This is a genomic window from Brachybacterium tyrofermentans, from assembly GCF_039526165.1.
In the GTDB taxonomy this organism is placed as follows: Bacteria; Actinomycetota; Actinomycetes; order Actinomycetales; family Dermabacteraceae; genus Brachybacterium; species Brachybacterium tyrofermentans.
This window is the reverse complement of sequence record NZ_BAAAIR010000037.1, coordinates 57,672-111,497: the sequence shown is the minus strand read 5'-3', so window position 1 is coordinate 111,497 and position 53,826 is coordinate 57,672. Positions and strand designations below refer to the sequence as shown.

Annotated in this window: 44 protein-coding genes; 12 read left to right on the top strand and 32 right to left on the bottom strand. The window is 70.9% G+C overall.

The genetic code is table 11. From position 1 onward, the window contains the following. The 3 genes from ABD093_RS09640 to ABD093_RS09630 form a co-directional block, all read right to left on the bottom strand. A partial coding sequence (locus tag ABD093_RS09640; protein WP_343924070.1) for a methyltransferase domain-containing protein occupies positions 1–621 on the bottom strand: 621 nt, incomplete at its 3' end. A gap of 101 nt (positions 622–722) precedes the next feature. Continuing rightward, positions 723–2,963: a M28 family peptidase gene (locus tag ABD093_RS09635; protein WP_343924068.1), complete on the bottom strand. Its 2,241-nt coding sequence runs from the start codon at positions 2,961–2,963 to the stop codon at positions 723–725. Positions 2,964–3,075: 112 nt separating this feature from the next. Next, positions 3,076–4,002: a LysR family transcriptional regulator gene (locus tag ABD093_RS09630; RefSeq protein ID WP_343924066.1), complete on the bottom strand. Its 927-nt coding sequence runs from the start codon at positions 4,000–4,002 to the stop codon at positions 3,076–3,078. A gap of 91 nt (positions 4,003–4,093) precedes the next feature. On the opposite strand from ABD093_RS09630, the gene ABD093_RS09625 reads away from it, so the two are divergent. Then, positions 4,094–5,191 carry an EamA family transporter gene (locus ABD093_RS09625; protein WP_377802472.1) on the top strand — a complete coding sequence of 366 codons (1,098 nt, stop codon included), beginning with the start codon at positions 4,094–4,096 and terminating at the stop codon, positions 5,189–5,191. A 78-nt stretch (positions 5,192–5,269) separates the two neighbouring features. On the opposite strand, the gene leuA is transcribed toward ABD093_RS09625, so the two are convergent. From leuA to ABD093_RS09595, 6 genes are all read right to left on the bottom strand, one after another. Next, positions 5,270–7,084, bottom strand: coding sequence for a 2-isopropylmalate synthase (gene leuA / locus ABD093_RS09620; protein WP_343924064.1), 1,815 nt, complete (start codon positions 7,082–7,084; stop codon positions 5,270–5,272). Positions 7,085–7,321: 237 nt separating this feature from the next. After that, positions 7,322–8,350: a GTPase Era gene (gene era / locus ABD093_RS09615; protein ID WP_343924062.1), complete on the bottom strand. Its 1,029-nt coding sequence runs from the start codon at positions 8,348–8,350 to the stop codon at positions 7,322–7,324. Continuing rightward, positions 8,340–9,725, bottom strand: a complete 1,386-nt coding sequence (locus ABD093_RS09610; protein WP_343924060.1) for a hemolysin family protein — start codon at positions 9,723–9,725, stop codon at positions 8,340–8,342. The genes era and ABD093_RS09610 overlap by 11 nt, the downstream gene beginning before the upstream one ends. A gap of 73 nt (positions 9,726–9,798) precedes the next feature. Then, positions 9,799–10,260, bottom strand: a complete 462-nt coding sequence (gene ybeY / locus ABD093_RS09605; protein ID WP_193117575.1) for an rRNA maturation RNase YbeY — start codon at positions 10,258–10,260, stop codon at positions 9,799–9,801. A 57-nt stretch (positions 10,261–10,317) separates the two neighbouring features. Then, complete coding sequence (locus tag ABD093_RS09600) at positions 10,318–11,364, bottom strand: PhoH family protein (RefSeq protein ID WP_343924058.1); 1,047 nt, start codon at positions 11,362–11,364, stop codon at positions 10,318–10,320. Between the two features lie 6 nt (positions 11,365–11,370). Then, positions 11,371–11,733 (bottom strand): histidine triad nucleotide-binding protein, encoded by a 363-nt coding sequence (locus ABD093_RS09595; RefSeq protein ID WP_343924056.1) that lies wholly within the window; start codon positions 11,731–11,733, stop codon positions 11,371–11,373. A gap of 77 nt (positions 11,734–11,810) precedes the next feature. Here ABD093_RS09595 and ABD093_RS09590 point away from each other — a divergent pair, with 77 nt between their 5' ends. Next, on the top strand, positions 11,811–12,353 hold the full coding sequence (locus ABD093_RS09590) for an NADPH-dependent FMN reductase (protein WP_343924054.1): 543 nt from the start codon (positions 11,811–11,813) through the stop codon (positions 12,351–12,353). A gap of 82 nt (positions 12,354–12,435) precedes the next feature. Here the strand turns inward: ABD093_RS09590 and ABD093_RS09585 are convergent, their stop codons facing one another. The 6 genes from ABD093_RS09585 to hrcA form a co-directional block, all read right to left on the bottom strand. Continuing rightward, positions 12,436–13,293 (bottom strand): ABC transporter permease, encoded by an 858-nt coding sequence (locus tag ABD093_RS09585; protein WP_343924052.1) that lies wholly within the window; start codon positions 13,291–13,293, stop codon positions 12,436–12,438. Continuing rightward, complete coding sequence (locus ABD093_RS09580; protein ID WP_343924050.1) at positions 13,286–14,113, bottom strand: ABC transporter permease; 828 nt, start codon at positions 14,111–14,113, stop codon at positions 13,286–13,288. The genes ABD093_RS09585 and ABD093_RS09580 overlap by 8 nt, the downstream gene beginning before the upstream one ends. Beyond that, the gene (locus ABD093_RS09575; RefSeq protein ID WP_343924048.1) at positions 14,110–15,168 is read right to left on the bottom strand and encodes an ABC transporter ATP-binding protein; all 1,059 of its coding nucleotides are present in this window, start codon (positions 15,166–15,168) and stop codon (positions 14,110–14,112) included. Before ABD093_RS09575 ends, ABD093_RS09580 begins: the two co-directional genes overlap by 4 nt. 418 nt (positions 15,169–15,586) lie before the next feature. Then, positions 15,587–16,375, bottom strand: coding sequence for a 16S rRNA (uracil(1498)-N(3))-methyltransferase (locus ABD093_RS09570; protein WP_343924046.1), 789 nt, complete (start codon positions 16,373–16,375; stop codon positions 15,587–15,589). A 9-nt stretch (positions 16,376–16,384) separates the two neighbouring features. Then, positions 16,385–17,518 (bottom strand): molecular chaperone DnaJ, encoded by a 1,134-nt coding sequence (gene dnaJ / locus ABD093_RS09565; protein ID WP_343924044.1) that lies wholly within the window; start codon positions 17,516–17,518, stop codon positions 16,385–16,387. Between the two features lie 127 nt (positions 17,519–17,645). Further along, positions 17,646–18,656 (bottom strand): heat-inducible transcriptional repressor HrcA, encoded by a 1,011-nt coding sequence (gene hrcA, locus ABD093_RS09560; protein ID WP_343924042.1) that lies wholly within the window; start codon positions 18,654–18,656, stop codon positions 17,646–17,648. Between the two features lie 143 nt (positions 18,657–18,799). Here hrcA and ABD093_RS09555 point away from each other — a divergent pair, with 143 nt between their 5' ends. Both ABD093_RS09555 and ABD093_RS09550 read left to right on the top strand, forming a co-directional pair. Next, positions 18,800–19,696: a DUF3097 domain-containing protein gene (locus tag ABD093_RS09555; protein WP_343924040.1), complete on the top strand. Its 897-nt coding sequence runs from the start codon at positions 18,800–18,802 to the stop codon at positions 19,694–19,696. A 162-nt stretch (positions 19,697–19,858) separates the two neighbouring features. Further along, positions 19,859–20,716, top strand: coding sequence for a DUF4870 domain-containing protein (locus tag ABD093_RS09550; RefSeq protein ID WP_343924038.1), 858 nt, complete (start codon positions 19,859–19,861; stop codon positions 20,714–20,716). Positions 20,717–20,876: 160 nt separating this feature from the next. Here ABD093_RS09550 and ABD093_RS09545 read toward each other — a convergent pair whose 3' ends face one another. From ABD093_RS09545 to ABD093_RS09520, 6 genes are all read right to left on the bottom strand, one after another. Then, positions 20,877–21,248 carry an iron chaperone gene (locus ABD093_RS09545; protein WP_343924036.1) on the bottom strand — a complete coding sequence of 124 codons (372 nt, stop codon included), beginning with the start codon at positions 21,246–21,248 and terminating at the stop codon, positions 20,877–20,879. A 127-nt stretch (positions 21,249–21,375) separates the two neighbouring features. Then, positions 21,376–22,545 carry a radical SAM family heme chaperone HemW gene (hemW, locus tag ABD093_RS09540; RefSeq protein ID WP_343924034.1) on the bottom strand — a complete coding sequence of 390 codons (1,170 nt, stop codon included), beginning with the start codon at positions 22,543–22,545 and terminating at the stop codon, positions 21,376–21,378. Next, positions 22,542–23,240 carry an MOSC domain-containing protein gene (locus ABD093_RS09535; protein ID WP_343924032.1) on the bottom strand — a complete coding sequence of 233 codons (699 nt, stop codon included), beginning with the start codon at positions 23,238–23,240 and terminating at the stop codon, positions 22,542–22,544. Before ABD093_RS09535 ends, hemW begins: the two co-directional genes overlap by 4 nt. A gap of 55 nt (positions 23,241–23,295) precedes the next feature. Beyond that, a complete protein-coding gene (lepA, locus tag ABD093_RS09530) occupies positions 23,296–25,188 on the bottom strand; it encodes a translation elongation factor 4 (RefSeq protein WP_226850141.1) in 1,893 nt (630 codons plus the stop codon). Between the two features lie 203 nt (positions 25,189–25,391). After that, on the bottom strand, positions 25,392–26,309 hold the full coding sequence (locus ABD093_RS09525) for an alpha-E domain-containing protein (protein WP_343924029.1): 918 nt from the start codon (positions 26,307–26,309) through the stop codon (positions 25,392–25,394). After that, positions 26,296–28,044 carry a circularly permuted type 2 ATP-grasp protein gene (locus tag ABD093_RS09520; RefSeq protein WP_377802470.1) on the bottom strand — a complete coding sequence of 583 codons (1,749 nt, stop codon included), beginning with the start codon at positions 28,042–28,044 and terminating at the stop codon, positions 26,296–26,298. The genes ABD093_RS09525 and ABD093_RS09520 overlap by 14 nt, the downstream gene beginning before the upstream one ends. Positions 28,045–28,106: 62 nt before the next feature. Between ABD093_RS09520 and ABD093_RS09515 the strand changes: the two genes are divergently transcribed. Both ABD093_RS09515 and rpsT read left to right on the top strand, forming a co-directional pair. Continuing rightward, positions 28,107–28,739, top strand: coding sequence for a type II toxin-antitoxin system PemK/MazF family toxin (locus ABD093_RS09515; protein ID WP_343924027.1), 633 nt, complete (start codon positions 28,107–28,109; stop codon positions 28,737–28,739). A gap of 376 nt (positions 28,740–29,115) precedes the next feature. Continuing rightward, complete coding sequence (gene rpsT / locus ABD093_RS09510) at positions 29,116–29,382, top strand: 30S ribosomal protein S20 (protein WP_343924025.1); 267 nt, start codon at positions 29,116–29,118, stop codon at positions 29,380–29,382. Between the two features lie 205 nt (positions 29,383–29,587). Here the strand turns inward: rpsT and holA are convergent, their stop codons facing one another. From holA to ABD093_RS09470, 8 genes are all read right to left on the bottom strand, one after another. After that, a complete protein-coding gene (holA, locus tag ABD093_RS09505; RefSeq protein WP_343924023.1) occupies positions 29,588–30,574 on the bottom strand; it encodes a DNA polymerase III subunit delta in 987 nt (328 codons plus the stop codon). A 35-nt stretch (positions 30,575–30,609) separates the two neighbouring features. Next, positions 30,610–32,991: a ComEC/Rec2 family competence protein gene (locus ABD093_RS09500; RefSeq protein WP_343924021.1), complete on the bottom strand. Its 2,382-nt coding sequence runs from the start codon at positions 32,989–32,991 to the stop codon at positions 30,610–30,612. A gap of 82 nt (positions 32,992–33,073) precedes the next feature. Further along, positions 33,074–33,958, bottom strand: coding sequence for a ComEA family DNA-binding protein (locus ABD093_RS09495; protein ID WP_343924019.1), 885 nt, complete (start codon positions 33,956–33,958; stop codon positions 33,074–33,076). 86 nt (positions 33,959–34,044) lie between these two features. Next, positions 34,045–34,746, bottom strand: a complete 702-nt coding sequence (locus tag ABD093_RS09490) for a vitamin K epoxide reductase family protein (protein ID WP_343924017.1) — start codon at positions 34,744–34,746, stop codon at positions 34,045–34,047. Positions 34,747–34,806: 60 nt separating this feature from the next. After that, positions 34,807–35,802, bottom strand: coding sequence for an NAD-dependent epimerase/dehydratase family protein (locus tag ABD093_RS09485; RefSeq protein WP_343924016.1), 996 nt, complete (start codon positions 35,800–35,802; stop codon positions 34,807–34,809). After that, entirely contained in the window at positions 35,799–38,441 is a 2,643-nt protein-coding gene (locus ABD093_RS09480; RefSeq protein ID WP_193117610.1) for an alpha/beta fold hydrolase, read from the bottom strand. The genes ABD093_RS09485 and ABD093_RS09480 overlap by 4 nt, the downstream gene beginning before the upstream one ends. 56 nt (positions 38,442–38,497) lie before the next feature. Then, a complete protein-coding gene (locus tag ABD093_RS09475; protein ID WP_193117553.1) occupies positions 38,498–39,529 on the bottom strand; it encodes a 3-oxoacyl-ACP synthase III in 1,032 nt (343 codons plus the stop codon). Between the two features lie 177 nt (positions 39,530–39,706). Next, a complete protein-coding gene (locus ABD093_RS09470) occupies positions 39,707–40,678 on the bottom strand; it encodes a sugar phosphate isomerase/epimerase family protein (RefSeq protein ID WP_193117552.1) in 972 nt (323 codons plus the stop codon). Positions 40,679–40,744: 66 nt separating this feature from the next. Here ABD093_RS09470 and ABD093_RS09465 point away from each other — a divergent pair, with 66 nt between their 5' ends. Further along, on the top strand, positions 40,745–41,971 hold the full coding sequence (locus tag ABD093_RS09465) for a GNAT family N-acetyltransferase (protein WP_343924013.1): 1,227 nt from the start codon (positions 40,745–40,747) through the stop codon (positions 41,969–41,971). Between the two features lie 86 nt (positions 41,972–42,057). Further along, on the top strand, positions 42,058–42,666 hold the full coding sequence (locus ABD093_RS09460) for a thymidine kinase (protein ID WP_343924011.1): 609 nt from the start codon (positions 42,058–42,060) through the stop codon (positions 42,664–42,666). 112 nt (positions 42,667–42,778) lie between these two features. On the opposite strand, the gene ABD093_RS09455 is transcribed toward ABD093_RS09460, so the two are convergent. Then, positions 42,779–43,156 carry a hypothetical protein gene (locus ABD093_RS09455; protein ID WP_343924009.1) on the bottom strand — a complete coding sequence of 126 codons (378 nt, stop codon included), beginning with the start codon at positions 43,154–43,156 and terminating at the stop codon, positions 42,779–42,781. A 298-nt stretch (positions 43,157–43,454) separates the two neighbouring features. Here ABD093_RS09455 and ABD093_RS09450 point away from each other — a divergent pair, with 298 nt between their 5' ends. From ABD093_RS09450 to ABD093_RS09440, 3 genes are all read left to right on the top strand, one after another. Further along, positions 43,455–46,910: a bifunctional proline dehydrogenase/L-glutamate gamma-semialdehyde dehydrogenase gene (locus ABD093_RS09450; protein ID WP_343924007.1), complete on the top strand. Its 3,456-nt coding sequence runs from the start codon at positions 43,455–43,457 to the stop codon at positions 46,908–46,910. Between the two features lie 98 nt (positions 46,911–47,008). Next, positions 47,009–48,154, top strand: coding sequence for an acyltransferase family protein (locus tag ABD093_RS09445; protein WP_193117548.1), 1,146 nt, complete (start codon positions 47,009–47,011; stop codon positions 48,152–48,154). Positions 48,155–48,276: 122 nt separating this feature from the next. After that, positions 48,277–49,590, top strand: a complete 1,314-nt coding sequence (locus ABD093_RS09440; RefSeq protein WP_193117547.1) for a glycoside hydrolase family 76 protein — start codon at positions 48,277–48,279, stop codon at positions 49,588–49,590. 543 nt (positions 49,591–50,133) lie between these two features. Here ABD093_RS09440 and ABD093_RS09435 read toward each other — a convergent pair. Together ABD093_RS09435 and ABD093_RS09430 are read right to left on the bottom strand one after the other, a co-directional pair. Then, entirely contained in the window at positions 50,134–51,156 is a 1,023-nt protein-coding gene (locus tag ABD093_RS09435; protein ID WP_343924004.1) for a hypothetical protein, read from the bottom strand. A 493-nt stretch (positions 51,157–51,649) separates the two neighbouring features. After that, a complete protein-coding gene (locus ABD093_RS09430; RefSeq protein WP_193117545.1) occupies positions 51,650–53,038 on the bottom strand; it encodes a UTP--glucose-1-phosphate uridylyltransferase in 1,389 nt (462 codons plus the stop codon). 82 nt (positions 53,039–53,120) lie between these two features. Between ABD093_RS09430 and ABD093_RS09425 the strand changes: the two genes are divergently transcribed. Next, positions 53,121–53,780: an HAD family hydrolase gene (locus ABD093_RS09425; RefSeq protein WP_343924002.1), complete on the top strand. Its 660-nt coding sequence runs from the start codon at positions 53,121–53,123 to the stop codon at positions 53,778–53,780. The last annotated feature ends 46 nt before the right edge of the window (positions 53,781–53,826 follow it).

The window sequence follows — 53,826 nt, the reverse complement described above, 5'->3', positions numbered from 1 at the left end:
CCTGCTCACCAGCGCCGCGAGAACCGTAGCGTGAATACCCGCCACAGCAGGGTCATTCACCACGAACCGCGAAGAGCCATCAACCTCGAGCCCGAGCCCCTGCAGCGCCCGCAGATAGGTCGCGGCGTCGTGCGAGGCGGGGTGGGCGACCCCTCGCAGATGCGGGGCGTACGGGGCCTCTGCGGCGAGGTCCCGTCGGATCGCATGGCTGGGCTCCTCGAAGTTCCCGGGGACCTGCATCGCGAACCATCCCCCGGGCGCGAGCATCCCCACCAGCCGTGGGAGCAGTTCCAGATGCCCGGGCACCCATTGCAGCGCAGCATTGCTGACCAGGACGTCGACCGGCCCGGGCGGCTCCCAGCTGCGCAGGTCCCCGTGCTCGGCGCTGATCCCGTCCAGCGCCAGCGCCCGCTCGACCATCTCCGGGCTCGAGTCCACCGCGAGCACCTCGGCATCCGGCCAGCGGGCGGCCAGCAGGCTGGTGAGGGTGCCGGGCCCGGCACCCAGGTCGACCACCCGGCGCGGCGCCTCGGCGCCGACCCGCGATGTCAGGTCGAGGAACGGCCTGCCCCGTTCGTCGGCGAAGCGCAGGTACTGCTCGGGATTCCAGGCGTGGGCCATGGGTTCTCCTCGTCGTCGGACTCTCTCTGATATCTTGACGTCAAGATATCAGAGAGAGGGCGGAGCACCAGCGGCACGCCGCCAGGAGGGACACCCGACGCTCACAGCCGCGAGACGACGCTCACCATCAGTCGCGGCTGCATGAGCGAGACCTCCTCGCCGGGCTCGACCCATCCACCGGCGAGACTCGGGTCATAGGTCGTCTCGACGACGGTGAGCTCCGCACCGGCGGGAACGGTCGCCTCGACGACGATCTCCTCGTCCTGCGGCGCGCCGACGATGCCCAGGGTGCCCACGGCGCCGTCGGCGCCCAGCGACCTGCCGTCCACCGTGACGTCCGCGAGCTCCCCGGCGTCCAGGCGCAGCTCGAGCTGCGCGCCCTCGCGGGGCGAGGACAGGGAGATGCGCGCCCGGTGGGTCTCCGCGTCGACGCTGGTTCCGACGGTCGGCGGCGGCACGTCGGAGCGGGCGGAGGTGCCGTCCAGGGCGCGACCCCATCCGGTGCTCCCGCTGACCTCCCAGCGAGTCTCCCCGGTCGCCCCGTCCACCTGCGCGATCACCATCTCCTGTGTCGGCTCCGGGGAGGCGAGGGTCCAGGCTGTGCCGCCGATGACGAGCCCCACGGTGAGCACCGCGGGCAGCACCGGGATGAGCAGCCGGTGCGGCCTGCGCACGGGACGACGCCCGGCGTCCGGATCCCTCAGCCACAGCGGACCTGCCGCGGCCAGGGCGATGAGCACCGTGCCGGCCAGTCCCCCGGCCGCCGAGGCGATGCCGAACTCCGCGAGCGCGCTGATCTGGGTGCCGAGCAGCCAGCCCGTCGGAAGCAGTGCGAGCACCCTCACCACGAGGCCCGGCAGCGGGGGAAGCAGCACGGCGACCAGGGCTCCGACGGCGGCGAGCACAGCGGCGGGGATCATCGAGCCTCCCAGCGCCGGTGAGTACACGGCCAGCGCCGCGAGCAGCACCAGGGCCACCAGGCCGGCGCCGGCCAGCAGCGCCGCGCGCGAGATCAGGAGTCGTGCCAGCACCCAGCAGACCGCCACGCCCACGGCGGCGGCCAGGACGTCAGCCACCAGGAAGAGCTCGGCACGGACCGGTTCCCGCACGGTCTGCGAGAGCATCTCCGGGGTCGCCGCGGCGGCGAGCTGCCAGGTCATGACGGCCGCCCCGAGGCTCAGGGGAAGTGCGACCAGCGTCAGCAGCGCACCCAGCGCGGTGCCGCGCAGCGTCAGCTCGCCCCGCGCCCTCAGCACCAGGACCGCGGCCAGCAGGGCGAGGGGTGCGAGGACCCCGAGCACGGTGACCAGCATCGGCGGCAGCGCGACGATGCCCCAGGGCGCAGTGGTCTGCACGGGGTCCTCGCCGACCTCCTGTCCGAGCTCCCCGAGGTCCCGTCCGGAGAGGTCCCGGGTCATCGCGAGGGTCATGTCCCCGTAGTGCTGGAGCGTGCCATGGTCGAGATGGGCCGCGTCGTCCTGTGGGCTGTGGTACGCCCAGGAGTCGTCGATGATCGCCATGTCCAGACCCCACCAGCCTGCCTCCCGGTAGACGGTGAAGTCGGTGTCGTTGGGGATGAGCTCGAACAGGGCATCGGTGAAGGACTCGAACTCGGGGTGCGGCATGGAGCCCATCACCTCGCGCATCGGGCCGTTCGCCCGGGTCACCGTCGGGCGACCGGAGACCCCGCGCGCCTCGTGGTTGAGCACGACCACCGGCTGGGCGAGCTCGTCGGCGCGCTCGTCGAGATGGGCCTGGGCGCCCAGCAGTCCGCGCTCCTCCCCGTCGACCAGGAGGACGACCAGGTCGTTGCGCTGCGCCTCGGGGCCCAGCGCGCGGACGGTCTCGAGGATGACCGAGAGCCCGATACCGGCGTCGGCCGCTCCCGGCGCGTGGGGGACGGAGTCGATATGGGTGGCGAGCACGATCGTGCCCGTCGGGTCCGTGCCGGGGCGGGTGGCGAGGAGGTTGCTGGTGTAGCCGGCCACCCCCTCGTCCTCCGTGGAGCGCATCCCGATCGAGTCGTGGGTCTCCGTCTCGAAGCCCAGGGCGGTGAGCTGCTCGTCGAGCTCCGCGTGGGCCTCGGCGTTCGCGCGGGTGCCGACGGGGCGCGGCTCGGCCACCAGGGGCTCCGCGGCCTGCACCGCCCGCTCGGCGCTGAAGGAGTCAGCCGGGGCGTCCACGCCGAGAGGATCGGTGATCGAGCGCGAGCCGAACCCCAGCCCGCTCACGATCAGCAGGACCACGAGCAGCGCCAGGCCCTGCCACCTCCGCGGCCAGGTTCCTCGGTGCGAGGGTGCGGCGGCCTCCGCCGGAGGATCCTGGGCAGGCTGAGTCGTCATGGACTCTTTGTACACGGACCTGCCGCGCCGCACCTCCTGCTGACGGATGACATCGGGGCGGAGGAGAGAGGGCCGGCGGACATCGGGCCGATGCCCAGCGGGCCGGCTCGTCTCATTCCCCCAGTCGGTCCAGTCCGTGGAGATCGGACAGGGTGCCCGCGGCCTCCACCATCGCGGCGCGGAACGCCAGCAGCGCGGGGTGGGAGGCGGCGCCGGCCCGTGCCGCGGTGTAGAGGGTGCGGTGCGGGTCCCCGGGCAGGCGCACCGGCCGCGTGCCGCCGAGATGCTCGGCGGCGATGATCCCCGGGACGAAGGCGACCGCATGCCCGGAACGCACGAGGTGCACCTGCAGCAGCGGGTCCGGGGTGTCGAAGCGAACCCACGGCTCGATGCCGGCGGAGCGCAGGTAGGTGCGCTCCCAGATCCCGGTGCGGGCACCTTCGGGATCCAGTGCCCACGGGGCCTCGGCGAGGTCCGCGACGGTCCGTACCCTCGACCAGGGGCCGGTGTCGGGGAGCACCAGCAGCATCGGATCGCGCAGCAGTCCCTCCCGGTCCGTGCCCCGGCGCACGACCCGCTGACCGCCCGGATAGTCCTCCCCCAGGATCACCTCGAAGCGATGGGCGAGCAATCCTTCGTAGGCGCCCTCGACCTCACGCTGCGCCAGCTCGATCCGCAGCTGCGGATGGCGCTCCTCGAGCACGCTGACCGCGCTCGGGGCGAGGGCGATCAGCGGAGTCTGGAAGGAGGCGACGCGCAGCACGCCGCCGACGTCCCCCTGGGCCTCCTGGAGCTCGGCCTCCGCGGACTCCAGCAGGCCGAGCATCTCCTCGGCCCGGCGCGCGAGCCGCACCCCCGCATCGGTGACCACGACCCGGCGTCCGGCCTGCTCGAACAGGGTGACCTTGGTCTCCCGCTCCAGGAGGGAGAGCTGCTGGGACACCGCGGAGGGCGACATCGAATGGGTGTGGGCGACGGCGGACATCGTCTCCAGCCTGTGCAGTTCGTGCAGCAGGAACAGCCGGTGCAGGCTCAGCATGGGGACCTCCCGATATCGTCCGGATCTACTTCACGGTACACCTCGGAAACATTCGCTAGACCTGGTGATACTTGCGGGGCACAGTGACTGCGTGACGACTTCGACGACCCCCGCCTCCACCGGCAGCACGCCGGCGGTGGGTACGGCTCCCGGCAGCGCCGGGGCCGGCCTGCCGATGACCCCCATCCTCTTCGTCCTGGGCTCCTGCATCTCGCTCCAGGTCGGGGCCGCGCTCGCGACCCAGCTCTTCGACCAGCTCGGCCCCTTCGGGACCACGACGCTGCGCCTGGCGATCGCCGCGATCGTGCTGCTGGTGATCGTGCGCCCGAAGGTGCACCGGTTCACCCGGGAGCAGTGGATCGCCGTGATCCTCTTCGGCATCGTCGTCGGTGCGATGAACGGGAACTTCTATGCGGCGATCGATCGGATCCCTCTGGGCACCGCCGTCGCCCTCGAGTTCCTCGGACCGTTGACCGTCGCGGCGGTGCTGTCCACCCGACGCAGCGATCTGCTGTGGGTGGCGCTCGCCCTGGCCGGGGTGAGCCTGTTCGGCCTCGAGTCCTTGACCGGCGCCTCCGACCTCGACATCCTCGGTGTGGTCTTCGCACTCATCGCGGCAGTGTTCTGGGGGCTGTACGTGCTCACCAGCGCCCGGGTGGGACGGCTGGTCCCGGGCCAGGACGGCCTCGCGGTCGCCATGGCGGTCGGTGCCCTGACGGTGCTCCCCTTCGGCGCCCCGGGAGCGCTCGTCGGCCTGATGGACCTGCGATTGCTGGCACTCGCCGCGGCCACCGCGATCGTGGCGTCGGTGCTCCCGTACTCGCTCGAGCTGGCGGCTCTGCGCCGCCTGCCCCGCCACGTGTTCGGCATCCTGCTGAGCCTCGAGCCGGTCCTCGCGCTCCTCGCCGGGATGCTGCTCATGGGTCAGGACGCCTCCGGCCTGCGCGTGCTGGCCGCCGTGCTGGTGGTCAGCGCCAGCGCCGGAGTGACCCTGACCGCTCGCCGCGCGGCCCCGGAGGAGCCGCAGCCGGCGGACGAGGTCCCGGGCTGGGACCTGCCCATCCCGACCCATGCCACGGTCACCGGGGAGATGCTCGCGCTCACCGACGAGGACCTGCTCGCCGAGGAAGCTGCGGCGATGCGACGGGAGGGGTCGCCGTCGGACCCCACGGGGCCGAGCAGCCGCTGAGGCCGCGGCTCCCACGGCGACGACGCGGAACGGGCGGCACGGATCGATCCGTGCCGCCCGTTCCGTGGTCCTCGCGGATCAGCGCTGGACGCGGTGCTCGCGGTTCAGGGCCGAGATGATCGCCTCGAGCGAGGCGCGGGTGATCGAGCCGTCGATGCCCACGCCCCAGAAGATCCGGTCCCCGATCTCGCACTCGATGTACGAGGCGGCCAGGGAGTCGTCGCCCTCGGTCAGCGCGTGCTCGGCGTAGTCGAGGATCCGCACGTCGATCTTGCGCTCGGCCAGGGCCTTGACGAAGCCGTCCAGCGGACCGTTGCCGATGCCCGTGACCGTGTGCTCCTCGCCGTCGACCACCAGGGTGACCGTGATGCGGTCCGCGCCCTCGCCGGTGGACTCCTGGTGGATGGAGGTGATCGCGAAGCGGCCCCAGCGCAGAGCCTCCTCGGTGGCGGGCAGGTACTCGTCGGTGAAGGCGTCCCAGAGCTGGTCCGGGCTCACCTCGCCGCCGTCGGAGTCCGTGCGCTGCTGCACGATCCCGGAGAATTCGATCTGCAGGCGACGCGGCAGGTCCAGGCCGTGCTCGGTGCGCAGCAGGTAGGCCATCCCGCCCTTGCCCGACTGGGAGTTCACGCGGATCACGGCCTCATAGGAGCGGCCCAGGTCCTTGGGGTCCACGGGCAGGTAGGGCACGCGCCACACCAGATCGTCGACCGCCTTGCCGGCCTTCTCCGCGTCGGACTCCATGCGCTCCAGGCCCTTCTTGATGGCGTCCTGGTGGGAGCCGGAGAAGGCGGTGAACACGAGGTCGCCGCCATAGGGGCTGCGCTCGGGAACCGGCATCTGGTTGCAGTGCTCGACGGTGCGACGCACCTCGTCGAGGTCGGAGAAGTCGATCTGCGGGTCGACGCCCTGGCTGAACAGGTTCAGGCCCAGCGTCACCAGGTCCACGTTGCCGGTGCGCTCCCCGTTGCCGAAGAGGCAGCCCTCGATGCGGTCCGCGCCGGCCAGGTAGCCGAGCTCCGCGGCCGCGACACCGGTGCCGCGGTCGTTGTGCGGGTGCAGCGACAGCACGAGGGAGTCACGGCGGTCCAGGTTCCGGTGCATCCACTCGATCGAATCGGCGTAGACGTTCGGGGTGGCCATCTCCACCGTCGCCGGCAGGTTGACGATCATCTTGTCCTCGGGCGTGGGCTTCACGACCTCGATGACCGCGTTGCAGACCCGCAGGGCGTACTCGAGCTCGGTGCCCGTGTAGGACTCCGGGGAGTACTCGTAGGTGACCTGCGTGTCCGGGACCGTCTCCTCGTACTTCTTGCACAGCAGGGCACCCTGGACCGCGATGTCCAGCACCGAGTCCTCGTCGGCCCGGAAGACGACGTCGCGCTGGACCACCGAGGTGGAGTTGTACAGGTGCACGACCGCCTGTCTGGCACCGGAGATCGCCTGGTAGGTGCGTTCGATCAGGTGCTCGCGGGACGGGGTGAGGACCTGGATGGTGACGTCCTCGGGGATGCGGTCCTCGTCGATGAGGGTGCGGACGAAGTCGAAGTCCGTCGTCGAGGCCGACGGGAAGCCGACCTCGATCTCCTTGTAGCCCATCTGCACGAGCAGCTCGAACATCCGCAGCTTCCGCTCGGCGTTCATGGGGTCGATCAGGGCCTGGTTGCCGTCGCGCAGGTCCACGGCGCACCAGCGCGGGGCCCGCGTGATCCGACGGGTGGGCCAGGTGCGATCGGGCAGCTCCACCTGGATCTGCTCGTGGAAGGGCAGGTACTTGTGGGTGGGCATGCCCGAGGGCTGCTGCGCGGAGCCGCCGGTCGACCCGAGGACGGGCGCGGACGGGTCGCCGACGGCGGCGACGTCAGAGGCGGAGGTGATCGTGGAATCAGTCATCAGGGGGTCCTTCTCGCTGGGGTACCGGTCGCCGGACAGCACGTCAGCCGCGGCGGGGTCCCGGCGTTCAGGTCCCGTCGCGGCGGCTAAGCAGAAGCAGCGATCCACGCATGGGCGTCACGGTAGCACCGTCGCCCGGTGCGTCAGGATCCGCTCACGATGCGAACGCCGGAGCGTCCGCCAGGATCGACGGGCGCGCAGTGGACCGGACCGTACGCTCGAGCTGCGTGGCTCGGGTCAGAACCCGAGGCGGCCCAGCTGCTTGGGATCGCGCTGCCACTCCTTGGCGACCTTGACGCGCAGGTCCAGGTGCACCTTGCGGCCGATGAGGTGGTTGATCTCCCCGCGGGCCTGGGTGCCGACCTCCTTCAGGCGCGAGCCGCCCTTGCCGATGATGATGCCCTTCTGGCTGTCGCGCTCCACGAACAGGGTCGCGCGCACCACGAGCCTGCCCTCGCCCGGTTCGACGTGCACGAAGGGGTCGTCCGGGTCGGTCTCCACGACCTCCTCGACCACGACGGCGATCGAGTGCGGCAGCTCCTCGCGCACGCCCTCGAGGGCCGCCTCGCGGATCAGCTCGGAGATGCGGTCGTCGCGCGACTCCTCGGTGAGCTGATCGTCCGGGTACAGCTGTGGGCCCTCGGGGAGCTGCTTCGCGATCACCTCGAGGAGCACGTCGATCTGGTCGCCCTTCACGGCGGAGATCGGGACGATCTCGTCGAAGTCCATCAGCTGGTCCACGGCCATCAGGTGCTGGGCGAGGAGATCCCGGTTCACGAGGTCGGTCTTGGTCACCACCGCGATCACGCGCGGTCCGCGCCGGCCCGTGCGCATCTCGACCAGGTCCTCGGCGATGAACCGGTCACCGGGGCCGATCTTCTGATCCGCCGGCAGGCAGAACCCGACGACGTCGACCTCACCGAGGGTCTCGCGCACCAGGTCGTTGAGCCGCTCGCCGAGCAGGGTGCGCGGGCGGTGCACGCCCGGGGTGTCCACGAGGATGGTCTGGGCGTTCTCCCCGGTGACGATGCCGCGGATGGCACGACGCGTGGTCTGCGGCTTGCTGGACGTGATCGCGACCTTCTCCCCCACCAGCGCGTTGGTCAGGGTCGACTTGCCGACGTTGGGCCGGCCGACGAGCGCGACGAAGCCCGAGCGATGCGTCGCCCGCTCGCCGTCCGCCGACCGGTCCTCCGGCCCGCTGGGTGCATCGGGCTGGGCGGGAGTTCCTGCGTCCGGGCTGGTGGGGTCGAGGTCATCGGTCATCTGCGGTCTCCTGATCGGCGTCATGCATGTCGTCCTGCGCGTCCTGTGAATCCTGTGGGTCCGGTGCATCCTGTGCGTCGTGCGCGTCCTGGACCCGGGAGACGATCACGGTGCTCAGCCGCCGGCGGCGCCCCGAGGTGCGCTCCGCCTCGAGCACCAGGCCGAAGGCCTCGGCGCGGGAGCCGACGATCGGCACGCGTCCGGTCACCTTGCCGAGCAGTCCGCCGACGCTGTCGATGTCGTCGTCATCCAGATCGAGGTCGAACAGATCCCCGACCTCCGACAGCCCGGCGCGGGCAGGGACCCGGTAGCGGCCCTCGCCGAGGTCCTCGATCTCGGGCTCTGCGGGATCGTGCTCATCGGCGATCTCGCCCACGATCTCCTCGAGGATGTCCTCGATCGTGACGATGCCGGAGACGCCTCCGTACTCGTCCACCACCATCGTGATGTGCACGTGGCTGGTCTGCATCTGCCGCAGCACCTCGTCCGCCATGACGAACTCGGGCACGAAGCGCGCCGATCTCATGATCTCGGAGACCGGACGCTCCGGGCGCGGATCCCAGGGAGCGTGGATCGCCTTCATGACGTCCTTGACGTACAGCATCCCGCGCAGGTCGTCGACGTTCTCGCCGATCACCGGGATCCGGGAGAAGCCCGAGCGCACGAACAGCTGGACCGCCGACTCGGCGGAGGCATCGCAGGAGAGGGCGACCATGTCGGTGCGCGGCACCATCAGCTCGCGCACCATCCGATCGCGCAGCTCGAAGACGCCCTGGATCATGTCCCGCTCGCCGTCCTGGACGTGCTCGTCCTCGAGGGCGCGGTCCACGTTCTGGCGGGCCTTCTCGGCGCCGTCCTCCGCGCGGTCCTGCGCGCTGGGACGGGCGGCGAGGTTCGCGCCGACCGCGGTCAGCGCACTCACCGGCAGCCAGAGCAGTCCGCGCGCCGCGGCGACCACGAAACGGCTCGAGATGAGCACCGATTCAGGGCGGCTGCGGCCGATGGTGCGCGGCGAGATCACGAGTATCACGAGCAGCAGCAGCGCGGCCCCGACGACGGTCACCACCGTCGGCGCGAGCCAGCTGGCGCCGATCCCGAGACGGTCCGCCCCCATGAAGGCGATGCCGGCGATCGCGGTGACGGTCACCGCTTCGGCGAGCATCCTCCCGAGGGACACGGACAGGAGGGTGCGGGCCGTGTCGGAGTGCTGGCCGAGCACCCGGGTCCGCACGGACTCGGGATGCTCGGCCAGGCTCTTCTCCAGCGCACCGCGCGAGACCGTGAGATAGGCGCCGTCCACGGCCATCAGCAGCGACGAGACGACCAGCGATGCCAGCCCCAGCGGGATGAGGACGAGCAGCGCGGTGCTCAGCATAGGAGGCCCGCTCTGTCCGGACTGCTCATGCGGTGCGGGTGCTGCGGAGGATGGTCAGGCATGGCGGTGGCGCTCAGCTCTTCCCCCGGGAGGCGAGGAACGTCAGCAGCAGCTGGCGCTGGAGGTCGAACATGACCTTCCGCTCGTCCTCCTCCATATGGTCATAGCCCAGGAGGTGCAGGATCGAATGGCAGGTCAGAAGCAGCATCTCCTCGACGGCGCTGTGCCCGGCCTCGGCAGCCTGCTTCGCGGCGACGCTCGGGCACAGCACGACATCGCCGAGCAGGCCCTCCGGAGCGGGGTGCTCGGCGCTGCCGGGCGTGAGCTCGTCCATCGGGAAGCTCATGACGTCCGTCGGCCCCGGAAGGTCCAGCCACTGCACGTGCAGCTTCTCCATCGCGTCCTCGTCGACGAAGAGGATCGACATCTCGGTGGCCGGGTTGAGGTGCATCGCCTCGAAGACGAAGCGCGCGCAGTCGACGAACTCGTTCTCGTCGACGACGTAGGTGGTCTCGTTGCGGATCTCGATGGTCATGTCTGGCTGCTCAGTTCTCGGTTCGTGATTCTCGGTTCTCGGTGATCGGTGCGGGGGTCAGGTCGCGGAGGAGCCGCGGTGCCGGGAGTCCCTGCTGCCGCCGGGCCGGATCTCCCAGCGGCCGTACGCGTCGACGATGTCGCTGACCAGGCTGTGGCGCACGACGTCCCGAGAGGAGAGCCGGCAGAAGGAGATGTCGTCGATCCCCGAGAGCACCTGCTCGACGACCCGCAGACCGCTCTGCTGGGAGCCCGGGAGGTCCACCTGGGTGACATCGCCCGTGACCACCATCGTGGAGTTGAAGCCGAGCCGGGTGAGGAACATCTTCATCTGCTCGGGCGTGGTGTTCTGCGCCTCGTCCAGGATGATGAAGGCGTCGTTCAGGGTGCGCCCTCGCATATAGGCCAGCGGTGCGACCTCGATCGTCCCCGCGGCCATGAGGCGCGGGATCGAGTCCGGGTCGAGCATGTCGTGCAGCGCGTCGTTGAGCGGCCGCAGGTACGGATCGATCTTCTCGTTGAGGGAGCCGGGCAGGAAGCCCAGCTTCTCCCCCGCCTCGACGGCGGGCCGCGTGAGGATGATCCGGGTGATCTGCTTGTTCAGCAGCTGCTGGACGGCCATCGCCACGGCGAGGTAGGTCTTGCCGGTGCCGGCGGGGCCGATGCCGAAGGTGATCGTCGAGGACTCGATCGTCTCGATGTACTTCTGCTGGCCGAGCGTCTTGGGTCGGATCGTGCGGCCCCGGGAGGAGAGGACCGTGCGCGAGAGCACCTTGTCGAGCTTCTGACCCGAGCCGCGGTCGTCACCGTAGAGGTTCGCGGCTCGTTGCACGGCCTCGGTGGTGACCGCCTGGCCGGTGCCGGCAAGGTCGATGAGGCTGCGCATGATGTTCTCGGAACGACGCAGGGCGTCCTGGGTGCCCCGCAGGGTGACCTCGTGCCCGCGCACATGAACGTCTGTGTCGGGCACCGCATCCTCGAGCGCGGCCAGTGCCTGATCGTTCTCTCCGAGCACCTGGAAGGGGCTCAGATGGTCCGGGATCGCCAGTTTCTGCTCCAGCACCTCGGGGGCGCGGCCGGGCGTCGGGGTCAGGGCGTCAGCCAAGATCCGTCACATCTCTCCTTCTGCGAGCGACCCGCCCGCGAGGACGTGCGCGTGCACGTGGAATACGGTCTGTCCGGCATGAGCGCCGGTGTTGAAGATCAATCGGAAATCACCATCGCCCAGGTCAGCAGCGATTGTGCCGCCCACGGAGGTGACATGCGCCAGCAGCTCCGGATGCTCGACGAGCTCGAGCACGTCGCGGTGATGCTCGCGCGGGACGACGAGGACGTGCACGGGAGCCTTCGGGGCCTGGTCGCGGAAGGCGATCACCTGATCGTCCTCATGGACCCGCTCCGCGGGGATCTCTCCGGCCACGATCCGGCAGAAGACGCAGTCCGGGTCGGACGGCGCGGCGGCAGTGTTTCCCATAGCGGCGAGTCTACGGGAGCGAGTCTGCGCACATCCCATTTGGGAGTCCGCGAGGGATATGAGAAGTTTTAACCATCATGACGAAACTAGGCATCATCATCAGCAGCGCCCGCCCCAACCGTGTCGGAGAGAAGGTGGCCCGGTGGGTCGCCGACTCCGCCCACGACCGGTTCGACATCGACCTCATCGACCTGCGCGAGATGGCCCTGCCGTCCTTCGACGAGCCCACGAGCCCGAAGTCCGGCGCGGAGAAGACCACCGATCACGGCCGCACCTGGGGCGAACGGATCGGCGCACTGGATGCCGTGGTGATCCTCACCCCGCAGTACAACGGCTCCTACCCCGGTGCCCTGAAGAACGCGATCGACTTCCTCTACGCCGAGTGGTCGGCGCTGCCCACGCTGCTCGTCGGCTACGGCTGGGGCGCCGCGGGCGAGGTGCTCCCGCTCCTGGAGGCGCTCATGCGACGGCTGGATGCCGACGTCGTCGGCAGCATCGGCCTCAGCTTCCGCGAGGACCTCTCGGTCGAGGGCGAGCTGTTCGTCACCGACGAGAAGTCTGCAGCCCTCGAGGAGGCCTTCGTCTCCCTCGAGCAGGCCGCCCTCGCCCCGGTCGGCTGACCCGACCCCCGCTCTCCGGGCCCCGTCGGCGCATCGCGTCGGCGGGGCCTTCTCGCGCTCCGAGCCCTCGCGGGCCAGCTGCTCAGTGCCCGGGGCTCGCGTAGTACCTCGAGAGGTGCCGGAAGACCGCGATGCCGCCGACGAGCACCAGCGGACCCACGACCGGTGACAGCTGGGCGAGCCACAGCGGCACGACCAGCTCCTCGGTGTGGTCGAGCACGAGCGCGGCCGGGAGATAGGCCATGAACGCGAGCGGGAGCAGGAACGTCAGCAGCCAGGCTCCCGCAGTGCCGAAGATCGTCATCGGATACGCGCCGAAGTCCGTCAGCACCCGGTCGATGGTGTCCTTCACGCGGGTCGTGGGCCCCATCGTGAAGTCGAGGCCGGAGATCCCGATCTGCAGACCGGCCTCGACCAGCCCGCCGCTGATCGCCGCGAGCGCCACGTACAGCACTGTCCACGGGGCCCAGCGGATATCGATCGACGTCGCCGCGACGCACAGGATCGTGACGCCCAGCACGAGGTCCCCGATCGTCCCGGGGCTGAAGAAGCGGGTGAGCAGCTGCAGCAGCGGCGGAGCCGGGCGCAGCAGATAGCGGTCCCAGTCGCCGTTGCGCACCACCTGCGCGCTGGCACGGTGCTGCCCGAAGTTGATGGTGCATACGCCGTGCGCCGTGAGCCGCAGCCCGTAGAGGAAGGCCACCTCGGCCACGTCCCAGCCGGCGATGGTGCCGAACGCGCCCAGCAGCACGCCGATGAAGGCGAGCTGGGTCCCCTGGAGGGCAGCGCTGCCGAGGAAGGTGAGGATCAGGTTCATACGGTGCACGCGCATGCTCCGCCAGGTGGCCCCCAGCAGGATGCCGTAGGTGCGCCAGGTCGGGACGGGACGGGCGAGCGACCGTCGTGCGCTCTGGGCGTCCGGCATCGTGTTCTCAGCCACCGAAGATCACCAGCCGCCGGATGGCTCGCCGCCACACCAGGGTGGCCAGGGCGAGCAGGATCACGATCCACAGGGCCTGCAGCCCGATCGCCTGCACCGTGTGCCACCCGGGATCTCGGTCCACATAGATCGACAGCGGGACGAAGACCTGGGCGGAGAACGGCAGCAGGGTGAGGATGCTCGTGAGCCAGTCCGGCATGAACCACAGCGGGATCAGGGCGCCCGAGGAGAACTGGGCGAGCATCCGGTAGATGAGGAAGGCGCCACCGGTCTCCAGGGTCCAGAAGCCCACGAGCCCCACGGTGAAGTTCACGATCAGGGCGATCGCGAAACCGAGGACCAGGGACAGCAGGCACGCGAGGCCGGAGACCCAGGAGCCGGGCAGGGCGATCGCCCCGAGCGCCAGGCCCACGACGAGGGCAGCTGCTGCGGCCGGCAGCTGCGCGATCGTGCCGCCCAGCTGTCGGGCCAGCGCCACGGGGACGGCCGAGACCGGCCGCATGACGTCGAAGGCGATGGCCCCGGTGCGAAGCCTCCCCAGCAGGGAGTCGAACATGAACGGTTGGAACAGCGTGGTGGTGAGCACGCCGAGCACGGCATAGGTGACGGCGTCGACCTGGGCGACGCCCGCGACGTCCGGACGCCCTCCGTAGACGGCGGTCCACACGAGGTGCACGAGGATCACCTGGAGCACGCAGGCCACGATCCCGGTCCAGGTGGACGCCCGGAAGGCGAACTGGGACCGCGCCGCATGGCCCACCGAGGCCCGCAGGGCGACGCGGACCTGCGGAGCGGACAGCCGCTGCGCGGGCGCGCTCACCGCTGCCCCGGGGCGCCCGGGACTCCGGTGCCTGGAGCTGCGGAGCCCGGACCGGCGGCGGCCGGTTCGACCCCGCGGTCGGTGTAGATCCGGCGGATCACGTCCTCGACGTTCGGCTCGCGGGAGGACAGATCCGTGATCTCCAGCGCGTTGGTGAGCCGGCCGATCGCCGCAGGGGCCGCGATCTGTGCGGGATCGAAGCGGAACGTCGCGCGCATCTCCTCACCGGCCGGGACAAGCGTCGTCAGCGTGAGGGCCTCGATCTCGAGGGACTCCGGGATCTCGGGCGCGCTCACCTGGATCTCCCGGAAGGGCGCGTAGCGGGCCCGGAGGCTGTCCAGCCCGCCGTCGTAGAGGATCCGGCCCTCATCGATGATGATCACGCGCCGGGCGAGCTGTTCGATATCGGAGATGTCGTGCGTGGTCAGCAGCACCGTCGTCCCCTCGGAGCGGTTCTGCTCCCCGATGAAGTCCCGGATCCGGGCCTTGGCGACCACGTCGAGTCCGACTGTGGGCTCGTCGAGGTAGAGCACGGGCGGCCGGTACAGCATCGCGGCCACGATGTCCCCGCGCATCCGCTGCCCGAGCGACAGCGAGCGCACGGCGGTGTCGAGGAAGGGGCCCATGTCCAGCAGGTCCACGAAGACGTCGAGCGAGCGGCGATAGTCCTCGGGTGACAGCCCGTAGAGCTTCGCGATCAGCTCGAAGGACTCGCGCAGCGGAAGATCTGTCCACAGCTGGGTGCGCTGTCCGAACACGGCACCGATGGTGCGGGCGTTGGTGCGCCGGTCCTTCCAGGGCACGATCCCCTCGGCCTCGATGTGCCCGGACGTGGGCACGAGGATGCCGGTGAGCATCTTGATGGTGGTGGACTTCCCGGCGCCGTTCGGGCCGAGGTACCCCACGATCTCCCCGTCGTCGATGCGCAGGGAGATGTCGTCGACCGCCCGCGTGGTGATCTTCTGCGTGCTGAAGAAGGACCGCAGGCCGGACATCCTGCCCTCGACCCGACGGGGCCTGCTGAACTCCTTGACCAGGTTCTCGGCGAGGATCATCGCCGCTCACCGGTCCCATCTGCGGTCGCCGGGGACTCGTGGCAGGTGTCGACGCGGCGCATAGCGGATGACACTACACAACCGTGGCCTGCCTCACACGGCGAACAGGGCTCGGAGGGGCCTGTGCCGCGGCACGGGACTCACGCGGACCGACGACGCGACGTCCCGGCGTCGCTCCCCACCTCTGCCCCTACCTCTGTCCCGATTCCTCAGAAACATCCCACGAGCGACACGAATCGAAGGAAAACCGCACCACAGCCCCTGCTCACCCCGAGCCAGACGCCGCCAGCACCGATTCCTCAGAAACGTCCCACGAGCGACACGAATCGAGGGAATCGGGGCGTGCGAGACGTCCGAGCTCCGATCTGAGCGGCGACGCGCGCTAGGCGATGGAAGCTCAGGGCAGGGCGAGGAAGGCTCAGCCCCAGCGACCGAGGAGCCCGCTGAGCACCGCGAGCGCCGCGGGCCCGGCGGTCGAGGAGCGCAGCACCTCGGGTCCCAGCAGCACCGAGCGGGCTCCGGCCTCGCGCAGTGCGTCGAGCTCCTCGGGGTCGATGCCGCCCTCGGGCCCCACGATCACGACGATCTCCTCGACCCCGTGCTCGCTCGCGGCCCGCAGCTCGTCGGCGAGCTCCAGGAGACCCACGGACTCCTGCTCGTGGAGGACCAGCACGAGGCTGCCTGCGGCGGAGCGCTCACGCAGGTCGGCGACGAGCTCGCGAGTGGTGGCCGGGGCGTCGACGACGGGGATCCCGGGCCGACGGCACTGCTTCACGGCGGCCCGCACCGTGCCGGTCCAGCGCGCACGACCCTTGGCGAGCTTCTCGCCGCGCCACACGGAGACGGAGCGGCGGGCGATCCACGGCACCACCCGATCCACCCCGAGCTCGGTGGCGGATTCGACGGCCTGCTCGTCGCGCCCGCCCGTCGCGAGCGCCTGGACCAGGGCGAGCTGCGGCAGTCGCTGCACCGCGGGCGCCGGGTCCGTGAGCAACCGCAGGTCCAGGGCCTCCTTGCGGGCGGCGGCCACCTCGGCGAGCACCTGATGGCCCGGCCCGTCGGTGAGCAGGATCTGCTCCCCCACCCCGATGCGGGCCACCTTGGCGGCGTGCTTGCCCTCGTCCCCGCCCAGGGTCAGAGCGTCACCCTCGCGCGCCGTCTCGAGAGCGGCGTCGAGGATCAGGAACCCGGGCGGGGTGGTGGGCATGTCAGCACCTCAGAGGTCGCGCAGGCGATCGCGGAGCTTGGCGAAGGGGCCGTGGCCCTTGCGCCGGGTGCTCTCGTCGCCGCGCAGGTCCGCGAACTGCTGGAGCAGATCGCGCTCCTCGTCGCTGAGCGTCGTGGGCACGGCGACATCGAGCACGACGCGCACGTCGCCGCGGCGCTCGCGCCGCAGCGGGGTCACGCCGAGGCCCTTGAGGGTGATCTCGTCCCCGGGCTGAGCGCCCGGCTTCACATCGATCTCCTGGGCGCCGTCGAAGGTCTCCAGCGGGATGGTCGCGCCGAGCGCCGCCGAGGTCATCGGCACGGCCATGGTGATCACCAGATCCTCCCCGTCACGCACGAACATCTCGTGCTCGGTGACGGCGAGCTCCACGAAGAGGTCACCGGAGGGACCGCCGGCCTCACCGGTCTCGCCCTCGCCGCGCAGCTGGATCCGGGTGCCGTTCTCGACGCCGGAGGGGATGCGCACGGTGACCGAGCGCTCGGAGGGCGTGCGCCCGTGGCCGGAGCAGACGGTGCAAGGGGTCTCGATGACGTCGCCGTGGCCCTCGCACGTCGGGCACGGCGCCATGGTCACCATCTGGCCCAGGAGGGACTGGGCGACGCGCTGGACGTGGCCGCTGCCGTTGCAGGCCGTGCAGCGGGTGGGGCTGGTACCGGGTTCGGCGCAGGCCCCGTTGCAGTGCTCGCAGAGCACCGCGGTGCGGAAGGAGACCTCCTTCTCGGTGCCGAAGACGACGTCGCGCAGGTCGATCTTGACCCGGCGCAGCACGTCGCCGCCGCGACGCTGGCGGGGCACGGGGCCCTGGTTGCGACCGCGCATGCCGGCGGCCCCGGCGAACATGTCGAAGATGTCGTTGACGTCGAAGCCGGCGCTGCCACCGAAGCCGCCGAAGCCACCGCCACCGCCCATGCCCGGGCCGCCGCCCATGTCGTACTGGCGGCGCTTGTCCGCGTTGGACAGGGTCTCGTAGGCCTGCGAGACCTTCTTGAAGCGCTCGGAGGCCTCGGGGTCGGGGTTGACGTCCGGGTGGAGGGTCCGGGCGAGCTTCCGGTACGCCTTCTTGATCTCCTCGGTCGAGGCGTCGCGGGAGACGCCGAGGAGCTCGTAGTAGTCGTCGTTCACGGTGAAGGATCCTTACCGGGGAGTCGGGGCGCCCGGGGCCGCAGATCGCGGCGGACGGGCACGGTCAGTGATGGATGCTGTGGGGTTCCTGCGGGGAGCTGGGGCGCCAGGCGTGCACGCCCCCGGGTCATTCGAGATAGCGCGACACGTACCGGGCGATGGCCTGCACGGTCGAGATGCCGGCGACGTAGTCCATACGGCTGGGTCCGAGGATCGCGAGGTGCGATCCTGCCCCGTATCCGGCGCCCACGACCGCCGCCTGATGCAGCGCTTGATCATGCAGCTCGGCGCCGATGCGCACTTCGACGGCACCCGGTGAGGCATGCATCTCGGTGAACAGGCGCATCAGCACCAGCTGCTCCTCCAGGACGTCGAGAAGCGGTTCCACGTCCCGGGCGAAGTCCTGGGCCGAGCGGGCGATGTTGGAGGTCCCGGCCAGCATGATCCGGTCCTCCGCGCGGGTCGCGGCCAGGGCTGCGAGCGCGTCCGCCACCTCGGTGGCAGCGGCGCGGTCCACGAGTGGCAGGGTCTCGCAGAGGTCCGTCAGAGGGCGCTGCAGGTCGGTGACCTCGCGCCCCGAGACGGCCCGGTTGAGCTGGTCGCGCAGCTCGCCGTAGAACTCGGCGGGTCGGGGGGAGAGCACGGGGACGGTGCGCTGATCGACCCGACCGGATTCGGTGATGAGCACGACCAGCAGCAGAGACTCGGCGACCTTGACCAGCTCGACGTGGCGGATGCGGGCCTGGCGCCGCGCCGGGTACTGCACCATGGCGACCTGCTGGGTCAGCTGCGCCATCAGGCGCACGGTCCGGCCCAGGAGCTCCTCGACGTCGCCGACGTCCTCCAGCAATGTCCGGATCGCCCGGCGCTCGGGGGCGGACAGCGGCTTGACCGTCGCGACATGGTCGACGAAGGCGCGATAGCCCTTGTCGGTCGGGATCCGGCCCGCGGAGGTGTGGGGCTGATGGATCAGACCCTCCTCCTCGAGCGAGGACATGTCGTTGCGCACCGTCGCGGCGGAGACGCCGAGCTCGTGGCGGTCCAGCAGCGACTTGGAGCCGACGGGCTCACGGGTGGAGACGTAGTCCTCGACGATCGCGCCGAGGATCTGCAGCTTCCGGGCGTCCGTGTCCCCCACCTCCCTGCGTTCCGTCGTTGCTTCGAGTCTCGTCCGACGGGGCCGACCGCGGCCTCGGGGACCGCTGGCACTTACCCGCGCCGAGTGCCAATCCTACGCGTCCCCGGCGGTGCTCGCGGAGAGGTGTTCGCCACGAGGGTAAGGTGTCGCGCGTGCCTGCAGCGTCCGATCACTTCCCCGACCGGTACGGCCATGACGTGCTGTCCTCCGGTCCCCCTGCCCACCATCGTCGCCGCCCGGTGGCCCGCGAGGTCCCCGCGCAGCGCGATCTCGTCGTCGAGGAGGCCTCGACCGGCTTCACCGGCGCCATCACGCGGGTCGAGAAGATCGCCGGCGAGATGATCGTCGAGCTCGAGGACGGCCGGGGCGCCCGACGCACCTTCCCCCTCGGCCCCGGGTTCATGATCGACGGCGGGCCCGTCGTCCTCACCCGGGCCGCGGCACGAGCGCAGGCGCCGGTGCGCAGGCGTTCCGCGAGCGGGTCGGTCTATGTCGAGGGCGCCACGGCGCGCACCGCCCGCGCCTCACGGATCTGGGTCGAGGGCACCCACGATGCGGAGCTCATCCAGAAGGTCTGGGGGCATGACCTCCGTATCGAGGGCATCGTCGTCGAGCAGCTGGAGGGCGCGGACAACCTCGTCGAGCGGGTGCAGGAGTTCGGCCCGTCGGCCGGTCGCCGCCTGGGGATCCTGGTGGACCACCTGGTCCCGGGCTCGAAGGAGTCCCGCATCGCCGCCGACGTCATGAAGCTGGGCGGCGCGCGCGGCAACGTCGCGGTGCTCGGCCACCCGTATGTCGACGTCTGGCAGGCAGTGCGTCCGGCCCGTGTGGGGCTGCGGGAGTGGCCGCACATCCCCAAGGGCACCGATATCAAGGTCGGCTCGCTCGCCGCTCTCGGCTGGCCCCATGCGGACAAGTCCGACATCGGACTGGGCTGGAAGCGGATCCTGTCCACGGTGCGCTCCTATGCCGACGTCGAACCGTCGCTGTCCGGCCGGATCGAGGAGCTCATCGACTTCGTGACCGTGGACCCTGCCTGATCCTGCCTGACCCGGTCTGCACCGATCCGACGCACCGCACCCGGGGGAAAACCCCCAGGTGATCCGGCGGTCCACTCCCGTGATCCCCCGTGATCGTCTCGTTAGGCTGTCTGCATCAGCCAGCGGTCGACCCCCGAGGTCGGCCCCGTCGAAGAAGGAATCATGAGCCAGACTCCGCACCCGCACGATCCGTTCGGCAACGAGCCCAGCGCCGACGTTCCCGAGCAGCCGGCCGCCTCGAACCCGTACTCCGAGGACCAGGCGAGCCCCACCTCCGACCCGGCCCTGCACCCGCACGACCCCTTTGCCGCGAGCACCCAGCCCGCAGGTGCCTCCGCCCCCTCTGCCGGCTCGGCGGCCTCGGCCGCTCCAGGTCCGTACGGCCCCGGTTCAGCGGGACCGCAGTGGTCCGCTGCGGAGCCCTCTGCCGCCTCGCCGTACGGCGCGCCCGCCCCGTCAGCCGACGGCGGCAACGCCCAGGATCCCTACGCCGCAGCCGCCGGGGCAGGCCCGGGCCAGCACGGCGGATACGCCCAGCAGGGTGCGTACGGTCAGCAGCAGGCCCCGCAGGCCGGCCCGCAGAGCACCGATGTGCCGCCGCCCGGCACGAAGGGCGTCTTCGAGGGGCAGCTCTCGGGCCCGGGCCTCAACGACTCCGACACCCGCATGTGGGCGATGTTCTCCCAGCTCGCCGTCACGCTCGGCCACGTGGTCAGCTGGGGCTTCCTCGGCTGGGTCGGGCCGCTGATCATTTTCCTGGTCTACAAGGACCGCAGCCGCTTCGTCCGCTTCCATGCGGCGGAGGCCCTCAACGGAGCGATCACGGTCGCCATCGCGACGGTCGTCCTCTGGGTGGCCATCGGAATATTCGGAGTGCTGACTTTCACTGTCGGCTGGGCGCTGTTCCCTCTGGCCGGGATCCCTGTCCTGATCCAGCTGGTCTTCTCGATCCTCGGCGCCGTCAAGGCGAACCAGGGTCAGTGGTGGAGCTACCCGTTCAACCTCCGCCTGGTGAAGTGACCAGCCAGCCGGTCTGACCTGCACCGGAAGCACCGACGAGGGCCCGACGATCGCTGGATCGTCGGGCCCTCGTCGGTGCTCGGAGCGACGAACAGAGCCGACGGACGAAGCCGACGGACGAGCGAGGACCGAGGACCGGCGCTGTCCGTCCCCTCCCCCGCTACTTCCACAGCACCCCGTCGTCCTCGAACTCGCGGATCCGGTACGCGATCATCCGTCGGAGCAGGGCGCTCGGGACATCCTGGTCATACGGGATCTTCACGCTGCCCATCCCGGTCTCGACGTCGCTGAGCTCATCGTCGAACGCTTGCCGCGTGGTGGGAGTGACAGTGACGTTCGTGTGCTTCGCGTGCGCGCTGATGACGAACAGGATCGTTCCCTGAGCGTGCAGGTACGCAGGGTGCCCCCATTTGATGGCCTCGATCGCCTCGGGTGCGGCCTCCAGGGCGAGGCCATGCAGCTCCTGCAGTCGCGACCGCGCAGGCTCGTCGTGCGCGGCGATGAAGTCGTCGATGCTCGTGGGCGTCGTCATCGCCCCAGTGTCGCCCCACGGCAGCGGAGTGTCGAGGACGACGAGCCGACGCGGACCGGGCGCATCGCGGGCCAGCGGATCGGCGGGTCAGCGGATCAGCGGGCCAGCGGGCCAGCGGGCCAGCACGTCAGGGCACGAGGTCCCGGATGACGGCGTCGGCGAGCAGGCGACCCTGACGGGTGAGCACCGCGCGGCCGGCGTCGAGAGCGTCGGCGTCGAGGTGGCCGCGATCCCGATGCACTGCCAGCTGAGGGCGGGTCTCCTCGGGGACCTCGTCCACGGACAGGCCGTCCACGATCCGCAGCTCGAGCATGATCCGCTCGAGCAGCCGATCCTCCACGGAGAGCAGCTCGGAATCCGCGACCGGGAGGGAGCCGTCGGTCATCGCCGCCGCATAGCGGCTGGGATGCTTCAGGTTCCAGGAGCGCATTCCATCGCGATGGCGATGCGCCCCGGGACCGATCCCCCACCAGTCCCCGCCGCGCCAGTAGGCGAGGTTGTGCCGGGACCGCTGGTCCTCGGTGCGGGCCCAGTTGGAGACCTCGTACCAGGAGAGACCGTCGGCCATGGCGAGGTCGTCGACCAGCTCGTACTTGTCGGCCATGTCGTCCGGATCCGGGGCCTCGAGCTCGCCGCGACGCAGCTGGCGGGCCATCGCGGTGTTGCCCTCGATGATCAGCGAGTAGGCGGACATATGGTCCACGTCGCAGGCCAGCGCGGACTTCACGGAGGTCTCGACATCGGCGAGAGTCTCCCCCGGCGTGCCGTAGATGAGGTCCAGACTCACCGACAGGCCTGCCTCGCGGGCCCAGGCCACGGCCTGTGGCACCCGCTCGGGATCGTGGGTGCGGTCCAGGGTGCGCAACACCGAGGGCACGGCGGACTGCATGCCGAAGGAGACCCGGGTGATGCCGCCGGAGGCGAGGCGCGACAGGGAGGCACGGGTGACGGAGTCCGGGTTCGCCTCGGTGGTGACCTCGGCGTCGTCCGCGAGCGGGATCAGCGTGCGCAGGTGGTCGAGCATCGCGACGAGGTCATCGGCGGGCAGCAGCGTCGGGGTGCCGCCGCCGAAGAAGACCGTCGAGACACGGTCGTAGTCATACCCGGCGTCGCGGTCCGCGGCGAGGGTCAGGTCCATCTCCCGCATGGCGTTGCGCGGATACTCCGCCTGGGAGCCGCCGCCGCCGAGCTCGGTCGCGGTGTAGGTGTTGAAGTCGCAGTACCCGCAGCGCACCGCGCAGAACGGGACGTGGATGTAGACGGAGAGATCGCGCCCGGAGGTGGGTCCAGAACTCATCGCTCACCCGCCAGGTGCCGCTCGGTGCGTGCGGCGAGCTCGCGGTGCAACGCCACGCCGCTGGTCCGCGACCAGGTGTCGAGAGTACGGCTGAGGTCCCGGTCGCGGGCGCCGCCGTAGGCCGCGGCGACGCTCACGCCGTGGCCCGGGGTCAGCTCGACGACGACCGGGTCGCCGGCGCGCACCTCGCCCGGCACGAGCACCCGGAAGTAGACGCCGGTGCGACCGCGGCGGTGGTACTGCGCCCGGAAGTCGTCGGTGCCCATCCACCGCTGGAACGTCATGCAGGGAGTGCGCGGTGCGGTCGCCTCGAGCAGCGCGGTGCCCACGCGCACGCGCGCACCGATCTCGAGATCATCGACGGCGAGCCCCTCGATCAGCAGGTTCTCGCCGAGGGAGCCCGGAGGCACCTCGCGGCCGAGCTCCTCGGCCCAGTGGGCGGGCTCGGCGGCATCCACGGCGTAGACCGCCTGGTCCGGCCCGCCATGATGGGCGCGGTCGGCCTGGATATCGGCGTAGAGGCCGAGCTCGCCGATCTGCACCGGGCCGTCGACCGGGCGCTTGTCGATCGCCGTGGTGCCCACGCCGCCCGCGTCGGGGTGCAGCGCGGAGACGACGCAGACGGCCGCGACGGTGCCAGCGGATCCGGTGGCCGAGGTGGCCACCGGATCCGTGGACGCAGGATTCCTGGTCACGAGTTCCTCCTGAGGTGGGACATGGACCGGTGAGGGCTGGACTCCCCGTCGGCCGTCACTTCTTCTTGGAGTCCTTGGGCATGTCGCCCTCGTCGGAGGAGAGCGCGGCGATGAAGGCTTCCTGCGGGACCTCGACGGATCCGATGTTCTTCATGCGCTTCTTGCCCTCCTTCTGCTTCTCCAGCAGCTTGCGCTTACGGGAGATGTCGCCGCCGTAGCACTTGGACAGCACGTCCTTGCGCATGGCGCGGATGTTCTCGCGGGCGATGATCCGAGCACCGATGGCGGCCTGGATCGGCACCTCGAACTGCTGGCGCGGGATGAGCTTCTTGAGCTTCCCGGCCATCTCGACGCCGTAGTTGTACGCCTTGTCGCGGTGCACGATCGCGCTGAAGGCATCGACGGGCTCGCCCTGCAGGAGCATGTCCACCTTCACGAGATCCGCGGTCTGGGAGCCGGAGACGTCGTAGTCCAGGGAGGCGTAACCGCGAGTCTTGGACTTCAGCTGATCGAAGAAGTCGAAGACGATCTCCGCGAGAGGCAGCGTGTAGCGCAGCTCCACACGGTCCTCGCTGAGGTAGTCCATGCCGCCGAGGTTGCCGCGCTTGGACTGGCACAGCTCCATGACGGCGCCGATGAACTCGGCGGGCACCAGGATCGTGGCCTTCGTGATCGGCTCGCTGATCTCGCTGACCTTGCCCTCGGGGAAGTCGGAGGGGTTCATGACCTCCACCTCGGTGCCGTCCTCCATGACCACGTGGTACACGACGGACGGGGCGGTGGAGATCAGGTCGAGGTTGAACTCGCGCTCGAGACGCTCGCGGACGATCTCCAGGTGCAGCAGGCCCAGGAAGCCGACGCGGAAGCCGAAGCCGAGCGCGGTGGAGGTCTCCGGCTCGTAGTTCAGCGAGGCGTCGTTGAGCTTGAGCTTGTCCAGGGCGTCGCGCAGCACCGGGTAGTCGGAGCCATCGATCGGGAACAGCCCGGAGTACACCATCGGCTTGGGGTCCGCATAGCCCTCGAGCGCCTCGGTCGCACCGCGGATCGAGGTGGTGATGGTGTCGCCGACCTTCGACTGGCGCACGTCCTTCACGCCGGTGATCAGGTAGCCCACCTCGCCGGGACCGATGCCCGGGGTGGGATGGGGCTCCGGGGAGCTCACGCCGATCTCGAGCAGCTCATGGTGCGCGCCGGTGGACATCATGTCGATGCGGTCACGGGACTTCAGGGATCCGTCGATCATGCGGATGTACGTGACCACGCCGCGGTAGGTGTCGTACACGGAGTCGAAGATCATCGCGCGGCAAGGCGCGTCGGCATCGCCCACCGGGGGCGGGAGGGTCCGGACGACGTGGTCCAGCAGGTCCTCCACGCCGAGGCCGGTCTTGCCGGAGACCCGCAGCACGTCGTCCGGTTCGACACCGACCAGCTGGCCGATCTCCGCCGCATACTTCTCGGGCTCGGCACCGGGCAGGTCGATCTTGTTGAGCACCGGGATGATGGTGAGGTCGTTCTCCATCGCGAGGTAGAGGTTCGCGAGCGTCTGCGCCTCGATGCCCTGCGCGGCGTCGACCAGCAGGATCGCGCCCTCGCAGGCGGCGAGCGACCGGGAGACCTCGTAGGTGAAGTCCACGTGGCCCGGGGTGTCGATCATGTTCAGGGCGTAGTTCGTGCCGTCGACCTGCCAGGGCATGCGCACGGCCTGGCTCTTCACAGTGATGCCGCGCTCGCGCTCGATGTCCATCCGGTCGAGGTACTGGGCGCGCATGGCGCGTGCCTCGACCACCCCGGTGATCTGGAGCATGCGATCGGCGAGCGTCGACTTGCCGTGGTCGATATGCGCGATGATGCAGAAGTTCCGCAGCCGCTCCTGGGGTGTCGACGCGGGAAGGATGTCCCGGGCCTCATCGGCCGCGATCCTCGGGGTCACCGGCTTACGTCCTCTCATCACAGCGAGCCGCTGCGCGGCTGCGCAGGGCAATCGGTTCATCGTCTCATGGGGGCCGCGCCCCGTCCCGCCCCGCCGTCGCCCATGGACCGACGTCACACCTCGGCGCGCGGTCCGGAGGGCGGTCGGGAAGGCGGTGCCGAGATCAGGTCGCGGGGCGGAAGTCAGGTCGCGGGGCGGAACGTCAGGTCGCAGGGTGGACGTCAGGTGGCGGGGTGGAAGTAGGTCGTGCCCAGGGCGCGGGTGACCGCCCCGGTGACCTTCTGGAGCTGTTCCATCTCGTCCTCGAAGTCCGCGACGATGTCGTCCAGCGAGCGGAACCGCAGACTCGCCGCCGCCCGCCCCACGATCCGTCGGCCCGGCTCTGCCGTGCCCATCCGGTCGAAGGAGCTGCCGTGCAGCTTGGCGAGGGTCTCGAGCGCCTCGTCGATCTCCAGCAGGCAGTGCGCCGCCGAGCGCGGGAAGATCGAGTCCAGCAGCAGGAACTCGATCGCGTGGGAGGCGCGCACCCGGCCCCGGTAGGACCGGATGTACGCCTCATGGGCGCTGCAGCTGCGCAGCAGCATCACGGTGGCGGCATCGGAGGAATCGTCCAGATCGTGCGCCTGCAGGATTCGGGCGATCATGTCGACCCGCTCCAGCAGCTGACCGATCCGCAGGAACAGCCAGGCCTCGTCACGGGTCATCGAGGAGTCGACCAGCCCGTTGACCACGGCGCAGCGGTCCTTCGCGAACTGGAACGCGCCATGCATGCGCGAGGGGCGCACGCCGCGCGGCATGCCCAGGGTGGTCGTGTTCAGCGACTCCCAGACCTCGGTGGACAGCGCCTCACGGGCTCCGCGCGCGTTCTCGCGGGCGGTCTGCATCGCTCCGGCGACCGACGAGGGATTCTGCCGGTCGGTGACGAGCCGGTCGAGCACCCGCTGCACGGTGAGGTCGGCCTCGTCCGTTCCCCCGCTCCCGAAGATCTCGTAGACCCCTGCGCAGGCGACGGGGACGTCCAGGGAGGCGTCCTCCGTGATCGACTGGAGCATCACGTCGAGGATGCGGGCGGTCTGATCGGCACGCTCGACATAGCGCCCGATCCAGAACATCGAATCGGCGATCCTACTGAGCATCATCGGCCTCCTCCTCATCCGCCGCGGCGGCCCCGTCGGTGCTGGTCCCGGCGGGGCCTGCTCCCGAGTCCGGCACGGTCTGCCCGTCCTCGGGATCCAGCGCATCCTGCAGGTCCAGGAGCGGAATAGCGGACGTGACCGGGTCGGGCTCCCGCGTCGGCTCCTCCGAGTGGTCCTCGGGGAGGTCGTCGTACTCGTCGTAGTTCCCGTCCAGCGGATCCTCGATCCGCTCCTCCTCGGCCGAGGACTGCGACCGGGCCTGCGCGGAGATCGCCCCGGTCCCGGCGGCCGCCGGCCGATCGGTCGCGAGCACCCAGGTGTCCTTCGATCCCCCGCCGCGCGAGGAGTTCACGATCATCTCGCCCCGTGGGAGCGCCACCCGGGTGAGCCCGCCGGGCAGCACCCAGACGTCGTCCCCGCTGTTCAGCGCGAACGGTCGCAGATCCACGTGACGGCATTCGGGGCCGCCGTCGACCAGGGTCGGGATGGTGGACAGCTGCACCACGGGCTGCGCGATCCACCCGCGGGGGTCGGCGAGCAGCCGCTTCCGCAGGGCGTCGAGCTCCTGGACGGAGGCCGCGGGGCCGATGACGATGCCCTTGCCCCCGGAGCCGTCCACCGGCTTCACGACCAGCTCGTCGAGCCGGTCCAGCACCTCGGCCAGCGACTCCGGCTCCTCGAGCCGCCAGGTGTCGACGTTGGGGAGGATCGGGTCCTCGTGCAGGTAGTACCGGATCAGGTCCGGGAGGTAGGTGTAGGTCAGCTTGTCGTCGCCGATCCCGTTGCCGATCGCGTTGGCGACCACCACGTTGCGGGCCAGCACGGCTCGCACCAGACCGGGGACCCCGAGCATCGAGTCGGGCCGGAACACCTCGGGATCGATGAAGTCGTCGTCGGTGCGCTTGTAGATGACGTCGACGCGGCGCAGCCCGGCCGTGGTGCGCATGTAGATGCGCTCGTTGCGCTCGACGAGGTCACCGGCCTCGACCAGGTCCACCCCCATCGTGCGAGCCAGGAGGGAGTGCTCGAAGTAGGCGCTGTTGTAGCGGCCCGGCGTGAGCACCACGACGGTGGGGTCCTCATCGGCGATGTCCGGCGCCGCGGCCTGCAGCGCGCTCAGCAGCCGCCCCGGGTACTCGCCCACGCGCCGCACCGGACGATGGGCGAACAGCTCGGGGAAGGTCTGCGCCATGGCGCGACGGTTCGAGAGCACGTAGCTCACGCCGCTGGGGGTGCGCACGTTGTCCTCCAGCACGCGGAACTCGCCGGCGCCGTCCCGCACCAGGTCGATGCCGGAGATGTGGATGCGCACGCCGTTGGGCGGCTGGTATCCCACCATCTCGTCGACGATGTAGGTCGAGGAGGAGACGAGCTCCTGGGGGATCACCCCGTCCGTGATCGCCGCACGGTCGGTGTAGAGGTCATCGAGGAAGCGTTCCAGGGCCTGCACCCGCTGGGTGACGCCGCGGGAGACGCGGGACCACTCCTCGGCGTCGATGACCCGGGGGATCGCGTCGATCGGGAAGGGGCGTTCCTCACCCGCGTAGTCGAAGGTGATCCCCTGATCGAGGTAGCTGTGGGCGAGGGACTCCGAACGCGAGCGGAACTCCTCGGGCCCGAGGCCGGCGAGGGCGTCGTGCAGGGCCGCATAGGTGGGACGCACCGAGGCGTCGGGCGCGAACATCTCGTCGCCGCCCGCTCCCGCCTCGACATTCTGGAACAGTGAGGTGGAGGGCATGCCTACCATCTAACACCGTCACCCTCCCGATGCGGGCGCAGAGCGCCCAGGAAACGAGAACCATGTCTCTGGGCTCCAGCCTGTCCTCCCTCCTCCGGTCCGCGATCCGCTCGCCGTCCGTGCGTCGGAGCGCCCGCGGCCTCGGCCGGGCCGCCGTGCGTGCGGTGCGGCAGGGTCGCGGTGGCGGCGCCCCCGGCAGCACGCGCCCTGCCGAGCAGGCGCCGTCCGGAGGCGGCGGGGAGCAGGTGCTCGCCGATCGTGATCCCTCCGGTGCGGTCGCGATCTCCTACGCGCCCCACGCCGATGATCGACCCGACCCCGGGGAGATCGTGTGGACCTGGGTGCACTACGAGGAGGACGCCTCCCAGGGCAAGGACCGGCCGGTGCTGGTCCTCGCCGAGGAGAGCGCCGCGGCCGGCGGCACCGATGGATCCGGGGCGGTGCTGGTGGCGCTGATGCTCACCTCGCGGGACCGCGCGGAGACGGACGAGGTCATCACCGATGAGCACGGATCGACCTGGGTGGACGTCGGAACCGGCGACTGGGATCGGAAGGGCCGCCCCTCCGAGGTGCGCGCCGACCGCCTGCTGCGCATCGTCCCCGCCACGGTCCGGCGCGAGGGTGGACGCCTGGACGAGAAGACCTTCGGTCGGGTCGCCGCCGCGGTGAACGAGGTGCACGGCTGGCGCTCCTGAGCACGTCGACGGGTGCCTTGCGACGAGTGCCTGGCCTCGTGCGCCGGGAGACGTGCGCCGCGAGCTGCACTCAGCGGCCCAGCGAACGCGCAGGGCCGAGGACGGGCGCACGGGATCGCAGGAGACACGCCGCACACCGGGTACGTCCCGGGAGGGGCTTCTGGTAAAGTTTCATCCCGTATGTGTGACATACCGTTCGGTGTGCGCATGCCGTGATCCCGCCGTGTCAGGGGTGACGGCTCGTGCGACCCGGGCGAGTACCCGTGGCAGCGACCCGGTACCGACGTCTCCAGGCGAGTCCCCACCGCCGTCCCCGTCGGATCCGTCCTCGGCCGTCCCGGATGATCCACCAGAGCAGCACAAGAGAAGAGTCTTCGTGGCAAACATCAAGTCCCAGATCAAGCGGAACAAGACGAACGAGAAGTCCCGTCTGCGGAACCGCACCGTCAAGTCCGAGCTGCGGACGTACACCCGCAAGGTGAAGGCCGCCGTCGCGACCGGCGACGCCGCCGCCGCCGGTGAGGCCCTCTCGGCCGCATCCCGCAAGCTCGACAAGGCAGTCTCCAAGGGTGTCATCCACCAGAACCAGGCTGCGAACCGCAAGTCCGGTCTCGCCAAGCTGGTCTCCGGCGCCTCCAAGTGACATCGCAGCATTGCTGCACCCTCGTCTGACGAGGTGATGAAGGCCCGGTGCGGATCCGTCCGCACCGGGCCTTCTGCTGTCCGGCGTCGGGCGTGTGCACAGGCTCTGGTCCGGGGCCCGTTCCCCGCCAGGGGAACGGGCCCGGCCCGATACCGACGGAGTCGGTGAGCGCGAGCTCCGTCGCCTGTGGTCAGCAGGCGCGCGCTCAACGGGCGCGGCGGGCCCGACAGATCTCCATGACCATCCGCTGCACGGACGATCTCGGATCGCGCCCGGCGCCCTTGACCTCGTGATCGGCGCGCGCGACGGCCTCCAGCGCGCGGGCCAGGGAGCGGTCGTTCCAGTTCCGGGCCTCACGGGTGAGGTTGCGCAGCATCCAGTCGGGCATGCCGAGGGTGCGGGCGCTCGCACCGGGAGAGGACGCCTTCGCGAGGGACCGCATCTTCGAGGCGATCGCGGCGACGATCGGGACGGGATCCGCGCCGGCGAGCTGCGCCTGCTGCAGCAGCTGGAGCGCCTCCTGCTCACGCCCGGCGATCGCGGCGTCGGCCACGGCGAAGGCGGTGGACTCCACCCGGCCCGCCGTCACGGCGTGCACGTCCTGCAGCGAGAGCTGCGGGGCCTGCTGGCCCTGCTCCGGGGTGGTGTCCTCGATGAGCTGACGGCTGATCGCGGCGAGCTCTGCGAGGTCTGCGCCGAAGGCGTCGACGAGGGCGGCGATCGCCTCGGGGTGGATCCGCCGCTCGGCCCGGGCGAACTCGGCGGCGACGAAGGTCTGCTTGTCCCCGGCGCGCTTGACGGGGCTGGCATCGACCCGAGGCACGCCGGCCTTCTTCAGCGCGTCCAGGAGCTTCTTGCCCCGATTGCCTCCCCGGTGGACCAGCACCAGGGTCACGTCCGGCTCCGGGCTGCGGATGTAGTCCAGGAGCTCCAGCACGGTCGCGTCCGGGGCGGACTGCAGCTCCGGCACGATCACGAAGCGCGGCTCGCCGAACAGCGAGGGGCTGGTGACCTGGGCCAGAGCGCCGGCACCGGCGTTCTCCCCCACCAGATCGTGGAAGGCGACCGACGGATCGGCCTCCTTGGCGAGCGTGCGCAGCCGCTGCACGGCGCGATCAGCGATCAGCGCCTCGGTGCCGTGGACGAGCACGACCGGTGCGAGGGCGACGCTGTGCCACTCGACATCGCTCACGGGAACTCCTCTGGTGTTCGGGGACCTGGACGATCCTATCTGGCCGGGCCGACGGATCGAGCCGCCGCGGGGTCCGCGGCCGGCAGCACCACGGTCCCGTCGACATCGGTGCGGATCGTCGCAGTGCCGGCCTCGTGCAGGAGGTCCAGGAGCTCCTCGGTGGGATGTCCGAAGGTGTTGTCCTGTCCCACGGTGATCAGCGCGAGGTCGGCGTCCAACTGGTCGTACAGGGCCGGTTCCTGACGTCGCGACCCGTGGTGGGCGACCTTGATGATGTCCGCAGGACCGGGGCCCGTCTCCTCCAGCGCCGCCTGCGCCGCGGGCTCCAGATCCCCCAGCGACACCAGACGGGTGCCGTCCGGCCAGGTGCCTGCCACCACCACCGAGCAGTCGTTCGCGGCATCGCCCTCCCCCGAGCCGTCCTCCCGAGCGGTCGCGGCGATGGCATCCTCGGCGGAGGCCGGCCACAGCACCTCCAGGCGGAGACCGTCGACGCTCCAGGTGCGACCCGTGGTCGCGACCGTCGCCGGGGTGGCGGCCACGGCCGCATCGGTCGCCTCGGGCAGCGGACAGATCCACTGCTCGGCCGGCACCCGTGCCCCCGTGAGGGCTGCGCGCCCGCCGACGTGATCGGCGTGGGGATGGGTGAGCACGAGCAGGTCGATCCGGTCCACGCCCAGACGGTCCAGGCACTCGCGCAGGGCCTCCGGCTCGGGGCCGGTGTCGATCAGCACCGTCGGAGGCGGTGTCGTCGCGGCAGCTGCTGTGGATCCCTCCGCGGCGCGCAGCAGGGTTGCATCCCCCTGCCCCACGGCGCAGGCGGCGACCGTCCATCCGGGCACGTTCCCCCCGGGGACGAGGCGGCCCAGCGTCGGGGCGAGGGCGGCGACCAGGACGGCGGCCACCGCCCATCGCACCAGCGGCGCCTTCCGGGCGGCGACGACGATGGTCAGGCCGATGAGCACCGCGACCACCAGGAGCACACCGACGACGCCCCCGGGGACCGCGATCCGTGACCCGGGGAGCGCATCGGCGGTCCGGGCGATCAGCAGCACCAGGTGCGCGCCGCCGGCGGCGACCGTGTTGAGCACCGCGGCGGCACCCGGCCAGAAGGTGCCGATCACGAGCGCGAGCAGCCCGATCACGGTGGTCGGCCCCACCACCGGACCGACCAGCAGGTTCACCGGCACCGCCCAGAGGGAGATCTCGGGCGTGAGCAGGATCAGCAGCGGGGTGCAGGCCAGCTGGGCGACCATCGGGACGGCGATCACCAGGGCGAGGCCCTCCCCCAGCCGTTTCCCGCTCAGCTCGACGAGAGCCGCGGCCAGGGGCGGCGCGGCGATGAGGATCGCGGCGGTGGCCACCGCGGAGAGCAGGAAGCCGATGGATGCGGACGTGACCGGGTCCAGGATCGACCAGGTAGCGACGGTCAGCGCGAGAGCGGCGACCGGCGAGGCCCGCACCCCGGCGAAACGTGCGGCCAGCAGGGGCACCGCCATCGTGGCCGCCCGTTGCACGCTCGGCTCATCGCCGACCAGCCACACGTAGCCCAGCAGGACCACCGCGGCGACCGCGATCCGCGGCCGCCGTCGCATGCCGGCCAGCAGGAGCGGGCCCAGGACGGCGGCCAGGACCAGGGCGATGTTCGCTCCGGACACGGCGACCAGGTGGGAGATCCCAGCTCGACGCATGATCTCCTCGGTCCCCTCGTGGAGTCCCGAGGTGTCCCCGGTGGTCATACCGCGCACCAGGGCGGATTCATCCGCCGGCAGGTGCGCCGTCGCCGCGCGGGCCTGGCGGCGCAGCTCATGCCGGAGATCCTGCGCCCGACCGCCCCAGGCCGTGCCGGGCACCGGCGCGGCGTCGTAGGCACGGAGCACGATCAAGCGTCCGCTGGTGCGCAGAGTGCCACGGACGAGCACCCGGTCCCCGTCGCGGGCCCGTTCCAGTCCCTCGGCCGCTTTCCCGTCGGCCCGCACCAGCAGCGGGAGCGACGCCGGCAGCACCCGCTCGTCGCGCCCCAGCCGAGCCGTGCCTCGGGCGGTGCGGGCCATGACCTGCATCCCGGCGCGGGACCATGCCGGGCCCGCATCGGGCGCGGCAGGATCCGCGGAGGCGACCACCATCAGCTCGACGACCAGCTCGTCGCGGGCCGCCTCCTCGAGCTGCCGGGCAGCGTCACCGTGGCGCAGCAGCGCCGGGAACAGCAGCACCCCGGCCAGCGCCAGGATGCCGAGGTGGGCGAAGATCCCGTGCCGCACCCGAGGGGTGCCGACGATCAGGATCGTGGTCAGCGCGAGCGAGACGATCGCCGCCGTCGCCGCGACGGCGGCAGCGGCCCCGGCGGTGACCCCGAGCACCGCCACGACCCAGAGACAGGTGGCCGCCGGGAGCAGGCGCAGGTCGGAGCGCTTCACAGCCCCGCCGCCCCTCGTGACCATCCTCGCGACCGACCTCGCGACCGACCTCGGGACGGGCTCAGCGAGTGTCGCCGAATGCTCATACGCGCGCTCGTTCCCGGATCTCCTCGAGCGTGGCGGGCCCGATCCCGGAGACCTCGAGAAGGCCGTCGACCGAGGCGAACGGTCCGTTCTTCTCCCGGTGCTCGAGGATGCGCTGGGCGATGGACGGCCCCACGCCCGGCAGCTCCTCGAGCTGGGCGGCGCTCGCAGTGTTCAGGTCGATGGTCCCGCCGTCGGCCCCCTCCCCTGGGACGCCGTCGGGGCCTCCACCGGCCTCGGCGCCACCCGGCGCAGGGACGGTCGGTGTCTGCTCCCCCGGGACGGGCACATGGATCTGCTCCCCGTCCGCGAGGGGTCGGGCGAGGTTGATGGCCGCCAGCTCGGCGTCCTCCGTGGTGCCTCCCGCGGCCCGCAGGGCATCCTCGACCCGAGATCCCTGCGGCAGATGGACGACGCCCGGGGACTGCACGGCCCCGGCGACGTGCACCACGACCTCGCCCGCATCCTCGCCGGACTGCGGGCTCGATGGCGGCGGGTCCTCCCCCGCCTCCCCGGTGGCCTCGGGTGCGGTCGCGGATCCCGCCGCGGCATCGGTTCCCTGGTCGTCGGGCTGGTGGTCATCCGGCTGCTGCCCACCGCTCTGCTCGCCGTCCGCCTGCTCATCAGCCGCCTGCTGGCTGGCGATCTCCTCGCCCTGCAGCGGCACGGCGGTGCCCGAGCCGGACAGATGGATGACCCCCACCGCGATGAGCACGAGCACGGCGATGCCCACCAGGGCGGAGGGCGGCGGGAACGGCAGGGACAGCCGGCGACGGGTCGTCGGCTCCGTGTGGTCACGGCGCTCGATCAGCGCCTGTCCGTGACGACGGTGACGACCTGCCGCGCCGCGGGGCGCCGGCGAGGACTCCTCATGTGCTCCCATGCCCGCGACTGTAGGGAGAAGGCTGCCGCCTGGTCAGGGCCTCCCCGCCCGGTGGGGACGACGAGGCGTTGGGGAGGAACGGTGGGTCAGTACAGCCCGGCCACCGCGAGCCACTGGCGCCAGAACCCGGTGAGGATCGCGAGCACGACCAGCAGGTACCAGGCGAGGCTCAGGATCACCCAGTGCCGCAGCAGGTTCGCGAGCGGCGCGGGCAGGCGCAGGTCGCCGCCCTCGATGGTGCGGGCGAGCGTCGCGAAGAACATCGGTGCGCTCACCGTCCACACGACCATGCACCAGGGGCACAGCGCGTGGATGACGTAGATCGCCGAGATCGCGAGGAAGTTGACGTAGCCGAAGGCGAACGCCACCCCGCCCAGACGGGCCCAGCGGAACCAGGCGGGCAGGGCGACGCCGCTGAGCATGAGCGCCCCGACCACACCCATGATCGCGAAGCCCGACAGGCCGATGGCCTGGTTGGGAAGCCCCAGCGCCGAGGCCTGCCAGGTCATCATCACGTCACCGCAGGAGATGAAGGGATTGACGTCGCAGCCGAGCGTGGCATCGGGGTTCTTGAGCAGGATCTCCTTGTCCAGCAGCAGCGCGAGCGCCGCGATCCATCCCAGGACGGAACCGACCAGGAGCACCCCGCCGGTCCTCCGCACGCCGGCTCGCCGGGTGGCCGTGCGCTCGGCGGCGAGCTCGGCGTCGATCTCCGCCAGGAGCTCGTCCTCCGTGGGGTCCGCGTCCTGCGCACCGTCGGGGCCGGAATGGGAGGAATGCTGGTTCATGTGTGGTCCAGGATCTTCCGTGCGAGGGGATGGGGGCAGGGGCTGCGGCGCCCTGAGCGCTCAGTCGGTGACCGGGTGCTCGCGGAACCAGGCGGCGAGGTGCGCATTGCCCTCGTCCATCGTGACGCGCGGCGTCCACTGCAGGCGGTCACGGGTGCGTCGCTGGTCGAACCAGTGCGCGGTCGACATCTGCTCGGCGAGGAACTCCGTCATGGGCGGCTCGTCGTGCCCGGGCCGTGCCTCCCAGATCCGTTCCACGACGCGGCCCGCGAGGCGGCCCACGCTGCCGGGGATCCGGAGGCTGGGCCGACGCACACCGGCGGCGTCGCACCAGCCGTTGAACACGTCGCGCACGGTGCGCGGCTCGCCGTTGGTGATCACGAAGCTCTCGCCGTGCACGTCCTCGATGCGATCGTGCGCGGCGACGATCGCCTCGGCGGCGTTGGTGACGTAGGTAGTGTCGATCAGCGCCATGCCCTCGTCGAGCAGGGGCAGGCGGCCGCTGCGAGCACGGTCCACGATCCGTCCCACGAGCTGGGTGTCCCCCGGCCCCCACACGATGTGCGGTCGCACCGTCGTCACCAGCAGGCCGTCCTCGCCGTCTGCCCCCATGGCGAGCAGCTCGGCGGCGGCCTTGGTGCGGGAGTAATGCCCGCGGGCGCGCGCGGGATCGGCCGGGGTCGCGTCGAGCCCCTCGATGGCGCGTCCCAGGTGGGCGACCGACGGGGAGGACACGTTCACGAGCGTCCCGCCGCCCTGGGCGCGCAGGGCGTCCACGACGTGGCGGGTGCCGTCGATGTTGATCGCGCGGTACTCGTGCTCCGGTCCGGAGATCGACACCTTCGCGGCGAGGTGGATGACCGCGTCGGCCCCCTGGACGGCGCGCCGCACGTCGGCGGCCTCGGTGAGGGATCCGGTGACGTCCTCGACGCCGGGGATCTGGGCGGGACGGCGCTGGAAGGCGCGCACCCGTGCGCCCCGATCGCGCAGGGTCGTCGCGACGGCGCCCCCGAGCATGCCGGAGGCCCCGGTCACCAGGACCGTCGGCGCGCTCACAGCGACCCGGCCTTCTCCCCGCGCAGGGTCTGGCCGGACCAGCGGGACAGCGCCGCCCGGTCGATCTTCGAGTTGTGGCGGATGTCCGTGGGCAGCGCGCTGGTGGTGAACACCGCGACCACCTCGGCCCCGGACCGCTCACGGACGGCGCGGCGCACGGCCTCCTGGAGGGAGGTCGCGGCGGCGCGCGGCTTCCCGGGCCTGCCGGGCCGGTAGCCGTCCTCGGTCTCGAGGATCACGACGACCTGCTGGGTGCCGCGGGGGCCGACGACGGCGGCTCCGGCGCGACGCACCGTCGGCACCGTCTCGGCGGCGTCCTCGATCTGCACCGGGGTGAACAGCCCCTCGGCGGTGGCGAGCACGTGGTCCGCACGGCCCTCGACCCAGAGGCGGCCCTCGGCGTCGAGATGGCCCACGTCGCCGGTGGCGTGCCAGCCCTCGAAGCGCATCGAGGCGTGGGTGGTCCCCCACAGCATCAGATAGCGGTCGCGCACGTGCGGGGCGCGCACCAGGATCTCCCCGGTCGTCCCGGGGTCCTTGGTGATCTCCCCGGTGGTGCGGCCGTCCTCGTCCATGACGGCGATGGCGATCTCGGTGCGCGGCACAGGCCTGCCCACGCAGACTCCCGATCCCTCACCGGCGGCCTCGATGCCCTCGAGGTCGATGGCGGCCACGGCGAGGCATTCGGTCATCCCGTACGGGGTGAGCGCTCTCGCGTGCGGCATGAGGCCGCGCAGCTCGCGCAGCAGATGCGCCGGGATCGGTGCACCGGCGGAGAAGAAGCTCGCCGCACTCGCGATCGCACCGCGCCCGAACTCATCGAGCTGGCCGGCGGTGTCCAGGATGTTGCGCAGCGCGGCGGGAGCGGTGAACACGGCGGGTTCGCCGAGTGCCGCGATGGCCTCCGCGAGCGCCGGGGCCGTGAGCTCGCCGGGTCGCGTGATGTCCATGTCGGGCACCACCGTGGGCGCGCCGAGCGCGGGCCCCAGCAGGGCGAAGGGCGCGAAGCCGGCGACCAGGCCGCGCTCCGGGTCCAGCTGCAGGGTGTCCCCCACCGCGGTGAACATGGCGCTCATCTGGCGGTGGGTGTACACGGCGCCCTTGGCCGGCCCGGTGGAGCCGGAGGTGAACAGGATCGCCGCGTCGGCGTCCGCATCGGGCCAGGCGGCGTCGAGCGGGGCGCCGAGGTCGCGCATCATCGACCCGGACGTCGCCAGCTGGGCGATCGAGGACTCCACGCCGAGGGCGGCTCGATCCAGCGTGGGCAGCTGCTCGACGCTGATCCGGCGACCGGGCCAGCCCATCGTGCGGGCACCGACCAGGGCGGTCTTGATGCCGATCAGCCAGTCCGGGTGGGATCCGATGACGGCTCGAGTGAGGCCCGGGATGCCCAGACCGGCGTCCGCGATGACCGCTACCGCACCGATGCGCAGGCACGCGTAGAGCACGCCGGTGAGGTCCGCACCGGGGGTGATGAGGATGCTCACCCGGTCACCGGGACGCACCCCGTGCCCGAGCAGACCGGCGGCGATGTCATCGACCCGGCGGTTCAGCAGCGACCATGAGATCTCCCGGCGCTCGCCATCCGGACCGGCCATCTCGACCACGGCGGGTCGGTGGGCATGAGCGGGATCGGCGGCCAGGCGGGCGATCGGTTCGCCCACGTGGCGCTCCGGGGCGGGCTCCGCGTAGGAGGAGACCGGGCGGGGCGCGGTGATCCGCTGGGCGGGCTCGAGCTCCGCAGCCGACGGGCTCAGCCGCGTGCGCAGCCACTGCGAGACCAGCCCGGCGACGTCGGCGTCCTCCCAGACCAGGTGGGAGGTCTTCTCGAAACGGTGCACGTCCGCATGGGGCACGCGCTCGATGAGATCGCGCAGGTACCGGTCGGAGAAGGTGACGTCGCGTGGGCCCCAGGCGAACAGGGTGGGGACCTTGAGGTCGCGGATGCCCTCGGCGAGGCGCTCGAGGGTCGGCCGTGAGGGGTGCGAGGCATGGGGCGGAATATCGGCGACGAACTGCTCGATGCCCTTGCGTCGGGCCCGCGTGCGGTACGGCGCGAGGTAGGCGTCCTGGACCTCCTTGGGCAGCGGCGGCCGCGACAGCGCGAGGGTGGTTCGCAGGAAGGTGTCGGTCAGGGAGGTCGACGCGGGCAGGAACGCCGGCGTGGTCGCGAGCTGCAGCGCCTTGGGCAGCTTCTCGACGAGCTCCTGGTGGATGCCGGTGTTGGTGAGGATCATGCCGGCGAGGTCATGGCGGTTGTCCAGCGCCCAGCCGACGGAGACGATGCCGCCCCAGTCGTGGCCGACGGTGACCACGGGACCGCGGATCGAGAGCGCATCGGTGAGCAGCGACAGATCCGTGATGCGGTCCTGCAGGCGGCGCGTGACCCCGGTGCGCTCGGACCAGCCCATCTCCAGCTGGTCCACGGCGATCAGGCGCCACGGGATGTCCTCGCGCACCAGCGAGCGGAACAGGAACGAATAGGTGGGGTTGCCGTGCACGGCGAGCAGCGTGCCCTGCGGGGTGATGCCGCGCTCGGCCAGCAGCGGGCCGGAGTCCAGCAGGTGCCAGCGGCGCTGCTCCCCGGCGTGGTCGCGCACCTCGAGAGTGCGGCTGAGACGGGGGTCGACCTCGGGCATGCCGGGGACGTCGGGCGTCGCCGCACGGCGGCGGCCCGTGCTCCGGGTGCTGGTGTTCACCACTGGACCTCCATCATCGCGGTGTTCAGTCCGGAGCCGACGCCCATGAGGAGGACGCGCTCACCCCGCTTCACGTCGTCCTGGATGCTCGCGAGAGTCATCGGCACCGCCTCGGCGGCGATGTTCCCCCAGTCGGGGAAGCTCACCGGGATGCGTTCCATCCCCACTCCGGTGATCTTGGAGAAGTTGCGGGTGTAGACCATAGACACCTGGTGCGGGATCACGTGGTCGATGCTCTTGAAGTCGAGACCGGCCTCGTTGGCGCCCTTCCAGGTGTCCAGGATCAGCTGGATCCCGTTCTCGAGCAGCCCGGCGGAGTCGGTGCGCATGTCCTGCATGTCCGCGACGCACAGCTCATGGTGCTCGGTGCCGGCGCGGGACTGGGTGTGCTTGAGCCGGTGGCCCTCGGGGTGGAGATCCGCCGGGCCGATGACGGCGGCGGCGGCTCCCGACCCCAGGGTCAGGGACGCGAACTGGTTGTTGAAGTCCGCCCGGGTGGAGGTCTTGGAGTTGAGGCGGTCGATCGTGCCGCGCTGGACCTGCTCGACATCCTCCGCCCCGACGATCAGCGCGTACTGGATCTGCCCGGCGTCGATCATGCCGGCGGCCATCGTCATCGCATTGACGAAGCCCAGGCAGGCATTGGTGATGTCGAAGTTCATGCAGCTGGACGGCATCCCGAGCGAGTGATGGATACCGGTGGAGACCGCGGGCTCCAGATGCTGGCGGGAGACCGAGGCGTTGATCAGCAGCCCGACCTGGTCGCGCATGATCCCGGCCTTGGCCATGGCGCGCTCGGCGGCGAGCACGACGCCCTGCTTCCAGCCGTTCTGCGGATCACGCCACCAGCGGCGCTCGTAGACCCCTGCCACCCGCTGCAGCACGCCCTTGGGCAGGCGCAGTCGCTTGCGGGCGGGAGCGAGCATCTCGTCGATCTCGTCGGAGGTCACCGTGACCTGCGGAAGAGTCATCTCGACCGAGAGCAGGCTCGCGTTCCTGTGGACGAATGCTGTGTTCCCGTTCCCCATCTGCGTGCGATACCTCGTTCGTCTCGTGCATTTCGTGGTGGGCATGGCCGCCGGACGGACGCCGACCCTGATCGGCGCGCCCCGAGGGGCGTCGAGAACCGGGTCGAGCACATGCGACGGCCAGTCTCCCACCGACACCTGTGGGCTGTCTGCCGAGGTGGCGGATGCCACGTCCGGTCAGCCCTCCGGCAGGTCCCCGGGATCGAGGGCGTCCGGGAGGTGGTGACCAAGATGATGGCGGGCGAAGAGCAGGCACTGGCGCAGGATCTGCTCGCGATGCTCGGCGTCGCCGCTGGTGCTGACCTCCAGGAGCACGGAGCCCTCCCAGCCGCGGTTGGCCAGGCGCCGCAGCACCTCGGCGCAGGGCTGGTTGCCCTCCCCCGGCGGCAGGTGCTCGTCCTTCGTCGTACGGCCGGAGCCGTCCGCCAGGTGCAGATGGGTGAGCCGGTCGCCGAGGCGGTCGATCATCTCCAGGGCGTCGTCCCCCGCCGTCGCGGCGTGGGAGAGATCGACGGTGACGTGGGCGTAGTCCTCATCGGTCGGGTCGTGGTCGGGAAGATAGTTGAGCAGCTCGCGTACACCGAGCCGCCACGGGTACATGTTCTCGACCGCGATCGCGACCCCGTGCTTCTCCTCCAGGGCGGCGACCCCGGTGACGAACTCCCGGGCGTACTTCCCCTGCCACCGGAACGGAGGATGCGCGACGACCGTCGGCACCCCGAGCTCCTTGGCGATCTCGACGGTGCGCTCGATCTTGACCCAGGCGTCACGGCCCCAGAGCCCCTGCAGGAAGAACAGCGTCGGCGCATGGAGGGAGAGGATCGGCTGGTCGTAGCGCTGGGAGTACTCGCGCAGGATCTTCGGGTCCTGGCTGTCCTTGGGATAGGACACCATCACCTCGACCCCGTCGTAGCCGATCTCGGCGGCGAGGCGGAAGCACTCCTCGACGCCCGCGGGGAACACCGAGGAGGTCGACAGCCCCACCGGGATCCGACGCTGCGGGTCCTGGTCGCTGCGAGGATCCCCGGCGGAGAGCCGCTTGAACAGGGACTCGCGATGGGAGTGCTGGGCGCTGTTGGGACGGGTCAGGGGCTTGCGGGCCCCCTCACGTGGCGCGCTCGCCGATGGATGATCACGGCGTGGGTTCACAGCAGCTCCTCAACGTTGGGTACGGCGCTGTCAGTATGCAACAGCACCCGACCTAGACTCATCGCCATGCCTGTCCGCGACCTCACGTCCGATGACCATGTCTCCTATCGGAGGCTCTCCTCCGGCGCCTTCGGCGGGTCGCCGCCCGATCCGGAGCCGCGTCCCTTCACCCCCGGCGAGATCCCGATCGGTGTCGACTCCTCCGCCCTGCCGGGAGGCGCCGACGGCGTGATCGCCGCCGGCGCGAGGATCCGACGCGACCGCATCACGTGGGGCGAGGGCGCGGAGATCGCCTGCGGCGGCATCGGGGGCCTGGCCGTGCACCCTGCGCATCGCGGCGGCGGACTCTTCGGCGAGCTGATCATGGAGATCCTCGCCCGCTGCGACGCGGAGGGGATGCCGGTCTCGATGCTGTATCCCTCGAACCCGTCCATCTACCGCCGCTTCGGCTACCAGGTGGTCGCCTCGCTGCACAGCATCATCGTCCCGCTGCTGGACCTGCAGCAGCTGCCTCGGGTCCCGGGCAGGCGCCTGGTCCCGGTCACCGAGGAGACCATGCCGCGCGTGCGCGCCCTGTACCGGGAGCTCACGGCCGGCGACAACGCGATGCTGCTGCGCGAGGGACCGCTGTTCCCCGAGGGTCTGCCGAGCGACGGCTGGTCGGCGCTGCTGCTCGTGGACGACTCCGGCACGGATCACGGATACGTCTCCTGGAACCGGGTCCCCTCCTCCGAGCGGGGGTACGGGCTGCAGATCCACGAGCTTCTGGGCCGCACCCGGGAGGACCGGATCGCGCTGCTGGGTTCCCTCGCCTCGTGGTCGACGGTCCTCGAACACGTCTGCCTGCGCCTGCGCACGGACGATCCCGTGCTCGACGTGCTGCCCGGGGCCGGCTCCCGACCGACCCCGGATCCGATCCCGCTGCTCATGATGCGCGTGATCGATACGGCGGCGGCCCTCGAGGCCCGCCGCGCCCCGGCCGGGCTCGCCGGGTCATTCCGGCTCGTGGTCGAGGACGCCACCGTCCCGGCCGGCATCTGCCGTGCGGGGGGCGCGTGGGTCGTCGCGGCCGCCGACGGGACGATCTCCGCGGAGCCCACGGAGGACGCCGGCACGGCCGACGGCGGAACCGTCCGCCTCAGCATCCACGCCGCGTCGCTCCTGCTGGTGGGCGGCCGGACCATCGCCGACGCCCGCCGACTGGGGCTGGAGGTCGAGGCCGACGCCGAGGCCGGGCGTCTCCTGGACGCCCTCCTCGCCGGGCCCCGGCCCAGCGTGCTGGACGCCTTCTGAGCAGGGCGCCCCGCCCCTGCCCGCATCCGTCGGCCCGTACGCTGGGCACCCTGCCCCACCCCCTCACCACCCCGGAGCACTCACGCATGGCCAAGCTGCATTTCAAGTACGGAGCGATGAACTCCGGGAAGTCCGACACCCTCATCAAGACGGCGTACAACTACGACGAGCGGGGCCTGGCCACCCTCACGGTGAAGCCGGCGCTGGACACCAAGGGCGAGAACTGGATCGTCGCCCGGGGCGGCGCCAGACGGCAGGTGGACGTGCTCGCCCATCCCGGTGAGGATCTGCGTGAGCGGGTGGCGGCCATGGCCGACGAGCGGGGGCTGCGGCCGTTGCACTGCGTACTGGTGGACGAGGCGCAGTTCCTCGAGCCCGTCCATATCGACCATCTCTTCCGCATCGCCAAGCTCGATGGCATCTCCGTGATCTGCTACGGGCTGCGCACCGACTTCCGCACGGCCATGTTCCCCGGCGCGACGCGCCTGTTCGAGCTCGCCGACAACGTCGAGAAGCTGCCGACGATGTGCCGCTGCGGATCCCAGGCGGAGTTCAACTGCCGCAGCATCGAGGGACGCTTCGTCTTCGAGGGTGAGCAGGTCGCGATCGACGGAACCGACGTCACCTACGTCTCCCTGTGCGGGCCCTGCTTCCTCCAGGAGCAGGACGCCGCGGGAGTCGCCGTGCTCGGCTGAGATCCCTCCGCTCCGGCGGCAGCACGACGACGCGCGCCGCGGCTCCCGGATCGGGAACCGCGGCGCGTCTCGTCGTCAGCGTCCCAGGACGCTCGACGTCATGAACTGAGCGTCAGGAGCTGAGCGGACGGTCGTCGCCGACCTCGGCGTCGCCGCCACCGCTGGTGGACTCCGCGTCCAGGTCGTCCTGATGCCCACCGCCGAGGCGATCCTTAGCGGATGCCGCCGCGCCCGAGGCCGACGCGGCAGCGCCCGAGGCAGCATCCTTCGCCGCCGAGGCGACCTCCGGAGCCTTGTCCTTCACGGTGGTCGCGGTGTCCTGCGCGACACGGCCCGCGGTCTCCTTGGCCTGCGTGGCGCGGCGCTGGACCTCCGGGTCGTCAGCCACCTGCCGCGCAGTGCGCTCGAGGGACTCGTACGGTCCGCGGCCCGCCCGGGAGCCGACCACGAATCCGACCGCGAGACCGGCCAGGAAAATGAACTTCTTCATCACTGCCTCCTACAGAACGTCGGTGTCGTGCCCGCATCGTGTCACAGCCCGATCACGGGCGTCCTGCGGATCCTACCGACCGGTTCAGCGCGGGCCGCCCGGTCGGGGTCGCCGGCCGGGTGCCCGGGGCTGATCCCGCGTCGTCCCGGAATGGTCCCATCCCGGTCACACAACCTCCACGAATCCGGGCACCGGAGTGCCTCCACGGCGGTGCCGAGGACCTACCATCACAGGAGGGCGATGAAGCCCTGCGCCGACTGTTTCCGCCGTCCTGCACGGCGACCGAGGAGAAGACACGTTGTCCACGTCGCAGTTCCCGCTCGATGAGCGCATGACCACCACGTTGACCATCGAGGACGTCGCCACACAGGTGCACGCCTGGGTCGACGCCGCTGCCACCCGCACCGTGCCGGGCCCGGCGAAGATGCTCTCGGATCTCCTGCGCGATCCGCAGGGTCTGAACTTCACCCTCGCCTTCGTGGACCGCGTGATCCGTCCCGAGGACCCGAAGGCCGCGGCCGTCGAGCTGCGTCGTCTCGCGCAGGATCCGCCGGCATTCCTCCCGCCCGCGCTGCGCCGGGTGGTCTCCCTGGGCGGCGTCGGCTCGCGCATCGCGCCGTCCCTCGTGGTGCCCACCGCCCAGGCGGCGATGCGCCGGATGGTCTCCCACCTCATCCTCGACGCCCGCAGCGGCCCGCTCTCCACAGCCATCACCCGGCTCACCGCCGATGGCACCGCGCTCAACATCAACCTGCTCGGCGAGGCGGTCCTCGGCGCTCAGGAGGCGACCCGTCGGCTGCAGGGCGTGCGCGAGCTCGTCGCCCGGCACGACGTCGACTACGCCTCGATCAAGGTCTCCTCGATCGTGGATCACCTGCCGCTGTGGGCGGCCGCGCAGACCGTCGACCACATCGTCGAGACGCTGCTCCCGCTGTACCTCGAGGCGGCTCACGGGGACCATCCCACGTTCCTGAACATGGACATGGAGGAGTTCCGCGACCTCGAGCTGACCCTGCAGGTCTTCGAGAAGCTCCTGGACCGTCCCGAGCTCTCCCGGATGCCTGCCGGCATCGTGCTCCAGGCCTACCTCCCCGACGCCCCGTCGGCGATGGCTCGGCTGCGACGCTTCGCCGAGCGCCGGGTGGCCGACGGCGGCGCTCCGATCAAGGTGCGCCTGGTCAAGGGCGCGAACCTCGCGATGGAGAAGGTCGACGCCTCCGTGCACGGCTGGATGCAGGCGCCGCTGCTCAGCAAGGAGGAGACCGACGCCCAGTACAAGCGGGTGCTCCTGGACGCCCTCCATCCCGAGCAGCTCGCCGCCGTGCATCTCGGGGTGGCCGGCCACAACCTGTTCGACGTCGCCTTCGCGCATCTGCTCATGGGAGAGCGCGGGATCCCTGCGGGGGCCGGCAGCGGCGTCGAGTTCGAGATGCTCGCCGGGATGGCTCCCGGTCAGCAGGCCGTGGTCCGGGAGGCGACCGGCACCATGCGCCTGTACGTGCCCGTCGTCCACCCGCAGCACTTCGACGTCGCCGTGTCCTACCTCGTGCGTCGCCTCGAGGAGAACGCCTCCTCGGAGAACTTCCTCTCGGCGGCCTTCGAGCTCGACACCCAGGCGGACCTGTTCGAGCGGGAGCAGCAGCGGTTCGCCAGGGCGCTGGACCGCGCCCTCCGGGAATCCTCGCTGCCCACCCATCGCGATCAGGACCGCTCCACCGAGACGCAGGGCGCCCTCGCCCAGCTGGGGAGCTCAGCCCTGCCCTCCGTTCCCGGCGCCTTCCGCAACACCCCGGACACCGACCTCTCGACTCCCGCGAACCAGGAATGGGCCGAGCAGATCACGCATCGCATCCGCAGCTCCTCGCTCGGGGAGGACGAGGCGCGTGCGGCGCGGATCGAGACGGTGGAGGGGGTCCGCAGCACGATCACGCGGGCGCTCGCCGCGGGGCAGGGGTGGGCCGCCCTCGACGTGGAGAAGCGCGCCCTGATCCTGCGCCGCGTCGCCGGCACGCTCTCCGCGTATCGCGGCGACCTGCTCGAAGTGATGGCCTCGGAGACCGGCAAGACCCTCGAGCAGGGAGACCCCGAGGTCAGCGAGGCGATCGACTTCGCCCTCTACTACGCGGAGCAGGCGGAGCGGCTCGCCGCCCTGAAGGACGTCACCTTCTCCCCGCGACCGCTCACGCTGGTCACCCCGCCGTGGAACTTCCCGGTCGCGATCCCCACCGGAGGCGCCCTCGCCGCCCTCGTCACCGGAAGCGCCGTGATCATGAAGCCGGCGCCCCAGGCCCGCCGCTGCGGAGCCCTCCTGGGCCGTCTCTTCCACGAGGCCGGAGTGCCGCAGGACGTCTTCACGCTCGTCGATGTCCCCGAGGACGAGGTGGGGCGGGCGCTGATCTCCGACCCCCGCATCGACCAGCTCGTCCTCACCGGAGCATCGGACACGGCCGCGCTGTTCGCCTCCTGGCGGCCCGAGCTGCGGATCCTGGCCGAGACCAGCGGCAAGAACTCCATCATCGTCACTCCGCACGCCGATCTCGACCTGGCCGCCCACGATGTCGCCGCGAGCGCCTTCGGCCATGCCGGCCAGAAGTGCTCGGCGGCGTCGTTGGTCATCGCCGTCGGCTCCGTGTCCCAGTCCCGCCGCTTCTCCGCCCAGCTCGCCGACGCCGTGCTCAGCCTGCACGTGGGCGAGCCGACGGATGCGACCGTGCAGATGGGACCGGTCATCGAGCAGCCCGGCGAGAAGCTCGCCTCGGGTCTCACGGAGCTCGGCGACGGCGAATCCTGGCTCGCCCGCCCCCGGCAGCTGGACGACAGCGGCCGCCTCTTCACCCCCGGTGTGCGCACCGGTGTCGAGGAGGGTTCCGCCTTCCACCGCACCGAGTACTTCGGTCCGGTGCTGGGCATCATGCACGCCGGCTCCCTCGAGGAGGCGATGCGCATCCAGAACGGCACCGATTTCGGGCTGACCGCCGGCCTGCACTCCCTGGAGCCTGCCGAGGTCGCCTGGTGGACGGAGCACGTGGAGGCCGGGAACCTGTACGTCAATCGCGGGATCACCGGAGCGATCGTGCAGCGCCAGCCCTTCGGCGGCTGGAAGCGCTCCGCGATCGGTCAGACGGCGAAGGCCGGCGGCCCCAACTACCTGGTGCACCTGATGGACGCCGCCGATGCCGCGCCGCGCGTTCCGGGCCAGGACGAGGCGTGGCTCGAGCGCGCCCGCCACTCGGACCGGGAGCACTGGTCCTCCGCGTTCGCACCGCGCGATCTGCAGCAGCTGCACGGGGAGATCAACGTGCTGCGGTACCTGCCCCTGCCGGTCCTGGTGCGCGCCGCTCCCGGGACCGCGCCGGCGGAGCTGACCCGCGTACTGCACGCCGCGGCGACCGTGGGTGCCGACGTGGAGGTCTCGGTCGCCGATGCCGAGCTGGCGGCGGTCGCCACCGCTTCGGGCCTCGAATCCACCCAGGTCCTCGTCGAGGGCGCCGCGGATTTCGCGCTGCGCATCCCGGATCTGGAGCAGGCCCGCGTGCGGCTGATCGGGGAGGCGGACCCTGCCCTGCGGTCCGCCATCGCGGAGCACATCACGGTCGCCCTGTTCACCGGTGCCGTCGTGGTCTCCGCACGGGTCGAAATGCTGACCTTCCTGCACGAGCAGGCGATCAGCGCGACGAACCACCGCTACGGCAACCCGCTGCCCGAACCCTTGGACCTCACCGGCGGCCGAGGGTGGTTGCGCGGCGACGCCTGAGACACGTCCGGAGCCTGCCGGGCGCACCTGGGGGACGACAGCAGCACGAGGTCGTACTCTGCTCCCGTCATTCTTGAGTACCAGCTCGAAGGAGCTCCATGCCCGACGGCGACCCGGCATCCCCGCACCCCGAGACCCCGGGCGATGCCTCGACCTCGGGGGCCCGCACGACGACGTCCCGTACGACGGCGGCCCGTCCGCCCCGGGACCCGTTCCTCGACAATGCGCGCGGCATCCTGATCACCCTGGTGGTCGTCGGGCATACGATCGAGAGCTTCTTCCAGTCCTCCGAGATGCTCCCGGACACCATCTACACCTGGATCTATTCGTTCCACATGGCGGGCTTCGTCATGATCTCGGGGTTCCTCTCCCGCTCGTACCGCAATGAGCCCCGACAGGTGCGCCGTCTGCTCACCTCGATGGTCGTGCCGTATGTGATCTTCCAGCTGATCCACGAGTTCGCCAAGATGGTCCTGCTCGGCGACCAGTACCACCTCCAGCTCTTCCTGCCGGCCTGGACGCTGTGGTTCCTGCTGGCACTGATGCTGTGGCGTCTGGCGACCCCTGTGCTGCGCCAGCTGCGCCACCCGTTGGTGTTCGCCGTCGCGATCGCCGTGATCTCCCCGCTCGATCCGGGACTCGACTCGACCCTCACCGTGGGCCGGCTGGTGAGCATGCTGCCGTTCTTCGTGGTCGGCCTCGTGTGCACGCCGCAGATGCTCGAGCGGCTCAAGGCCTTCCGCCACCGCTGGCTGGGAGCGCTCGTGCTGCTGGGGGCCCTCGTCTGCACCGTTCTGATGCGGGAGGACTTCAGCACGTCGATCTTCTTCCTCCGCGAGGCGTACGACGAGGACAACGGGCTGCTCATCGGCATGGTCCTGCGCCTCGCCGTCCTCGCAGTCGGGGTGATCGGCGCCCTCGCCCTGCTGATCGTGACGCCGCGGGGCCGCTCACCGCTGACGACGCTGGGTGAACGCTCGCTGACCGTGTATCTGCTGCATCCTCTCGTCCTGGTCTCGTTCCGGTACGCCGACGAGGTGCCGGACATCACCTCGACCTGGTGGGGAACCCTCGGCCTGGTCGTCGCAGCGCTGCTCCTCACGGCGATCCTGGGCTCGGGGATCGTGGGCCGGCTGACGCGCTGGGTGACGGATCCACCCATCGGGCACCTGCTGGTGAAGCCCGAGGAGAAGCCGGAGGAGAAGCCGGACGCCTCGTCGCGCCCGACGACTGCCAGGTCCTGACCCGAGGGGCGCTCTGCCGTGGCCCGTTCCAGACTCTCGACCAAACGCTGTGCGACAGGTCACGCCCGCGGCTAGCGTAGGGCGGGACCGATCCCGCTCCGACCGCACAGAGGTGCCTCGTCATGCCCATCCCGTCCGCGCCGTCACGGCGCACCGTCCTCGCTGCCACCGCGCTCGGAGGCGGGGCGCTGAGCGCTGCGCCTGCTCTGGCCGCACCTGCCCTGGCCGCGCCCGCCCTCCCCGCACCGACCGAGAGGACCGATCCTGCCGTGACCGAGATGGACCCCGAGGGCGGCAAGGCCCCGTCGCCGCGCGAGACCTCCCAGCGCGCGGTCGACGCGACCCGCGCCCTGCTCACGAACTTCCCGGCCGAGACCGATCCGGACATGCTCATCGAACGCTTCCCCCGCCAGGCGGACGACCCGGAGTTCACCTACGTCTGGCCGCTCTCCCAGGCCCGCGCCGCCGTCACCGAGCTGATCACCGCACTGGACGCGGGCGGCCCGTCGGCCGATCTCGGCGATCTCGATCTCGACGCCGCCGACGCGGCGCTGATCCGCGCCCAGGAGCACTACTGGTACCCGCAGGGCGGGACGACCGGTGTGCCGGGATACACCGCCGCCACGGACTCGCAGCAGGGCGCCAACGGCGACTTCTTCTACGACGACAACGACTGGATCGCCCTGCTCGAGATCGAGCAGCACCTGGTCAGCGGCGGCGCCGCCGGGGACCTGGATCGGGCGGTCGAACTCCTGGAGCTGTTCCGCTCCGGGGAGTCGACCGATCCCTCGCTGCCCTCCCCCGGCGGGATCTTCTGGACCCAGGGGGACTGGAACCACTCCCGCAACACGGTCTCGACCTTCCCCTCGGCGAAGGTGGCGCTGCGCATCCATCAGCTCACCGGCGACGAGAGCGCGCTCGAGGACGCCCTGCGCTGGATGGCCTGGGGCCGGGACACCCTGCTCGATCCCGACGTCGGGCTGTTCTGGGACAACATCGATCTCGAGGGGAAGATCGACAGGACCTTCTGGACCTACAACCAGGGGGTCCCGCTGGGCTGCGAGGCTCTCGCTTACGAGCTCACCGGCGATGCGACGCACCGGGACAACGCGCTGGCGCTGGCCCGATCGATCGTCGCCTACTACGACCCCTACACCACGGGGGCGGGATTCGACGAGCAGCCGATCCAGTTCAACGCCATCCTGCTGTCGAACCTCCTGATGGCCGAGTCGATCCTGGGCGCTCGGGTCCAGGGTCGGAAGATCACGCAGGCCTACGCTCAGCGGCTGTGGGAGGACCGGCGCGATCCGGAGACGGACCTGGTCATCGGCTCCCGCGAGACCGACGTCGGCACCCACCTGCTCGACCAGGCCGGCTTCGCCCGCACCCTCGCCCTCGCCGCCACCCCGCGGCGGCAGTGGACGCACCTGAGCTGAGCCAGGGCCGGCCCAGCGGCCCAGCGGCCCAGCAGCCCCAGCGGCCCAGCGGCCCAGCGGCCCAGCGGCCCCAGCGGCTCTAGCAACTCAGCGGCTCCAGCGGCCCAGCAGCCCCAGCGGCCCCAGCAGCCCAGCGGACCAGCGGACCAGCGGACCAGCGGACCAGCGGACCAGCGGACCAGCGGACCAGCGGTCCAGCGGTCCAGCGGTCCAGCGGTCCCAGCGGTCCCAGTGCGACCTTGGCGCTGTCCTCGACCAGCGGAGGGCGCGCCAAGGACGCACTGGAAGAGCGATATCTGACATCCGCCCGAGGTGCGCGGCTGGGTCCTGCCCGGATCCCGCTCAAGCCCGCCCGGTGCCCATCGATCTTCTCCACGAGCCGCGTCCCTGTCTGGTCACGTGTACCGCACTCCACGGTCCGCGTCCCCTGCTTGGTCTCGCGTACCGCTCTTCACGGGCCACCGGCCACGGGCCACTCCTCACGGGCTCACGGGCTCACGGGCTCACGGGCTCACGGGCTCACGGGCTCACGGGCTCACGGGCTCACGACGGTCTCCACCCTCCTGCGACGAGGGCGGCGCGAACGCGCGCCACCGCCTTTCGGCAGCCGAAGGACAGATCGTCCGCTGTGGTCCGCACCTCCTGCCATCCTGCCGCTCGACGGCGATCTCCCCGTGAGATGTCTTTGGCCAGCTGCTCGGCCCGGAGATGGTGCGGGCCCTCATGCTCGACGACAACCTTCCACTGCGGCCAGTGCAGGTCGGGCTCGCCCAGATCGCATGGCCCCTCGTCCGCCTCCACCGGCCCCGAGATGCGCACGTTGGCCAGCGGCTCCGGCAGGCCGGCAGCGACGAAGGCGAGGCGGAGCCTGGTCTCCGCGGGAGAATCACTGCTGGTTCGGACCTGATCCACCGCCCGACGCAGCTTCCGGGCACCACGGCCCGAGAACCGCTGCGTTGCGTCCGCGAGATCGACGCACGTGGTGTAGGGCTCGGCGCGACCCTCGAACTTCGAGCGCGGCCTCCGCACCAGATGATCGCCGATGGCCACGAGCGCGTCCTGACGCAGTGTGCCGCCCAGATCGAGGTATGTCCGGATCCTCGAGGTGATCCGTACTCCGGAGTCGCTGCCGAGCAGGGTCGGCTCCATCGGGAGGAAGCTCCACCTCAGGAGTGCCGTCTCCCGACGCCGTACGCCGGCAGTCGCCAGATGGATACGGGTGTCCACCCAGTTCCCGCGCGGTCTGAACACGGATCGACCCGACCTCTGCCCGGTCGGCCTGACGGGCTCGACGACGCCCTCGGACAGGGTGCCGGGCAGCGGGAACTTCCAGAGTCGAGCAGCCGTGAGCCCGGCGGCGAAGACCGCGGGGTCCTGGCGGCAGTACGCGGCGACGATATCCAGCTCGGTGAGCGGGAGGTCGCGACGAGCCCACAGCCCACGGGCCACGGAGCGCAGATCTGACGCCCTCAGCCGAGCGCTGGAGACATCGAGCCCCGTCGCCTCCTCCGTCGTGAAGGCGGCGAAGGGCAGATCTGGAGGAAGGGGACGCGGTCGGCTCGGCATACCGACAGCATCGAACACCTGAACGCGGCTCGTCGGGTTGTGCACACATCGCAGGTCAGCTGGGGACGAACCCTTCCTCCCCAGCTGACGACGCGGGTCCGCGGCGCACAGAGAAACACAGAGGAACACCGAGGAACACAGAGGAACACAGATACCGTCAGCGCCAACTGTCGACGTGCCTCGGCTGTCGATCGCGAGACGCTGAAGCGCGCCGCCCTCAGTGGAAGCGCGCCGCTCTCAGCAGAGGCGCCAGACCCCGGTGCCCTCGTCGAGTGCGTCCTTGGAGCTGGATAAGCAGTCCTAGGGCAACGCCAAGGACGCACTCGATAGGCATCGCACCAGGCAGCCCTGCGGGGAAGCCGTCCCGACGACCGAACGATCGCACGGACACGGATGCGGGTAACTGCGGTCAGGCGGTGCTGGAGGGCAGGCGGTGCCGGAGGGCAGGCGGGCCGGAGGGCAGGCGGTGCTGGAGGGCGGGCGGTGCGGGAAGTCAGGAGGTGCTGGCCGTGCCCACCCGGGCGCCCTCGGGGACTTCGCCGCCCTCGTCGCCGAGCACGGCGTCGCCGAACACGGAGACGTCCGCACCGAAGGTCCAGCGGCCCTGCACGTCGAGGCTGGTGGCCTCCTTGAGGGACGGCACACCCTGCGGGAAGCGCGGTTCGAAGTCCTGGATCAGCTTGTAGCAGTCAGGGGCGAGCGACACCGTCGGCACCGACTCGACCTGCTGGACCAGTGCCGCGCGCTCATCGAGCGCATAGACGTCCGACCGCATGAGGAGCAGGTCGCTGGTGGCCTTCACCGGCAGGAAGCGGTCGCGCCCCACCACGATGGCGGTCGCCCCGTCGAACACCTCGATCGCCGCGCCCATGGCGGACTCGATCTGGTAGACGGGCGTGCTGGTCTTGTCGGCGGGGTCCACAGTCTTCTCGTTGCGGATGAGCGGAAGGCCCATGATGCCGCCCTGCTTCTCGAGCACGGCCGCCATCTGCTCAAGGTCGAACCACAGGTTGTTGGTGTGGAAGAACGGATGGCGGTGCTCGTCGGTGAAGTAGTCCATCTCCTCCGCCGGGGTCTGGGCCGTGTCCCGCAGGATGAGGCGGCCGTCGGACCTGCGCACGGCGAGGTGGCCGCCCTTGCGGTCCGCGGGGGTGCGACGGCACAGCTCTGCCGCGTACGGCGCGCCGGTGGCGGCGAACCAGGAGGCGATCACCGGATTGGGCACGGTGCCGAGGTTGTCCGAGTTGGAGACCGAGGCGTACTTGAAACCGGCGTCCAGCAGCTGCTGGAGCAGGCCGGAGGTCTGCAGAGCGGTGTAGATGTCGCCGTGTCCGGGCGGGCACCACTCGAGCGTCGGGTCCGCCTCCCAGTCCACCGGGGTGAGGTCGTCGACCCGGAGCTTGGGCTCTTTGTTCTGCAGGAAGTCCAGGGGCAGGTCGCCCACGGGCAGGTCCTCGTACTTCGCGAGCACCTCGAGGGTGTCCTCACGGGTGCGGAAGGAGTTCATGAAGATCAGCGGCAGGCGCGAGCCCGTGCCGCGGCGGGCGGCGAGGACCTGCTCGACGATGAGGTCCAGGAAGGTCTTCCCCTCGCGCACCGGCAGCAGCGACTTGGCGCGGTCCAGGCCCATCGAGGTGCCCAGGCCGCCGTTGAGGTTGATGATCGCGAGCTGGTCGAAGACCTGCTTGGCGTGCGCGGGATCGATCGAGACGTCCTCGAGCAGCGGCGGGTCGAGGTAGGGCTCGATGGTGTCCTCGGGGATGGAGCCGGTGACCCCGTCCTCGAGCTGCCCGTAGTAATGGGAGAAGACGTCGATCGCGGTCTGTGCGACCCCCTCGTCGGCCATCTTCTTCTGCGCTGCGGAAAGTCCTTCGGTGCTCATGGGTCCAGGGTATCGGGGCGGGCGGGTGCTCCGCTCCGTTCTCCTCCAGGAGCCTCTCGCCCCGCCTTCGTACGATGGCGCGATGAGCACCTCCCTGCAGCAGCTGCGCGAGCTGGTCCGCGACCACGACATCCGGGCGGTGGTGTCGGATCTCGACGGCGTGCTGCGAATCTTCGACGGGTCGCTGTGGAGCGAGCTCGACGGGATCACCGGGACTCCCGCCGGCACGGCGTATCAGGCGGTGCTCGGTCATCCGTTCCTGGACGAGGTGGTGCGCGGGCGCGGCACCCATCGCCGATGGCGCGAGCACGCCGCCTCCGCACTGGTCGCGGCAGGCAGCAGCCCGCAGGCGGCCGACGCCGCGATCGCCGCCTGGCTCGCCTCCCCCGCCCGCATCGACCAGGGGGTCCTGACGCAGCTCGAATCACTGCGCGCCGCGGGACTCGGGGTGTTCGTGCTGACCAACGGCACGGACCGGGTGCCCGAGGAGCTCGAGGAGCTGGGGATGACGCCCTTCCTCGGTCCGGGCCGACGCTTCCTGCTGAACACCGCAGATCTCGGCGCGGCCAAGCCCGACCAGGAGGCCTACGCCCGCGCCCATGCCCGGATCGAGCAGGAGCTCGGAACGTCGCTGCGCCCCGACCAGGTCGCCTTCCTCGACGACTCCTCCCGGCATGTGGGCGGGGCTGTCCGCTTCGGATGGCGGGCCGTGCTCCACCACGCCCCGTCCGCCCCTGCCTGAGCGGGCACCGCGGGCCCGATATCGGAGGACCCGTCGGAGAACCCAC

Coding starts and splice junctions, on each gene's coding strand:
- ABD093_RS09635 (WP_343924068.1), bottom strand. CDS start 2,963: ATGACGACTCAGCCTGCCCAGGATCCTCCGGCGGAGGCCGCCGCACCC.
- ABD093_RS09630 (WP_343924066.1), bottom strand. CDS start 4,002: ATGCTGAGCCTGCACCGGCTGTTCCTGCTGCACGAACTGCACAGGCTG.
- leuA (WP_343924064.1), bottom strand. CDS start 7,084: ATGACTGATTCCACGATCACCTCCGCCTCTGACGTCGCCGCCGTCGGC.
- era (WP_343924062.1), bottom strand. CDS start 8,350: ATGACCGATGACCTCGACCCCACCAGCCCGGACGCAGGAACTCCCGCC.
- ABD093_RS09610 (WP_343924060.1), bottom strand. CDS start 9,725: ATGCTGAGCACCGCGCTGCTCGTCCTCATCCCGCTGGGGCTGGCATCG.
- ybeY (WP_193117575.1), bottom strand. CDS start 10,260: ATGACCATCGAGATCCGCAACGAGACCACCTACGTCGTCGACGAGAAC.
- ABD093_RS09595 (WP_343924056.1), bottom strand. CDS start 11,733: ATGGGAAACACTGCCGCCGCGCCGTCCGACCCGGACTGCGTCTTCTGC.
- ABD093_RS09590 (WP_343924054.1), top strand. CDS start 11,811: ATGACGAAACTAGGCATCATCATCAGCAGCGCCCGCCCCAACCGTGTC.
- ABD093_RS09575 (WP_343924048.1), bottom strand. CDS start 15,168: ATGATCCTCGCCGAGAACCTGGTCAAGGAGTTCAGCAGGCCCCGTCGG.
- ABD093_RS09570 (WP_343924046.1), bottom strand. CDS start 16,375: ATGCCCACCACCCCGCCCGGGTTCCTGATCCTCGACGCCGCTCTCGAG.
- ABD093_RS09550 (WP_343924038.1), top strand. CDS start 19,859: ATGAGCCAGACTCCGCACCCGCACGATCCGTTCGGCAACGAGCCCAGC.
- ABD093_RS09545 (WP_343924036.1), bottom strand. CDS start 21,248: ATGACGACGCCCACGAGCATCGACGACTTCATCGCCGCGCACGACGAG.
- hemW (WP_343924034.1), bottom strand. CDS start 22,545: ATGAGTTCTGGACCCACCTCCGGGCGCGATCTCTCCGTCTACATCCAC.
- lepA (WP_226850141.1), bottom strand. CDS start 25,188: ATGAGAGGACGTAAGCCGGTGACCCCGAGGATCGCGGCCGATGAGGCC.
- ABD093_RS09525 (WP_343924029.1), bottom strand. CDS start 26,309: ATGATGCTCAGTAGGATCGCCGATTCGATGTTCTGGATCGGGCGCTAT.
- ABD093_RS09520 (WP_377802470.1), bottom strand. CDS start 28,044: ATGCCCTCCACCTCACTGTTCCAGAATGTCGAGGCGGGAGCGGGCGGC.
- ABD093_RS09515 (WP_343924027.1), top strand. CDS start 28,107: ATGTCTCTGGGCTCCAGCCTGTCCTCCCTCCTCCGGTCCGCGATCCGC.
- ABD093_RS09495 (WP_343924019.1), bottom strand. CDS start 33,958: ATGGGAGCACATGAGGAGTCCTCGCCGGCGCCCCGCGGCGCGGCAGGT.
- ABD093_RS09490 (WP_343924017.1), bottom strand. CDS start 34,746: ATGAACCAGCATTCCTCCCATTCCGGCCCCGACGGTGCGCAGGACGCG.
- ABD093_RS09480 (WP_193117610.1), bottom strand. CDS start 38,441: ATGCCCGAGGTCGACCCCCGTCTCAGCCGCACTCTCGAGGTGCGCGAC.
- ABD093_RS09475 (WP_193117553.1), bottom strand. CDS start 39,529: ATGGGGAACGGGAACACAGCATTCGTCCACAGGAACGCGAGCCTGCTC.
- ABD093_RS09465 (WP_343924013.1), top strand. CDS start 40,745: ATGCCTGTCCGCGACCTCACGTCCGATGACCATGTCTCCTATCGGAGG.
- ABD093_RS09460 (WP_343924011.1), top strand. CDS start 42,058: ATGGCCAAGCTGCATTTCAAGTACGGAGCGATGAACTCCGGGAAGTCC.
- ABD093_RS09455 (WP_343924009.1), bottom strand. CDS start 43,156: ATGAAGAAGTTCATTTTCCTGGCCGGTCTCGCGGTCGGATTCGTGGTC.
- ABD093_RS09445 (WP_193117548.1), top strand. CDS start 47,009: ATGCCCGACGGCGACCCGGCATCCCCGCACCCCGAGACCCCGGGCGAT.
- ABD093_RS09440 (WP_193117547.1), top strand. CDS start 48,277: ATGCCCATCCCGTCCGCGCCGTCACGGCGCACCGTCCTCGCTGCCACC.
- ABD093_RS09435 (WP_343924004.1), bottom strand. CDS start 51,156: ATGCCGAGCCGACCGCGTCCCCTTCCTCCAGATCTGCCCTTCGCCGCC.
- ABD093_RS09430 (WP_193117545.1), bottom strand. CDS start 53,038: ATGAGCACCGAAGGACTTTCCGCAGCGCAGAAGAAGATGGCCGACGAG.
- ABD093_RS09425 (WP_343924002.1), top strand. CDS start 53,121: ATGAGCACCTCCCTGCAGCAGCTGCGCGAGCTGGTCCGCGACCACGAC.